This window comes from Shewanella sp. GXUN23E (assembly GCF_050865035.1).
Lineage (GTDB): Bacteria > Pseudomonadota > Gammaproteobacteria > Enterobacterales > Shewanellaceae > Shewanella.
This window is the reverse complement of record NZ_JBOZWP010000029.1, coordinates 1-57,671: the sequence shown is the minus strand read 5'-3', so window position 1 is coordinate 57,671 and position 57,671 is coordinate 1. Positions and strand designations below refer to the sequence as shown.

The 57,671-nt window shown below is 51.9% G+C and carries 51 protein-coding genes and 1 tRNA gene; 24 read left to right on the top strand and 28 right to left on the bottom strand.

Features of this window, described 5'->3' with window-relative positions:
- Nucleotides 1–315 precede the first annotated feature (315 nt).
- Nucleotides 316–1,629 (bottom strand): CDP-diacylglycerol--serine O-phosphatidyltransferase, encoded by a 1,314-nt coding sequence (pssA, locus tag ACRRUX_RS19310; RefSeq protein WP_432533635.1) that lies wholly within the window; start codon nucleotides 1,627–1,629, stop codon nucleotides 316–318.
- Between the two features lie 326 nt (nucleotides 1,630–1,955).
- Here pssA and ACRRUX_RS19305 point away from each other — a divergent pair, with 326 nt between their 5' ends.
- Together ACRRUX_RS19305 and dacB are read left to right on the top strand one after the other, a co-directional pair.
- Entirely contained in the window at nucleotides 1,956–2,129 is a 174-nt protein-coding gene (locus ACRRUX_RS19305) for a hypothetical protein (protein WP_432533632.1), read from the top strand.
- Complete coding sequence (gene dacB, locus ACRRUX_RS19300; protein ID WP_432533629.1) at nucleotides 2,110–3,579, top strand: D-alanyl-D-alanine carboxypeptidase/D-alanyl-D-alanine endopeptidase; 1,470 nt, start codon at nucleotides 2,110–2,112, stop codon at nucleotides 3,577–3,579. The genes ACRRUX_RS19305 and dacB overlap by 20 nt, the downstream gene beginning before the upstream one ends.
- Nucleotides 3,580–3,839: 260 nt before the next feature.
- Here the strand turns inward: dacB and ACRRUX_RS19295 are convergent, their stop codons facing one another.
- Nucleotides 3,840–5,591 carry an acyl-CoA dehydrogenase family protein gene (locus tag ACRRUX_RS19295; RefSeq protein WP_432533626.1) on the bottom strand — a complete coding sequence of 584 codons (1,752 nt, stop codon included), beginning with the start codon at nucleotides 5,589–5,591 and terminating at the stop codon, nucleotides 3,840–3,842.
- Between the two features lie 256 nt (nucleotides 5,592–5,847).
- On the opposite strand from ACRRUX_RS19295, the gene ACRRUX_RS19290 reads away from it, so the two are divergent.
- Both ACRRUX_RS19290 and ACRRUX_RS19285 read left to right on the top strand, forming a co-directional pair.
- Nucleotides 5,848–6,522 (top strand): hypothetical protein, encoded by a 675-nt coding sequence (locus ACRRUX_RS19290; RefSeq protein ID WP_432533623.1) that lies wholly within the window; start codon nucleotides 5,848–5,850, stop codon nucleotides 6,520–6,522.
- Between the two features lie 52 nt (nucleotides 6,523–6,574).
- Entirely contained in the window at nucleotides 6,575–7,309 is a 735-nt protein-coding gene (locus ACRRUX_RS19285; protein ID WP_432533665.1) for a DUF3307 domain-containing protein, read from the top strand.
- Between the two features lie 44 nt (nucleotides 7,310–7,353).
- On the opposite strand, the gene ACRRUX_RS19280 is transcribed toward ACRRUX_RS19285, so the two are convergent.
- From ACRRUX_RS19280 to aroA, 9 genes are all read right to left on the bottom strand, one after another.
- Nucleotides 7,354–7,896, bottom strand: a complete 543-nt coding sequence (locus tag ACRRUX_RS19280; protein WP_432533620.1) for a DUF2058 domain-containing protein — start codon at nucleotides 7,894–7,896, stop codon at nucleotides 7,354–7,356.
- A 21-nt stretch (nucleotides 7,897–7,917) separates the two neighbouring features.
- Entirely contained in the window at nucleotides 7,918–8,754 is an 837-nt protein-coding gene (locus ACRRUX_RS19275) for an SDR family oxidoreductase (RefSeq protein ID WP_432533617.1), read from the bottom strand.
- 26 nt (nucleotides 8,755–8,780) lie between these two features.
- Nucleotides 8,781–9,476, bottom strand: coding sequence for an orotidine-5'-phosphate decarboxylase (pyrF, locus tag ACRRUX_RS19270; protein ID WP_432533614.1), 696 nt, complete (start codon nucleotides 9,474–9,476; stop codon nucleotides 8,781–8,783).
- A 17-nt stretch (nucleotides 9,477–9,493) separates the two neighbouring features.
- The gene (lapB, locus tag ACRRUX_RS19265) at nucleotides 9,494–10,654 is read right to left on the bottom strand and encodes a lipopolysaccharide assembly protein LapB (protein WP_432533611.1); all 1,161 of its coding nucleotides are present in this window, start codon (nucleotides 10,652–10,654) and stop codon (nucleotides 9,494–9,496) included.
- Nucleotide 10,655: 1 nt separating this feature from the next.
- Nucleotides 10,656–10,943 (bottom strand): LapA family protein, encoded by a 288-nt coding sequence (locus ACRRUX_RS19260; RefSeq protein ID WP_432533608.1) that lies wholly within the window; start codon nucleotides 10,941–10,943, stop codon nucleotides 10,656–10,658.
- 121 nt (nucleotides 10,944–11,064) lie between these two features.
- Nucleotides 11,065–11,352 carry an integration host factor subunit beta gene (gene ihfB / locus ACRRUX_RS19255; RefSeq protein ID WP_432533605.1) on the bottom strand — a complete coding sequence of 96 codons (288 nt, stop codon included), beginning with the start codon at nucleotides 11,350–11,352 and terminating at the stop codon, nucleotides 11,065–11,067.
- 77 nt (nucleotides 11,353–11,429) lie between these two features.
- A complete protein-coding gene (rpsA, locus tag ACRRUX_RS19250) occupies nucleotides 11,430–13,097 on the bottom strand; it encodes a 30S ribosomal protein S1 (protein ID WP_432533662.1) in 1,668 nt (555 codons plus the stop codon).
- Nucleotides 13,098–13,195: 98 nt separating this feature from the next.
- Nucleotides 13,196–13,891, bottom strand: a complete 696-nt coding sequence (cmk, locus tag ACRRUX_RS19245; RefSeq protein ID WP_432533602.1) for a (d)CMP kinase — start codon at nucleotides 13,889–13,891, stop codon at nucleotides 13,196–13,198.
- Between the two features lie 143 nt (nucleotides 13,892–14,034).
- On the bottom strand, nucleotides 14,035–15,312 hold the full coding sequence (aroA, locus tag ACRRUX_RS19240; RefSeq protein ID WP_432533599.1) for a 3-phosphoshikimate 1-carboxyvinyltransferase: 1,278 nt from the start codon (nucleotides 15,310–15,312) through the stop codon (nucleotides 14,035–14,037).
- A gap of 350 nt (nucleotides 15,313–15,662) precedes the next feature.
- Between aroA and ACRRUX_RS19235 the strand changes: the two genes are divergently transcribed.
- On the top strand, nucleotides 15,663–16,853 hold the full coding sequence (locus tag ACRRUX_RS19235) for an amino acid aminotransferase (protein ID WP_432533596.1): 1,191 nt from the start codon (nucleotides 15,663–15,665) through the stop codon (nucleotides 16,851–16,853).
- Between the two features lie 153 nt (nucleotides 16,854–17,006).
- Here the strand turns inward: ACRRUX_RS19235 and serC are convergent, their stop codons facing one another.
- Together serC and gyrA are read right to left on the bottom strand one after the other, a co-directional pair.
- Nucleotides 17,007–18,119 carry a 3-phosphoserine/phosphohydroxythreonine transaminase gene (gene serC / locus ACRRUX_RS19230; protein WP_432533593.1) on the bottom strand — a complete coding sequence of 371 codons (1,113 nt, stop codon included), beginning with the start codon at nucleotides 18,117–18,119 and terminating at the stop codon, nucleotides 17,007–17,009.
- Between the two features lie 63 nt (nucleotides 18,120–18,182).
- Entirely contained in the window at nucleotides 18,183–20,798 is a 2,616-nt protein-coding gene (gene gyrA / locus ACRRUX_RS19225; protein ID WP_432533659.1) for a DNA topoisomerase (ATP-hydrolyzing) subunit A, read from the bottom strand.
- A gap of 353 nt (nucleotides 20,799–21,151) precedes the next feature.
- On the opposite strand from gyrA, the gene ubiG reads away from it, so the two are divergent.
- From ubiG to yfaE, 5 genes are all read left to right on the top strand, one after another.
- Complete coding sequence (gene ubiG, locus ACRRUX_RS19220) at nucleotides 21,152–21,862, top strand: bifunctional 2-polyprenyl-6-hydroxyphenol methylase/3-demethylubiquinol 3-O-methyltransferase UbiG (RefSeq protein ID WP_432533590.1); 711 nt, start codon at nucleotides 21,152–21,154, stop codon at nucleotides 21,860–21,862.
- Nucleotides 21,862–22,524 (top strand): HAD family hydrolase, encoded by a 663-nt coding sequence (locus ACRRUX_RS19215; RefSeq protein ID WP_432533587.1) that lies wholly within the window; start codon nucleotides 21,862–21,864, stop codon nucleotides 22,522–22,524. The genes ubiG and ACRRUX_RS19215 overlap by 1 nt, the downstream gene beginning before the upstream one ends.
- Nucleotides 22,525–22,936: 412 nt before the next feature.
- The gene (gene nrdA, locus ACRRUX_RS19210) at nucleotides 22,937–25,225 is read left to right on the top strand and encodes a class 1a ribonucleoside-diphosphate reductase subunit alpha (RefSeq protein WP_432533584.1); all 2,289 of its coding nucleotides are present in this window, start codon (nucleotides 22,937–22,939) and stop codon (nucleotides 25,223–25,225) included.
- 54 nt (nucleotides 25,226–25,279) lie between these two features.
- A complete protein-coding gene (gene nrdB / locus ACRRUX_RS19205; RefSeq protein ID WP_432533581.1) occupies nucleotides 25,280–26,410 on the top strand; it encodes a class Ia ribonucleoside-diphosphate reductase subunit beta in 1,131 nt (376 codons plus the stop codon).
- Complete coding sequence (yfaE, locus tag ACRRUX_RS19200) at nucleotides 26,385–26,732, top strand: class I ribonucleotide reductase maintenance protein YfaE (RefSeq protein ID WP_432533578.1); 348 nt, start codon at nucleotides 26,385–26,387, stop codon at nucleotides 26,730–26,732. The genes nrdB and yfaE overlap by 26 nt, the downstream gene beginning before the upstream one ends.
- A 118-nt stretch (nucleotides 26,733–26,850) precedes the next feature.
- Here yfaE and ACRRUX_RS19195 read toward each other — a convergent pair whose 3' ends face one another.
- Nucleotides 26,851–27,324: a YciI family protein gene (locus ACRRUX_RS19195; RefSeq protein ID WP_432533575.1), complete on the bottom strand. Its 474-nt coding sequence runs from the start codon at nucleotides 27,322–27,324 to the stop codon at nucleotides 26,851–26,853.
- A gap of 36 nt (nucleotides 27,325–27,360) precedes the next feature.
- Complete coding sequence (locus tag ACRRUX_RS19190) at nucleotides 27,361–29,409, bottom strand: FAD-dependent oxidoreductase (RefSeq protein WP_432533572.1); 2,049 nt, start codon at nucleotides 29,407–29,409, stop codon at nucleotides 27,361–27,363.
- Between the two features lie 183 nt (nucleotides 29,410–29,592).
- Here ACRRUX_RS19190 and sppA point away from each other — a divergent pair, with 183 nt between their 5' ends.
- The 3 genes from sppA to ACRRUX_RS19175 all read left to right on the top strand — a co-directional run bounded on the left by sppA (nucleotide 29,593) and on the right by ACRRUX_RS19175 (nucleotide 32,889).
- A complete protein-coding gene (gene sppA, locus ACRRUX_RS19185; RefSeq protein ID WP_432533569.1) occupies nucleotides 29,593–31,434 on the top strand; it encodes a signal peptide peptidase SppA in 1,842 nt (613 codons plus the stop codon).
- Between the two features lie 131 nt (nucleotides 31,435–31,565).
- Nucleotides 31,566–32,576 carry an asparaginase gene (ansA, locus tag ACRRUX_RS19180; RefSeq protein WP_432533566.1) on the top strand — a complete coding sequence of 337 codons (1,011 nt, stop codon included), beginning with the start codon at nucleotides 31,566–31,568 and terminating at the stop codon, nucleotides 32,574–32,576.
- Nucleotides 32,577–32,688: 112 nt separating this feature from the next.
- The gene (locus ACRRUX_RS19175; protein ID WP_432533563.1) at nucleotides 32,689–32,889 is read left to right on the top strand and encodes a hypothetical protein; all 201 of its coding nucleotides are present in this window, start codon (nucleotides 32,689–32,691) and stop codon (nucleotides 32,887–32,889) included.
- Nucleotides 32,890–32,952: 63 nt separating this feature from the next.
- Here ACRRUX_RS19175 and ACRRUX_RS19170 read toward each other — a convergent pair whose 3' ends face one another.
- Nucleotides 32,953–34,443 (bottom strand): coniferyl aldehyde dehydrogenase, encoded by a 1,491-nt coding sequence (locus ACRRUX_RS19170; protein WP_432533560.1) that lies wholly within the window; start codon nucleotides 34,441–34,443, stop codon nucleotides 32,953–32,955.
- 398 nt (nucleotides 34,444–34,841) lie between these two features.
- Here ACRRUX_RS19170 and ACRRUX_RS19165 point away from each other — a divergent pair, with 398 nt between their 5' ends.
- The 6 genes from ACRRUX_RS19165 (at nucleotide 34,842) to ACRRUX_RS19140 (ending at nucleotide 40,850) form a co-directional block, all read left to right on the top strand.
- Entirely contained in the window at nucleotides 34,842–35,807 is a 966-nt protein-coding gene (locus tag ACRRUX_RS19165; RefSeq protein ID WP_432533557.1) for a flavin reductase, read from the top strand.
- Nucleotides 35,807–36,604, top strand: a complete 798-nt coding sequence (locus ACRRUX_RS19160; RefSeq protein ID WP_432533554.1) for a fumarylacetoacetate hydrolase family protein — start codon at nucleotides 35,807–35,809, stop codon at nucleotides 36,602–36,604. Before ACRRUX_RS19165 ends, ACRRUX_RS19160 begins: the two co-directional genes overlap by 1 nt.
- A gap of 43 nt (nucleotides 36,605–36,647) precedes the next feature.
- Nucleotides 36,648–37,532, top strand: coding sequence for an acetaldehyde dehydrogenase (acetylating) (locus ACRRUX_RS19155; RefSeq protein ID WP_432533551.1), 885 nt, complete (start codon nucleotides 36,648–36,650; stop codon nucleotides 37,530–37,532).
- 11 nt (nucleotides 37,533–37,543) lie between these two features.
- Nucleotides 37,544–38,581, top strand: a complete 1,038-nt coding sequence (gene dmpG, locus ACRRUX_RS19150) for a 4-hydroxy-2-oxovalerate aldolase (protein ID WP_432533548.1) — start codon at nucleotides 37,544–37,546, stop codon at nucleotides 38,579–38,581.
- A gap of 4 nt (nucleotides 38,582–38,585) precedes the next feature.
- Complete coding sequence (locus ACRRUX_RS19145; protein WP_432533545.1) at nucleotides 38,586–39,938, top strand: MFS transporter; 1,353 nt, start codon at nucleotides 38,586–38,588, stop codon at nucleotides 39,936–39,938.
- Nucleotides 39,939–40,070: 132 nt separating this feature from the next.
- Nucleotides 40,071–40,850, top strand: coding sequence for an SDR family oxidoreductase (locus ACRRUX_RS19140; protein WP_432533542.1), 780 nt, complete (start codon nucleotides 40,071–40,073; stop codon nucleotides 40,848–40,850).
- A 334-nt stretch (nucleotides 40,851–41,184) separates the two neighbouring features.
- Here the strand turns inward: ACRRUX_RS19140 and ACRRUX_RS19135 are convergent, their stop codons facing one another.
- From ACRRUX_RS19135 to lrp, 7 genes are all read right to left on the bottom strand, one after another.
- Nucleotides 41,185–41,310: a hypothetical protein gene (locus ACRRUX_RS19135; RefSeq protein WP_432533539.1), complete on the bottom strand. Its 126-nt coding sequence runs from the start codon at nucleotides 41,308–41,310 to the stop codon at nucleotides 41,185–41,187.
- Between the two features lie 73 nt (nucleotides 41,311–41,383).
- A complete protein-coding gene (serS, locus tag ACRRUX_RS19130; RefSeq protein ID WP_432533536.1) occupies nucleotides 41,384–42,667 on the bottom strand; it encodes a serine--tRNA ligase in 1,284 nt (427 codons plus the stop codon).
- Nucleotides 42,668–42,685: 18 nt separating this feature from the next.
- Entirely contained in the window at nucleotides 42,686–43,060 is a 375-nt protein-coding gene (crcB, locus tag ACRRUX_RS19125) for a fluoride efflux transporter CrcB (protein WP_432533656.1), read from the bottom strand.
- The gene (locus ACRRUX_RS19120; protein WP_432533533.1) at nucleotides 43,053–44,387 is read right to left on the bottom strand and encodes a replication-associated recombination protein A; all 1,335 of its coding nucleotides are present in this window, start codon (nucleotides 44,385–44,387) and stop codon (nucleotides 43,053–43,055) included. The genes crcB and ACRRUX_RS19120 overlap by 8 nt, the downstream gene beginning before the upstream one ends.
- Before the next feature lie 3 nt (nucleotides 44,388–44,390).
- Nucleotides 44,391–45,005: an outer membrane lipoprotein chaperone LolA gene (gene lolA, locus ACRRUX_RS19115; protein WP_432533530.1), complete on the bottom strand. Its 615-nt coding sequence runs from the start codon at nucleotides 45,003–45,005 to the stop codon at nucleotides 44,391–44,393.
- A gap of 18 nt (nucleotides 45,006–45,023) precedes the next feature.
- Nucleotides 45,024–47,624 carry a DNA translocase FtsK 4TM domain-containing protein gene (locus ACRRUX_RS19110; RefSeq protein ID WP_432533527.1) on the bottom strand — a complete coding sequence of 867 codons (2,601 nt, stop codon included), beginning with the start codon at nucleotides 47,622–47,624 and terminating at the stop codon, nucleotides 45,024–45,026.
- Nucleotides 47,625–47,807: 183 nt separating this feature from the next.
- Nucleotides 47,808–48,314, bottom strand: coding sequence for a leucine-responsive transcriptional regulator Lrp (gene lrp / locus ACRRUX_RS19105; protein ID WP_432533524.1), 507 nt, complete (start codon nucleotides 48,312–48,314; stop codon nucleotides 47,808–47,810).
- Nucleotides 48,315–48,492: 178 nt separating this feature from the next.
- On the opposite strand from lrp, the gene ald reads away from it, so the two are divergent.
- Entirely contained in the window at nucleotides 48,493–49,605 is a 1,113-nt protein-coding gene (gene ald, locus ACRRUX_RS19100) for an alanine dehydrogenase (protein ID WP_432533521.1), read from the top strand.
- Nucleotides 49,606–49,729: 124 nt separating this feature from the next.
- Nucleotides 49,730–50,683: a thioredoxin-disulfide reductase gene (trxB, locus tag ACRRUX_RS19095; RefSeq protein ID WP_432533518.1), complete on the top strand. Its 954-nt coding sequence runs from the start codon at nucleotides 49,730–49,732 to the stop codon at nucleotides 50,681–50,683.
- 304 nt (nucleotides 50,684–50,987) lie between these two features.
- On the opposite strand, the gene rplT is transcribed toward trxB, so the two are convergent.
- The 4 genes from rplT to thrS form a co-directional block, all read right to left on the bottom strand.
- Nucleotides 50,988–51,347 (bottom strand): 50S ribosomal protein L20, encoded by a 360-nt coding sequence (rplT, locus tag ACRRUX_RS19090; protein WP_115138818.1) that lies wholly within the window; start codon nucleotides 51,345–51,347, stop codon nucleotides 50,988–50,990.
- Between the two features lie 17 nt (nucleotides 51,348–51,364).
- Nucleotides 51,365–51,559: a 50S ribosomal protein L35 gene (rpmI, locus tag ACRRUX_RS19085; protein ID WP_432533514.1), complete on the bottom strand. Its 195-nt coding sequence runs from the start codon at nucleotides 51,557–51,559 to the stop codon at nucleotides 51,365–51,367.
- A gap of 92 nt (nucleotides 51,560–51,651) precedes the next feature.
- Nucleotides 51,652–52,191, bottom strand: coding sequence for a translation initiation factor IF-3 (gene infC / locus ACRRUX_RS19080; RefSeq protein WP_432533653.1), 540 nt, complete (start codon nucleotides 52,189–52,191; stop codon nucleotides 51,652–51,654).
- A 3-nt stretch (nucleotides 52,192–52,194) separates the two neighbouring features.
- Complete coding sequence (gene thrS / locus ACRRUX_RS19075; RefSeq protein ID WP_432533511.1) at nucleotides 52,195–54,123, bottom strand: threonine--tRNA ligase; 1,929 nt, start codon at nucleotides 54,121–54,123, stop codon at nucleotides 52,195–52,197.
- Between the two features lie 1,085 nt (nucleotides 54,124–55,208).
- On the opposite strand from thrS, the gene ACRRUX_RS19070 reads away from it, so the two are divergent.
- A complete protein-coding gene (locus ACRRUX_RS19070; RefSeq protein WP_432533650.1) occupies nucleotides 55,209–55,409 on the top strand; it encodes a CPXCG motif-containing cysteine-rich protein in 201 nt (66 codons plus the stop codon).
- Here ACRRUX_RS19070 and ACRRUX_RS19065 read toward each other — a convergent pair.
- The gene (locus tag ACRRUX_RS19065; RefSeq protein ID WP_432533508.1) at nucleotides 55,403–56,020 is read right to left on the bottom strand and encodes a riboflavin synthase subunit alpha; all 618 of its coding nucleotides are present in this window, start codon (nucleotides 56,018–56,020) and stop codon (nucleotides 55,403–55,405) included. The genes ACRRUX_RS19070 and ACRRUX_RS19065 overlap by 7 nt on opposite strands.
- Nucleotides 56,021–56,049: 29 nt before the next feature.
- Between ACRRUX_RS19065 and ACRRUX_RS19060 the strand changes: the two genes are divergently transcribed.
- Together ACRRUX_RS19060 and ACRRUX_RS19055 are read left to right on the top strand one after the other, a co-directional pair.
- Nucleotides 56,050–57,426, top strand: a complete 1,377-nt coding sequence (locus tag ACRRUX_RS19060; RefSeq protein ID WP_432533505.1) for an MATE family efflux transporter — start codon at nucleotides 56,050–56,052, stop codon at nucleotides 57,424–57,426.
- Between the two features lie 158 nt (nucleotides 57,427–57,584).
- Nucleotides 57,585–57,661: transfer RNA gene (locus ACRRUX_RS19055), tRNA-Met, on the top strand.
- Nucleotides 57,662–57,671 lie beyond the last annotated feature (10 nt).

Genomic DNA, 57,671 nt, shown 5'->3' with positions numbered 1-57,671 from the left:
TATGGCCCCAGCCCACGCAACACATCAATTGCCCAATGTAAGACAAGCCCTGCGTGACATGAGGATGTGAAAAGCGCTTGTTGTCCTTATGCAGCAGGAAATCAAATACCTGATGTTGTGCTTGCCTGCGTGTACCGGCAAGACGCTGTACACAGCTAAGGTAGTGCCTGTGACATCAGGGGTTGAGATAATATCCTCAACTTCCCGGCACTGAAAAAGGTGCTGATAAACAAAAGGACCGGGCGTTTACACGCCCGGTCCTTCTATCAAAACGGTGAACACAATGCTGAATTCGGAGGCTAAAGCGCCTTGAAATCAGAGTATCCGGCGCAGCAGAATATCAGCTTTAATCCGGTTTATGCGTGACAGCAACTTTTTCACCGGTGCAGGATAGCTCTGGATGGTTTCTATTTGGCTGTAGTGATACAAGCGGGTCGTGTGCTCCATAATAAAGGCCTGCTCGCTGGCGAATTGCTCAGCCCAGTGGCCTTCTTCATCGGTGATCAACAAACCATTTTCCAAATCCAGCGCCCAGGCTCTTGGATTCAGGTTTGAACCGGTCAGCAAATGACGCTTGCCGTCGGCGCTGATCCCTTTGAGATGGTAACTGTTATCCTCGTGCTTCCAGACATGGATATTCAGCAACCCCTTGTCAATCGCCCACTGCTGACGACGGGCGAACTTGCGCAATGACTGTTCGTACAGATACGGCACAGCCCCAATCGGCGAAAAATCCTTTTCCGGTGGAATAAAGAAATCGTTGGCGGTTTTATCGCCGACCACTATGTCAATTCGCTTACCGGCGCGTAAATGACGACTCAGCGAGCGCACCAGAGATAAAGGCGGATTAAAATAAGGGGTGCAGATAAACAGTGACTCTCTTGATTCATCCACCAGCGCCAGTACAGCACGGTTGAGCTGATTACGCTTGCCGCCCAACCCCACAAAGGGCGTTACCCGCAAACCAGTTTTGGTTTTGGGAAACTCGTATCTGGCATTGGCAAGACGCTTTTTAAAGCTTCTGACCTGCAGCTTGTCGGGCAATATTTCTGTTTCGGGGTTTTGACACAGGGAGCTGACCGCTTCATCTTCCACCAGCACTTTTTGCACCATCGTACGCATGGAACGCGCCAGCTCAGGTGATTCAATCAGGTGGTAGCGGTCAAAACGATATCTGTCCTGTTGCTGCAGATAGATGTTATTCAGGCTGGCGCCGCTGTAAATCACTGCGTCATCAATAATAAATCCTTTCAGATGCAGTACGCCCATCACTTCACGGGATTTAACCGGCACCCCGAGAATGTCGATAGGACATTCAGCGTCTGACATCGCCTGGCGATACAGCAAGTAGTTGCCGCTGTCCCCCTTATGGCCGATAAGGCCTCTGCGGGCGCGGTGAAAGTCCACCAACACCTTGATATCCAGTGCCGGATTATTGGCCTTGGCGGCGAGCAAAGCGTCGAGGATTTCCCGTCCGGCATCGTCATCTTCCAGATACAGTGCAGTGATCGTAATGGAATGCCTGGCATTGGCGATGCGCTCAAGCAATTGCGCCTTAAAATTTCGTGGGGTAAGCAACCAGCTAATGGCATCCGGCTGCAATGCAATTCCACCCAGCTTGTTCAGCAAGGTATCCTCCTTAGGCAACCTGCCATCGACGCGGCAGATTGGTAACTCTGTCAATTCTCACTGTAATTGACCACAGTGACTCCCGTCTTCATCGCCGAATTCCGGTAACATTTGTGACGGGCAAATGCATGTTAAGAGGGTAGAAATTACCGACTTAGCTGCGCTGGAGCAAGTTATTTCTTGCCTGCTGCACCTGTGAGTTCAACAAGTTGGGCAAATTTCAAACAAGCGTGAGCAAGTCGTGTACAAACCCACATGAAGGTGGTAGTAAGTCACACCACAGGTCAGAGTTACAGGGTATACTGACCAATTTGCCGGAGCCTGCAATGACATTGCGAATCCTTATTACCGTGCTGCTGGCGCTGGGTGCTGCCGCTGCACTGTTTCATTTCAAATCCCACCTGGGATTGCTGGTACTGCCGCTGTTTATGGCACTGGTGGTATTCGTTACGCTGAGGCTTTATCGGTTGCTGAGTCAGGATGATGCGTCCGATCAATAGTTCCCCACGACGTCGATGGGCAGTGCTGTGCCTTTGCGTCGCCAGCATCAGCGCCACAGCCCAGGATGTAGGCTTAACACAGCTGGTCACCACCCTCGCCCCGACAGACACCAGTGTGGCCTTTGTTCTGAGCGAACTTGGTCAGCAGGAACCTTTGGTCAGTTACCACGGACAGCTGAAGCTACTGCCTGCCAGTCTGCAAAAATTGTTGACCGCCAGCGCGGCGATTAAGGTGCTTGGCGGTGATTTTCGTTTCACGACCAGCCTGCTGACCGACGGCAGGATTGAAGATCAGCTACTCAGCGGTAATCTGTATCTGGTGTTCAAGGGTGATCCCGCACTAACCTCTATTCAACTCAGAACACTGCTCGCCAAACTTAAGGAATTGGGGATCCGCCGGATCCAGGGCGATCTGATGCTGGTGGGCAATACCCGGCGGGCAACCAAAGCGCCGGGCTGGGTGTGGGATGATCTCGGTATTTGCTACGCTGCGCCGGTATCCAGTTTTATTGTGGATGGCAACTGCGTAAAGGCAGTAATGCGTCCGACCGGTAAGCCCCTCCCGAAGGATACCATGGGCATAATCCCGGCTACCGTCACGCTGAGAAGCAAAGCTCCGTTTACCGTCGACAGTGACGCCGGCTATGGGAATGGTGCATTTTGTCAGCTTGCCCTTGTCAATAAAGGCCCCAATCACATTGATTTCACCGGTTGCTTCCCGGAGAAACGGCCACTGAATCTCGCCTTTGCCATCAATGATCCTGCGGCATTTACCGGTGACTGGAGCCGGGAGATTCTTGATGGGCTCAACATACGGCTCACCGGTCAGGTGCGTTTGGCATCACTGGCTCCAGTTGACGCTCATTGTCTGGGCGAAATCTCCTCGGTACCTGTCTATGATTTGACTGCAAAGTTACTGCTGGAGTCAGATAACCTCATCAGTGACACTTTGCTACTGGCGATGGCCGAAAAGCACTGGGGAAAAGATGCAGGATTCAACCAGGGCGTTACGGTGCTTTCTCAGGCCCTCGAAGAGATGGGTATTGAATTGAGTAATCACAGGCTCGAAGATGGCTCAGGCCTGTCCCGTTATAATCTGTTGTCAGCCGGGGTATTGAATCAACTGCTGGTGCAAATACATGCCGATCCTCAATTGCGTCCCCTTATTAACGCCTTGCCCAAAGCCGGAGAATCCGGGACGCTGGCTCATAAAGCCCCCTATACTCAAGGCACGCTGAAACACCGAATCATCGCCAAGACCGGCTCCATGGGCGGTGTCGATAATCTGGCAGGCTATTTCAGCGTTGCGGGTAAGGACTATTCATTCGTGGTGCTGGAAAACGGCCTCACCATTGAAGATAACGCGCCGCAAAAAGCCTGGCATGGAAAGATACTTGCTGCAGTGATCCAGCAACTTGAATCACGAGCACTGAGGGACAATACGCGATAAAAGAACGACTTATTGCAGCACGGTTAAGAAGATCAGAGGCCCAGCACTCATTGCCGATGCAGTGATCTAGTACAACCAATGCCGCACGATCAATATAGTTCTATCAGGTCGGCTTTTATCCGGTCCACCGTTAAAGACACTTTTGATGACGATTGTTGCCAGGCTTGTATTGCCCTGCTTAGTGCATAAGTTTGGCCGCAACCATATCAGCCAATAAAAAAGCGTGCACCCGGCACGCTTTTAATGAATGTGTTGAGGGATTAGAACAGCTCAGCAGGCATCACCATAGTCACTTGCTCACCGGCATTTACCTGCGCCAACAGAGAATCCACCCGACAAAGCAGTTTCTGCAGATAGAAATCACACAGGTAGTTCTTCTGCGCTGCAAACTCTGTATCTTCTTGCTGTGCGGCATCACGCATTGCCAGCCAGTAATAGCCATAGAGGCTATAACCGAAAGCATCCAGATAATCCACCGCGCAGGCATTGAGCAGTGCCGGACGTACCAGTTTATCGGCATTGATCTGCTCGCCGGCAGCCAACAGCTGCTCAAACCGCGCCATCACATCCGCAACCCCCTGCTGATTGCTGAAACTGGTCATAATGGCTTGCAGTTCAGCAATAAACTCCTTGAGTGTCGCCAGATTATCACCCGCGACTTTGCGTGACAGGAAGTCGATAGCCTGAATACCGTTGGTTCCTTCATAAATCTGGGCAATACGGGTATCACGCACCAACTGCTCGATACCGGTTTCACGGATATAACCGTGCCCACCGAATACCTGCTGAGCCATCACAGCAACATCCAGCCCGCGATCGGTTAAAAACGCCTTGGCCACCGGTGTCAACAGACCAACGTAACGTGCGGCTTTAGCCTGAATGGCATCGTCCTGCGCATACTTGGCCAAATCCAGTTGCATGCCGGTATGAACCGCGAGTGCCCGTCCTGCTTCGGTCAGCGTCTTACAGATCATCAGCATTCGACGCACGTCACCGTGCACTATTATGGGGTCGCTGTCTGCTTCTGTCTTACTGCGATTAACACCCTGCCCCTGCAATCTTTCTTTGGCATAAGTCACCGCCAGTTGAGATGCCGCCTGTGCTGAGCCCAATCCCTGTATCCCGATAGCAAGGCGCTCATAATTCATCATGGTGAACATACACACCAATCCACGATTTGGCTTGCCAATCAAAAAGCCTTTCGATTGGTCGAAATTCATCACACAGGTCGCAGATGCCTTGATCCCCATCTTGTGCTCTATTGAGCCAGCTGACACACCGTTGTGCTGACCCAGTGTGCCATCGTCATTTACCTGATACTTAGGCACCAAAAACAAAGAGATACCGTTGGATTCAGGTAATTTGGCCAGCACCAGATGGACAATGTTTTCGGTCAAATCATGATCACCGCCGGTAATAAAAATTTTGCTGCCGGAAATGGCATAACTGCCATCCTCATTGGGAATAGCGCGGGTGCGGATATTGCGCAGATCCGAGCCGGCCTGGGGCTCAGTCATATCCATGGCTCCGGCCCATTGCCCTGAATACAGGGCTGGCAGATACAGCGCTTTTAATTCATCCGACGCATGGGCGTTAATGCACAGCGCAGCACCGGCTGTCAGCGAGTTGTACAGCGTAAAGGCGTTACAGGCACCATAACCAACCTCATCGACCAGGACGCCCAACATTTTGGGCATCCCCATGCCGCCGTATTCGGGATCGCCACACAAGCCAACCCAACCACCTTCAGCATACTGGCGATATACATCAACGTAACCCTGAGGCGTACTCACTTTGCCGTCAGCAAACTGAACCCCTTCTTCATCACCGGAGCGATTCAACGGATGCACCAAATCCTGATTGATCCTGGCTGCCTCTTCAAGAATCGCCAATGCAGTATCGACATCCAGGTGCTCTGCCATTGCGGGGATCCCGGCCCATACATCACCGGCATTAAATACCTTTTCCAGAACGAACTGCATATCCTTCAGCGGTGCTTCATAAGGGTACATGACTAATTCTCAAACAATGAATTTAAACGAATGTTTCAATTTAACCCTAAACGCTCAATAAAGGAAAGTCTCTCGGCATAATCAATAGCCTACATTCAATGCAGATACCTCTCGCACACCTTGCAAGACTGCTCTTTGGGGTAAGGGTTGCCATTATATTGTAATCGATATAGGTTACTTTTATACATGTAACCTAATGTAGTTACTCTCAAGGCCGGATTAACAATAAATATATGGTAAGCAGAAGGAGCACTCTATGGTGGCGTTAGCGGTATTGACCGGGGATTTGGTGAACTCAAGTCTATTGACTCCGGCACGCTTTCAGCAGGTGATGGCCGAATTAACAATTCACCTGCAGGCATCGTGTGTCGATCCCAGGGACAGCTGGGAGGTGTTCAGGGGAGACAGTTTTCAACTCACGCTCAATCAGCCAGCCCGTATGCCCCTCGTCGCCCTGCAACTTAAATGGGCATTGATTGCCCTGTCTGACAAAAACCATAAGGTCGATGCCCGTATGGCCATTTCCTTTGCCCGGGTGCAACTGAATGAACTTGACTCAACAATTTTCAATACAGAAGCTCACAACCTGTCAGGAAAAGGACTTGATAGCCTTAAAAATGAGCGCATCAAATGGTTTTGTGGTGACGAATATTTTCACATCAAAACTGATTTATTGACCCGTTTTGCAGACAATCGTTTACAGATATTAACACCAACTCAAGCCCAGGCGTTGCTTTTGTATTCGTCACTGGCAGAGCCTACCCACCAGGCGCTGGCCAGCGCAATGGGAAGCTCCCGGGTTAATGTCACCCGCCTATTAAACGCAGCCGACTACAACTTACTGCTGGATTATGGCAACTTGGTTGCCGGATGGATTGAAGAGTATTTTCACGTCAGGAGCGATGAAACTCCGGACAACAACGTCCGGTAACAATACCGGAATTCAGGCTGAAACCACAGAGACAAAAGGAGTGGCATGGGTGATGGCAGTTCAACAGGAAATGCTGCTGGCCGCGCTGGTGATGGGCCATGTTGTCGGGGATTTTTATATCCAGGGTGAAACCTGGGTCAGTCAACGCCGACGCTTGGTCCATCGTACTTTGCTTTTGGGGATTCATGCCGCTTTGCATGGAATCCTTTTTGCTATCATCAGTCTGTTGTTTGCCATTCCCTGGGACATCGTGCTGCTTGGAGGGGTGACTGTTGTCATCAGCCATTACTGTTTCGATTTGGCACAGTCTTACTTTGCGAGGCTCCAGCGATGGTTCATTTTAGATCAACTGCTTCATTTGCTGGTTATCCTGCTGCTTTGGCAGGCAATGACCAACCCGGAGCTTGATGCCCTGAAACCGGCGCAGTACCTTTGCGCCGATCAGCTCGTCGTTATACTGGCCTACCTGCTGGTACTGACACCTGTCTCTGTAATCACCTCCCGGGCGTTGACTCAATGGCAACCGGATATGAGGAGCGGTGACAACAGTCTGGCCAGAGCCGGCAAAGCAATTGGAATGCTGGAGCGCTTTCTAATTCTCACCTTTGTACTGCTGGATCAGTTTGCGGGAATTGGATTTCTGATGGCCGCCAAATCCATCTTCAGATTTGGCGATCTGCGGGAAAGCCGTGATCATAAAATGACTGAATATGTGATGATGGGAACGCTGCTTAGCTTCACGCTGGCTCTCTTGATAGGACTGGCAACCAAATGGTTGCTGACATAAAAAAGGCTGCAACCAGCAGCCTTTAGATCGATTCCGCAAGAGTGTTACCACATCAGATCATCTGGGATCACATAGTCTGCGTATGGGTCATCTTCCTCTACCGCAACTGCGTTTTCCTGTGCACACCACAGATAACCGCACCACTGAGGAACCAGTAAATTAACCCGCTCAGCCAGTTTATGAGGTACCAGATAACTGGTGTCTTCCAGACGAACAATCCCCAATTGCCCATTGAGCAACTGCTTTTGCAGTTTTTCGTTCAGATAGACTGGATAGATTTTGCTGTCCAGGGTGTAGTTGAACTTCACTTCCCCATCTTTGGGTAATGTGATGGCCAGCTTTTTCACTTCAGTGATCAAGGATCTTACCTGACCCCGCTCCTGCGCCTGAGCAAAACGCTGTTCATTCAGCGCCTTATCTTTCTCGGCCTGAGCCAACTTCTTGGCGGCCAGCTCCTGTTTAAACGCCGCACTACCATCATCGACGTTAGACTTACGATCACGACGTTTTTGCGTTTTCACATCGCGCATTTTTTGTTTGCTGGCAAGACCAGCCTTGAGCAGTTGCTCTTGCAACGCATTTGCCATAACTCGTTCCTGCTTTTAACTCTATCTGTGCTCGCCAGAGTCCTGACGGGCAGCCATTTGGCCCAGCTCAGCCATCGCCATGCTGGCACCACCAAGTGACCAGCCACCGTCTACCGGCAGCACCGCACCCGTAATATAATCCGCAGCCTCAGAGGCCAAAAATAACGCCGCAGAGGCGATATCCGTGACACTGCCATTGCGCTGCATGGGTACACTGGCAGCGACTCTGCGCTGCAACGCTTCTCCGGGCGCCAATCGCTCAAAACCTTCTGTCCCAGCAATAGGACCGGGAACCAGCGAGTTGATACGAATGCCTTCGTTCCCCCACTCCATCGCCAAAGTACGGGTCAACATATCAACACCGGCTTTCGCCGCACATACATGAACCTGACCGGGCATCGCAATAGCCGCCTGTGGCGCGGAGATCTGAATAATATTGCTACCGGGACGACGCATCAAGGGATAAGCCTGCTTGAGCACCTGGAAACTGCCCAGCAGATCAATATCCATCACTGACTTAAAACCATTTTCCGACAAACTTGCCGCGGCAGCAGGAAAATTGCCGGCCGCGCCACTGATCAGTACATCAAGCCAGCCAAACGCCTCTGCAACAACGGAAAAACCGTTTGCCACAGCATCTTTATCCCGGACATCAAAACTCACTCCCAGATGTTCACGAGGGGAAATCGCCCTTAGCTGAGCGAGCGCTGCAGCGACCTTATCCTGACTGCGACTGGCAACAGCGACTCTGGCACCAGCCGCGGCAAATGCCAGCGCGATCCCGAGATTAATTCCGCTGGTACCGCCGACAACAAACACCTGGGTGTCTTGAAAATCAAATCTGCACTTCCCTGTCATGATTTGTATCCTGATACAAAAGTGGCTTATACCAGTGAACGATGGATAGCCTGTAGTGCCGCCAACGGATCTGCCGCCTTGGTGATTGGACGACCTATCACCAGATAATCACTACCGGCTGCCAGCGCCATTTTAGGCGTCATAACACGGTGTTGGTCACCAACATCACTGCCTTCTGGACGGATCCCCGGAGTCACCAGTTTAAACTCAGCCCCAAAAGCGGCTTTCAGCATTTGCGCCTCCTGAGCGGAGCATACGACGCCATCCAGCCCCGCCTGTGCAGTCAGGGCGGCCAGACGCCTAACGTGTTCCTGGGCTGGCACATCAATACCGATAAGTTTCAGATCATCATCACTCATCGAGGTTAGCACTGTGACGGCGATCAGCAAGGGGGCGTTTTCACCATAAGGCATCAGCGCTTTGCGAGCTGCTTCCATCATTGCCAGACCACCGGAGGCGTGCACATTGGTCATCCACACCCCCAATTCAGCCGCTGCCGTCACCGCTTTGGCCACTGTGTTAGGAATATCGTGAAATTTTAAATCCAGGAACAGATCAAACCCGCGGCTATGAATATCCTTAACTAACTGAGGCCCAAACAGGGTAAACATCTCTTTACCCACTTTAAGACGACACATGCCGGGATCCAGCTTGTCCACCAGATTCAGGGCAGCGTGTTTGTTATCAAAATCAAGCGCGACAACAATAGGCTTGTCAGTCATTTTATCTCCAATAGTTGTTATTCGCCGTCCAGACCGCGGATCCGTTTTATGCTGCCCCAGTGTTTACAGGAGGGGCAATGCCAATACAATGCATGTGACGGAAATCCACACTCTTTGCAGCGATATCCGGGTCGATATTTTATTTGTTGTTCAACCAATTGTTCCAACATGGTCAAACTTTGTTTTGCCTGGCCATCTTCGGCCTGTTTTACCTGCATCTGCATCAACCGCTGAAATCCTTTCATGGTTGGATGGCGATACAGGGCATCCAGAATAAGATTCTCAGCCTGCTTTAAATCGCCCTGGCTTTCCATCTGCTCGGCCAGCGCATTGATCACCGAGGCACCAGCACCTTCCGCAATCGCCTGCACCAATAAATCCTGGTATCCGGTCAAATTTCCGGTCTGATAAAACGCTTCACGGGCGACGGGTAAAGCATCAGGCAACAATTGAATATCAGCATGCAGCAGGTTATCAAGCTGCTTCTGGCAGAGCTTATAATCTTGTTTATTGAGATAGAACTGCGCCAGCGTCAACATTGCCCGGCCACACTTGTCATCCAGTTTCAACGCTGCCTGCAACCACTTGACTTTATCCTGTTCATCCTGCGTTAAATCCGCTAACTGGCAACAGAAATGAGCGCTGACAGGACTCAATGCCTGCTGACGCTTACGGCTCAGGCGGCGGGTAATATCGAGAGCTTTTTGCCACTCTTTAGTGACCTGATAAATATCAATCAGCAGCGTTTCAGCTTCTTCGCTGTGATCGGTCTGACTGACCAGATTAAGAAAGATCTCTTCGGCCCGGTCGTAAAAACCGGCAGCCATGTAGTCTTTGCCCAACTCCATCATTGCCAGATCCCGCTGCTCATCAGGCAGGCTCGGACGAGCAATCAAGTTCTGATGAATTCGAATGGCACGGTCGACTTCACCTCGTTTGCGAAAGAGTGAGCCCAGGGATAAATGGGTGTCCATCGTCTCATCATCGACATCCAACAAATTAATAAACAGATCCACCGCTTTATCGGATTCATTGGACAGCAGAAAATTCAGGCCGGTGAAATAGTCCCGACTGAGTTTTTTACGTTGATTGGATTGGGATTGCCTGATGCTACGACGCCCCATATACCAACCATAACCGGCGGCAATGGGTAACAACAGGAAGAGCAGTTCAAGCATATCAGACTTCAGTTTCCTTGGCTGATGATACCGGCAACTGACCTTCCAGCTCAGCCAGTCGACGTGTTTTACGGCGCAGTGCCAGGCGCATACGGGTAATGTGATAAAACGCCAGCAGCCAACTGATGATAAAGCCAGCTAAAAACACCATCGCCAGTACAACAGGCAACCGGTATTCACCCTGAGCAACAAAATAGGAAATGGTGACCATTTGGTCATTACGGGCACCGAACATCAAGGCCAGAAAGAAAAGCAATGCTACCACTACAGTGACAATAAAAGACTTCACGCTGTGCTCCGTTGACGTGGCTTCAATGACCTGATTATCTAAGAAATTATAAGGACTGACCAGCTTTCACTGGCGACAGATACAAAAAAGCCCCCTGATGGGGGCTTTTTTAAACTGGCTATTAGCCGTTGAGAGAGTCAACGCGCTCACGGAGCTCTTTGCCAGGCTTGAAATGAGGGACATACTTGCCATCAAGCTCAACTGACGTACCGGTCTTTGGATTGCGTCCAACGCGCGGTGCACGATAGTGAAGCGAAAAGCTACCGAAACCACGGATTTCTATACGATCTCCGGTCTCGAGAGTTGTCGCCATTTGCTCCAACATCTCTTTGATGGCATTTTCTACTTCCTTCGCCGACAGTTGTGACTGCCTGGAGGCGAGTTTTTCGATCAGTTCGGATTTAGTCATCCTTCCTACCCCTGTGTTCAAGCCATAAACAGTCACCTAACAGGGACATGTCGCCATGTCCCTGAACCGCAAGGCGATTACTTGCGAGCTGCTTTGAAAGCTTCCGCCATAGCATTACTAATAACAGCGTCTTCTTGTTTGTTCAAGTTAGCCATTACTTCTTTTTCGTCAGCTTCGTCTTTCGCACGGATAGACAGGCTGATGGTGCGGTTCTTGCGATCCACGCCCATGAACTTGGCTTCTACGCTTTCACCTACAGACAGAACAGTAGATGCATCTTCAACGCGCTCGCGGCTGATGTCAGCTACACGGATGTAACCTTCAACAGTGTCAGCCAGCTCGATGGTAGCGCCTTTGGCGTCAACAGCAGTCACGGTACCAGTAACGATAGCACCTTTCTTCTTGTCTGCCAGGTAAGCACTGAATGGATCGTCTTCAGTCTGCTTAACACCCAGGCTGATACGCTCACGCTCTGGATCTACAGACAGAACCACTGCGCTGATTTCGTCGCCTTTCTTGTACTCAGACACAGCGTCTTCGCCGGTGCCGTTCCAAGAGATGTCAGACAGGTGAACCAGACCGTCGATGCCGCCGTCCAGACCGATGAAGATACCGAAGTCAGTGATAGACTTGATCTTACCGGAAACTTTGTCGCCCTTGGCGAAGCGGTTTGCGAAGTCTTCCCATGGGTTGGTCTTGCACTGCTTCAGACCCAGAGAAATACGACGACGCTCTTCATCGATGTCCAGAACCAGAACTTCTACTTCGTCACCCAGGTTAACAACCTTGGATGGGTGGATGTTCTTGTTGGTCCAATCCATTTCAGAAACGTGTACCAGACCTTCAACACCTTCTTCGATTTCAACGAAGCAGCCGTAGTCAGTCAGGTTGGTTACGCGACCGGTCAGACGAGTGTTTTCTGGGTAGCGCTTGCTGATTTCCAGCCATGGGTCTTCACCCAGTTGCTTCAGACCCAGAGACACACGAGTGCGCTCACGATCGTACTTCAGTACTTTAACAGTGATTTCATCACCAACGTTTACGATCTCAGATGGGTGCTTAACACGCTTCCAAGCCATATCGGTGATGTGCAGCAGGCCGTCAACACCGCCCAGATCTACGAATGCACCGTAGTCGGTCAGGTTCTTAACGATACCTTTAACTTCCTGGCCTTCCTGCAGGTTTTCCAGCAGAGCATCGCGCTCAGCGCTGCTTTCAGATTCGATAACAGCACGACGAGAAACAACTACGTTGTTGCGCTTCTGGTCCAGCTTGATAACCTTGAATTCCAGTTCTTTGTTTTCCAGGTGAGCAGTGTCACGGATAGGACGTACGTCAACCAGAGAACCAGGCAGGAACGCGCGAATGCCGTTCAGCTCAACAGTGAAACCGCCTTTAACTTTACCGTTGATAACACCGATAACAGTTTCAGCGTCTTCGTAAGCTTTTTCCAGAACGATCCAAGCTTCGTGGCGCTTAGCTTTTTCGCGAGACAGTTGAGTCTCACCGAAGCCATCTTCAACAGAGTCCAGCGCAACGTCAACCTGATCACCTACAGCGATTTCCAGTTCGCCAGCAGCGTTTTTGAACTGCTCAGCAGGAATTGGGCTTTCAGATTTCAGACCGGCGTCAACCAGAACTACACCGTTTTCGATAGCTACTACAGTACCGCGAACGATAGAACCTGGACGGAATTCCAGTTGTTGAAGGGATTGTTCAAACAGATCAGCAAAAGATTCAGTCATCATAATTAACTTATTTAATAAACCACGCATCTATCCTGAACGTGGAGTCAGATTAATGATTCATCTCATCCTTGAAATGAATACCTATCGCACCCGCCTTACAGGCCAGTGTCAGATAATTTTTCAACGAGGTATTTCAGGACTCTGTCCAGTACCTCTTCAATGCCTACGCCTGTGGTATCAATGACCAGCGCATCTTCAGCGGGGACCAGGGGTGCTACAGCACGGTTCATATCCCGGTCATCACGCTCTTTGATCTCGGCTAAAAGGCGATCGATATTAACATCGAAGCCCTTGTCCTGCAACTGATTATAGCGTCTTTGGGCACGCTCCTCGGCGCTTGCAGTCAAAAACAATTTGGCCGGCGCATCGGGAAACACCACAGTGCCCATATCGCGGCCATCAGCCACCAGCCCAGGCGCTTCTTTAAACGCCCGCTGACGACGCAGCAAAGCTTCCCTTACCCGGGGAAATGCAGCGATTTTTGATGCTGCATTGGAACATTCCTGAGTGCGGATATCTGAGGAGACATCTTCTCCCTCAAGTACCACCTTGACTCCCTGGCTGCCGGCGACTGTCATAAATTGCACATCAAGATGTGCAGCCAACAGGGTGATTGCTTCTTCATTGTCCAGCTCAACATTGTGATGCATGGCAGCCAACGCCAGGACCCGGTAAATAGCACCACTGTCAAGCAACTGCCAGCCCAATCGCTGAGCCAGAAGTTGACTGATGGTGCCTTTGCCTGCGCCGCTTGGGCCATCGATGGTGACTACTGGAGCCAGTTCAGACATAGATTCCTCCGCAAATTAAACCTCTCTTCCGTGATAACACCGAAATGAGCGCGCGGCATTATATATCAATCAGCGGGAAAATCTGAGGATTTTCCCGCTGTCGGCATGCAAAAGAGGATGACCTGGCTGCTGAACGCTGCAAATTACGGCTGGCAGAGTTGTGCAAACTGGCTGAAATAACCAGGGAATGTCTTGGATGTGCAATCCGGATCATTGATAGTGATACCACAAGGTGCCAGCGCCATCAGCGAAAAACACATGGCCATCCGGTGGTCATTGTAGGTGTCAATCGAGGCGCTGTGCAGCGATGCGGGCGTAATTTCAATAAAATCGTGTCCTTCTTGGACCTGAGCGCCGACTTTACGAAGCTCAGTGGTCATGGCGGTCAGACGGTCGGTTTCCTTGATGCGCCAGTTGTAAATATTGGTCATCCGGGTCGTTCCATGAGCGAACAGTGCAGCCACAGCAATCGTCATGGCCGCATCCGGGATATGGTTCATATCCATATCAATGCCCTTAAGTACACTCTTGCGGGCAATGATGTAATCGTCCCCCCACTCGATATCTGCACCCATGGCGACAAGGGCGTCGGCAAATTTCACATCGCCCTGAATCGATTTGCGTCCAACGCCTGTGACTTTGACTTCGCCACCGATGGCACCGGCTGCAAGAAAATAGGATGCCGAAGAGGCATCGCCTTCAACCAACAAAGTACCCGGTGACACATATCGCTGATCGGCGCGAATGACAAAGCGTTTGTAGTCGATGTTTTCAACGGTCACACCAAACTGCTCCATCAGCGCCAGGGTGATGTCGATATAAGGTTTGGAAACCAGTTCACCTTTAATGTGAATGATCACCTGATCCTTTGCCAGTGGCGCAACCATCAGCAGAGCCGTTAAATACTGACTGGATAGATCGCCCGCGATCTCGACATCACCGCCAGCCAAGCCGGTGGCATTGATCTTCAGCGGGGGAAACCCCGGCGTTTTAAGATAGTGAATCTCTGCGCCCAACTGCTTGAGCGCATCCACCAAATCGCCAATCGGGCGCTCTTCCATGCGTGGCTCACCGGTCAGCACAAACTCGCCCTGCCCCAGCGTCAATGCTGCACACAAAGGACGCATGGCAGTACCGGCATTGCCAAGATACAGCTCCTGCGCTTGAGCACTGCTCAGTGGAGCGCCCATTCCGATTACAGTGCAACGGGTTTTGTCTTCAGAAAGCTGATAATTGACACCAAGCTGTTTCAGGGCATTGAGCATATGACGGATATCATCGGCGTCCAGCAGGTTGGTCAGTGTCGTGGTGCCTTTGGCCAGAGTGGCCAGCAACAATGCGCGATTGGAGATACTCTTGGAGCCGGGGATATTCACTGTACCTTGGACTGAGGAGACAGGATCGAGTCGTAACTGCTTCATAGGGTAGCGGGTCATCCTTTTGCGATTTGCCCTTGGAGTCTTGCTGACTGTAAACACAGCTTGCCAACTTCGTACAGGCGGGAGAGAAAGCAATAACACTGTACGTTACTTATCCTTCGCCGGTACACAAGTGTTTTTTACCATTTACACCCACTTAAAGATGATTTTTATTCAAGCGAAACAAAACATACAGCTTTCTGGTTGCCAGAGAGTTGCTGCAAAGCGATAGTGGCAAACAGAAATGACACGATAAACTGCCGTTCAACACCTGAAGTGGCTTAATAAATTGCTCTCATCCGGGTATGCTGCAGAGATTGGATACAAATACGACAACAAGGGGCGAAAATGCCATGTTTGAAACACTGAAAGGCTTGCCTGCCGATCCTATTCTTGGACTATTGACGCAATATCGTGATGATCCCAACCCGGCCAAAGTGGATCTGGGTGTCGGAGTCTATAAAGATGAGGCTGGTCATACGCCGATCCTGCGATCGGTCAAACAGGCTGAAGCCCATCGACTGAATACCGAGCAAACCAAGGTCTATATCGGCCCAACCGGCTCTGCATCCTTCAACACACTGATGACACAGCTTGCATTTGGCAACGACCACCCTGCACTGCTGGCAAATCGTATCCGCACCGTCTCCACCCCCGGTGGTACAGGCGCCCTGCGGGTGGCTGCTGACTTTATTCAGCGCTGCAGACCCGGCGTGACCATTTGGGTGAGCGATCCGACCTGGGCAAACCATACCGGATTATTTGAAGCCGCCGGATTAACGGTTCGTACCTACCCCTATTACGACTACGCCAATAAATCCCTCAGGTTTGACGAGATGCTGACTTGCCTTAAACAGGTCGGGGAGCAGGATGTCGTGCTGCTGCACGCCTGTTGCCATAATCCCAGCGGTGCCGACCTCACGCCGAATCAGTGGGACAAGGTGGTAGAAACACTGGCTTCCCGCGGCTGCCTGCCGCTGATCGACATGGCTTATCAGGGCTTTGGCGATGGCGTAAACGAAGATGCTTACGGCGTCCGTGCCATGGCAGCAAAAGTCGACAACATGCTGCTGTGTGCCTCCTGCTCGAAAAATTTTGGCCTGTATCGTGAGCGCATCGGCTCCTGCTCAATCATCGCCAAAGACAACGCACAGGCCGACATTGCCTTATCTGTCATGCTGTATGCCATTCGCTGCATTTATTCCATGCCGCCGGCCCACGGCGCAGCCATAGTCGAGACGATTCTGGGCAGTGATGAGTTGAAGGCACAGTGGCTGGAAGAGTTGGCGGTAATGCGCGCCAGGATCAATGGCAACCGCGCTATGCTGGTTGAAAAACTGCAGGCACTGGGCGTTGCGCGCGATTTTGGCTTTATCGCCAATGAAAAAGGCATGTTCAGCTTCCTGGGGATTACTCCTGAGCAGGTCAAACGCCTGAAACGGGATTATGCCATCTATATGGTTGATTCAAGCCGCATCAGCATTGCCGGGATCAGCCATTCCAATGTTGACTATCTGGCCAAATCCATCGCCGCAGTGCTGTAGTGCTGTAGTGCTGTAGTGCTGTAGTGCCAACAGACGCTGACGCGCGATTCTGGTCAACGATAGAAAATAAAAAGCGAATGCCCGGCATTCGCTTTTTCTCAACTATTGGGGTCGACTTGGCTGGTTCAGCCTAAAGACAGCCAACTGGCGTGATCAAGCCGTTCTGGATTCCACCGCAGAATGTCTGGCAGAAAATTCCTGCATAAATGCTACCAACGCCTCGACACCTTCTATCGGCATGGCGTTATAAATACTGGCTCGCATTCCGCCTACGATTCTGTGGCCTTTGAGTGCCAGTAATCCGCGTTGCTCCGCTTCCGCCAGAAACGCGTTGTTCAGCGCTTCATCTGCCAACTGGAACGTCACATTCATACGTGAACGATTGTTGGTGGCAACCGGATTGCTGAAACAAGGCAGCTCATCAATACACTGATACAAAAGCTCAGCTTTACGGCTATTGATCGCTTCCATCGCCTTGACCCCACCGACCGCTTTGAGCCACTTAAATACTTCGCCAGCCAGATACCAGGCGTAAGATGGCGGCGTGTTATACATAGAGTCGTTATCACGGGCCAGACGATAATCCATGATGGCCGCCTGCGGCAGGGATGGCAGCGTCAGCAGGTCATCCCGCACAATGACAATCGCCAGACCGCTTGGACCAATGTTCTTTTGAGCGCCGGCGTAAATCAGGCCGAAACGACTGACATCAATCTCCCGTGACAGAATGGTCGATGACATATCCGCAACCACTGGCCAAGGGCAATTTATGTCTTCAAATATTTCGATACCATCTACGGTCTCGTTCGGACAATAATGCAGGTAGCGGTACTTTTCTGCGTCACCTTCAAAGGTTGGCAGCTGCACGGTTTTAACCCCATCGACGTGCTGCACCAGTTCGATAGTATCAATCTGTTCGGCGCTTGTTAGCCTGACTGCTTCTTCTGCTGCAGCCTGGGACCATTGACCGCTGAGCAGGTATAACGCCCGGCCATTGTTGCCCATAAAATTATTCACAACAGCGGCGAACTGTCCCCGACCACCACCATGCATAAACAATACATGATAGTTATCAGGAATGTTCATCAATTCACGCAAATCCGCTTCAGCAGTCTTGGCGACCTCAATAAACTCTTTACTGCGATGGCTGATCTCCATGACTGAGACCCCCATTCCCTGCCAATCAATAAACTCTTGCCTGGCTTTCGCCATCACAGGCGCAGGTAACATCGCAGGGCCGGCACAAAAGTTATATACAGCGCTCAATTCCAATCTCCTTTGGAGCAAACAAAAAAACGGGCATCTTAAAGATGCCCGTTCACTTACTGATTATTCTTCATCGTTGTCGGCGACAACCGCATCCTCAGGGGCCTGTTCGATGTTATCAGGTAACTCTTCGCCTTCTGGCAGCTCCTCACCCTCAATTTCATCAATACGTTGCAGACCCACTACGGTTTCGTCTTCGGCAACCCGAATGATACGTACACCCTGAGTGTTACGACCAATGATAGACACACCTTCAGCCGGGGTACGAACCAAAGTCCCCTTGTTGCTGATCAGCATGAGTTCGTCGTTTTCACCTACCTGAACCGCACCCACCACGGCGCCATTACGCTCACTCACCTTGATGGACACCACGCCCTTGGTGGCACGGCTCTTTGCTGGGTATTCAGCCAACTCAGTGCGCTTGCCAAAGCCGTTTTCGGTCACTGTCAGGATCGGTGAATCGGTAGTAGGTACAATCAGCGACACCACTTCCTGGCCATCTTCCAGCTTGATACCACGCACACCAGTGGCGGTACGGCCCATGGCGCGAACCTGATCTTCGTGGAAGCGCACCACTTTACCTTCATCGGAGAACAGCATAATTTCGCTGTCACCGTTGGTAATGGCGACACCAATCAGCTGATCACCATCTTTCAGGTTTACGGCAATAATACCGTTGGCGCGTGGGCGGCTGTACTCGGTCAGCGCCGTCTTCTTCACCGTACCGTGAGACGTTGCCATCACAATGTACTTATCGGCTTCGTATTCACGTACCGGCAAAATGGCAGTAATACGTTCACCTTCCTGCAGCGGCAACAGGTTCACAATTGGCTTACCGCGGCTCTGACGGCTGGCCAGCGGCAACTGGTACACTTTCATCCAGTACATCTTACCGAAGTCAGAGAAGCACAGGATGGTGTCATGAGTATTGGCCACCAGCAGTTTTTCAACGAAATCTTCGTCTTTCACCTTGGTCGCGGCTTTACCTTTACCACCACGGCGCTGCGCCTGATAGTCAGTCAGCGGCTGATACTTGGCATAACCCAGATGCGACAGGGTCACTACCACGTCTTCTTCGTTGATCAGATCTTCCAGGCTGATGTCGATCTCGTTGGCGTTGATTTCAGTGCGGCGGGCATCACCAAACTGCTCAAGCACTTCTTCCAGCTCTTCTTTAATCACTTCCATCAAACGCTCTGGGCTGCGCAGAATAAACAGCAGACCAGCGATGATTTCCAGCAATTCTTCATATTCAGACAGGATCTTTTCATGTTCCAGCCCGGTCAGCTTGTGCAGGCGCAGATCCAGAATTGCCTGAGCCTGTTGTTCAGTCAGGTAGTACAGACCATCACGGATACCATACTCTGGCTCCAGCCACTCTGGACGGGCGGCGTCATCACCGGCCTTCTCCAGCATGCCCTGAACGTTGCCCAGCGCCCAGCCGCTCTCAACCAGTCTAACCTTGGCTTCTGCCGGACTTGGCGAGGCTTTGATAAGGGCAATAATCGGATCGATATTGGCCAGCGCCACCGCCAGTGCTTCCAGAATGTGGGCACGATCACGGGCTTTGCGCAGCTCGAACACAGTACGGCGGGTCACCACTTCACGGCGATGCAGAATAAAGGCTTCCAGCATCTCCTTGAGGTTAAACAGTTTAGGCTGACCGTTGGCCAAGGCCACCATGTTAATACCGAAGGAGGTTTGCATCTGGGTCTGGGCGTACAGATTGTTCAGTACCACCTCGCCCACTTCACCGCGCTTGATCTCGATAACGATACGCATACCGTCTTTATCAGACTCATCGCGCAGGCCACTGATACCTTCAATCTTCTTGTCTTTTACCAGCTCGGCGATTTTTTCAATCAAGCGGGCTTTGTTTACCTGATACGGGATCTCAGTAACGATAATGCGCTCACGGCCGTTATCTTCGGTTTCCACCTCGGCGCGGGCACGCATGATGGCCTTGCCGCGACCTGTGTGGTAAGCATCGATAATGCCCTTGCGACCATTGATAAAGGCGGCCGTTGGGAAGTCAGGACCCGGGATATAATCCATCAGCTGGGTAATCGACAGCTCAGGGTCTTCGATCAGCGCCAGACACCCCTGCACCACTTCATTGAGGTTGTGCGGTGGAATGTTGGTCGCCATACCTACTGCGATACCAGAGGCACCGTTAACCAGCAGGTTAGGAATACGGGTAGGCAACACGGCGGGGATCTGCTCGGTGCCATCGTAGTTGGGAACGAAATCGACGGTTTCCTTTTCCAGATCCGCCAGCAATTGATGTGCCAGCTTCTGCATACGGATTTCCGTATAACGCATCGCTGCTGCGGCGTCACCGTCGATGGAACCGAAGTTACCCTGGCCATCCACCAGTGTATAACGCAGAGAGAATGGTTGAGCCATACGTACGATAGTGTCGTAAACCGCGCTGTCACCGTGTGGGTGATATTTACCGATTACGTCACCGACGACACGTGCGGACTTCTTATATGGCTTGTTCCAATCGTTTTTAAGTTCATTCATTGCGAACAGCACGCGGCGGTGAACGGGTTTCAAACCGTCGCGTACGTCAGGCAATGCACGCCCCACGATTACGCTCATGGCGTAATCCAGGTACGAATTCTTGAGTTCGTCTTCAATATTAATTGGCGAAATAGATGAAGCCAGATCAGTCATAAACTGCTCGATCCCCTGAAAATTTAGCTGACGCGCCGCAACCTGTGCCTTGTTCAGCCAACAAACGTGATTTGGCATTCTAACACAGTTATTTAATGTCGCCAGAGCCAAGTCAGAATGAAATCAACCGCCCGCTCTGCTCGGCTTAAAAAGGCAACAATTTTCGTCAAATTCAGGTGGTTGAAGTCCAAATTCAGGTTAATCCGGTAAAATCCCTGCTTTTATCGTTTAATTATTGACCACCGCACTAAATCCTTGACCTGGATTAAATCAGATGAGGTCTGCACCGCTGTTTTATTTTTCCTGCCTGATTCATAATGTTGGCGTTTTGCAATCAACACGTCAGGGTAACCATGGAACAGAATTACAACGTCGACCCCATAGAAATCGCCAAATTTGAAAAAATGGCTGCCAGTTGGTGGGACCCCAAGGGCGAATTCAAGCCGCTGCATGAACTCAATCCTCTGCGCCTTAACTATATAGATGAAAAAGCAGGTGGCTTGTTTGGTAAGCAGGTACTGGACGTCGGCTGCGGCGGTGGCATTCTGTCAGAAAGCATGGCCCGCATTGGCGCCAAGGTCACAGGACTGGACATGGGTGAAGAGCCGCTGGAAGTGGCCCGTCTGCACGCACTGGAAGCCGGTGTCGCTATTGATTACCTCAAAAATACAGCTGAAGCCCATCGTGACAGTCATCGCGAGCAATATGATGTGGTGACCTGTATGGAGATGCTCGAGCATGTGCCGGACCCACGCTCCGTGATCCAGGCCTGCTGTGACATGGTCAAACCCGATGGCTGGGTGTTCTTTTCCACTATTAACCGCAATTTGCGTTCATATGTGGAAACCATTCTGGGCGCTGAATATCTGCTGAAGATGTTACCCGTAGGCACCCATGATCACAGCAAGTTCATCCGCCCTTCAGAGCTGATGGCATTGGTGGATACCACAGATCTTTTGTGTCGCGACGCCCACGGCATCACCTACAACCCGCTGACCGGCTTGTTCCGCTACACCTCAAGTGTGGAAGTTAACTATATGATTGCCACCCAGAAGGTCGACTGATGTCCCTCGTCACACCAGAAATCAAAGCTGTGCTGTTCGACCTGGATGGCACTTTGGTGGATACTGCGCCGGATCTGGTGGCTGCACTGAATCTGGCGTTAGCAGAGCTTGGCTTGGCAGGCGCAACGCTTGAAGCCATGCGCCCTGTTGCTTCACACGGTAGTCTGGCGCTGGCTAAAGCCGGCGCGCCAGATGTCGATGAAGCCACGCAATTTGCGGTGCGAGATGCCCTGTTAAAGCACTATCACACCACCAATGGTCAATACGCCACGCTATTTGATGGCATGGAGACGCTGCTTGTGGGGCTCGCAGAGCGGAACATATCCACTGGCGTTATCACCAATAAACCGGCCCGCTATACCCGGGTACTGCTGGATCGACTCAATCTGACCGGGCAGATGCGCTGCATTATCAGTGGCGACAGTTGTACCCGCGCCAAACCGGACACTGCCCCCATGTATCTGGGCGCTATGCAATCCAACGTCAACCCTGCTCAGGTATGCTATCTGGGTGATGCTGAACGTGACCTGCTGGCTGCACAGGCCGCTGGAATGACAGGTATAGTAGCGCTTTGGGGGTATATTGCTGATGATGATGCGGTTGATAGCTGGCCTAGTTTTGCCCAGCTTGGCGATCCGCGATCCCTGCTGGATCTGATTTGATCCCCCACAGAGATCAGCCAGTCGATTGATAAAGTATCGATCGGTTGTGAACGTATCAATCAGATAATTTTTCACCAGCAAATCAGAAATACTTAAAGCTATTTGCCTGCGGGGTTAGCCCCCGCTTACACCGCTTATTTATCCTCACATTATCCACAGGATGTCACCTGATTTGCAACTTGCAAAAGTGGCCTCACCTCACTATCTTGTAGTTAAGTTTCAAATTGACACCATATATTGTGTGTCGCTTGAAAACTGGACACTAATAACACGGCTCACAAAAAGCCGGGAGTGCGGCGCGCTGACAGTCTTTCTCGCCCCCTTCAGCCTCAGCGGCAAATCAGCGTTCAGAGTTTCAGCAGTAGCGACATGCAAGGGTGTTTTATGTCTATTACATCAGGGCCTATTTTCAATGAATAGCAATATGACAGTCACTAAACGCAGTGGAGAGCGTGAAAATATCGATCTCGATAAAATCCACCGCGTTGTTACCTGGGCAGCTAAAGGATTAGACAAGGTATCTGTTTCCGAAGTAGAACTGCGCTCACATCTGCAGTTTTATGACGGTATTCCCACCGAAGCTATCCATGAGACCATTATCAAGGCCGCTGCTGACCTGATCTCTCCGGAGTCACCGGATTATCAATTCCTGGCTGCGCGACTGGCAATTTTCCATCTGCGCAAGAAAGCCTATGGTCAATTTGAACCACCGGCACTGTTTGACCATGTCACCCGCTTGGTCGATCTGGGCAAGTACGACAAACACATACTGGAAGATTACAGCAGGGAAGAGCTGGATCTGATGGACTCTTACATAGATCACAGCCGCGATCTGACCTTCTCTTACGCAGCAGTCAAGCAGCTGGAAGGCAAGTATCTGGTGCAAAACCGGGTCACCGGCGAAGTCTATGAAAGCGCCCAGTTCCTGTATATTCTGGTGGCCGCCTGTCTGTTTGCGGGTTATCCGCGCGAGACCCGCCTGCAGTACATCAAAGACTTCTATGATGCGGTATCGACCTTCAAGATTTCACTGCCGACGCCAATCATGTCCGGCGTGCGCACCCCTACCCGTCAGTTCAGCTCCTGTGTGCTGATCGAGTGTGGTGACAGCCTGGACTCCATCAATGCGACCGCCTCTTCGATTGTGAAGTATGTGAGTCAGCGCGCCGGTATCGGCGTCAATGCCGGCCGTATCCGCGCTCTGGGCAGTCCAATTCGTGGTGGTGAAGCCTTCCACACCGGCTGTATTCCATTCTATAAGTATTTCCAGACTGCGGTGAAGTCCTGCTCTCAGGGCGGCGTGCGTGGTGGTGCAGCGACCCTGTTCTACCCTATGTGGCACCTGGAAGTAGAATCACTGCTGGTTCTGAAGAACAACCGAGGTGTTGAAGACAACCGTATCCGTCATCTGGATTACGGCGTGCAGCTCAACAAGCTGATGTACACCCGTCTGATCAAAGGCGGCAACATTACGCTGTTCAGTCCCTCTGACGTACCGGGCCTGTATGATGCCTTCTTTGAAGATCAGGATGAATTCGAGCGTCTGTATGAACTCTATGAGCAGGACAGCAGTATTCGCAAGAAGACCCTCAGAGCGTCTGAGCTGTTTTCGCTGATGATGCAGGAACGCGCCTCAACCGGTCGTATCTATATCCAGAACGTGGATCACTGTAACACTCACAGTCCGTTCGATGCCAAGGTTGCACCAATCCGTCAGTCCAACCTGTGTCTGGAAATTGCGCTGCCAACCAAGCCGATGAACAACATCGACGATGAAACCGGTGAAATCGCCCTGTGTACCCTGTCTGCTTTGAACCTGGGCGCCATTGAGAGCCTGGATGAGCTGGAGCACCTGGCGGCACTGGCAGTACGTGCACTGGACAACCTGCTGGATTATCAGGATTACCCCATCAAGGCCGCACATATTGCGTCCATGAACCGTCGTACTCTGGGTATTGGTGTGATTAACTTCGCCAACTATCTGGCCAAGAACGGTGTGAAGTACTCTGACGGCAGTGGTAACAACCTGACTCACAAAACCTTTGAAGCGATTCAGTACTATCTGCTGAAGGCGTCGATGGAGCTGGCCAAAGAGCAAGGCGCCTGCCCTGCCTTTAACGAGACCACTTACTCTCAGGGCATTCTGCCGATTGACACTTATAAGTCGGCACTGGATGAGTACTGCAATGAGCCACTGCACCTGGACTGGGAAACCCTGCGTCAGGACATCATGCAATATGGCCTGCGTAACTCAACCCTGTCGGCATTGATGCCGTCAGAGACGTCATCGCAGATCTCCAATGCCACTAACGGCATTGAGCCGCCCCGCGGTCTTATCAGCGTCAAAGCCAGTAAAGATGGTCAGCTTAAGCAAGTCGTGCCGGATTTTGATGAGCTGAAAGACAAATATGAACTCCTGTGGCAAATGCCGGGCAATGAAGGCTATCTGCAACTGGTGGGTATCATGCAGAAGTTCGTGGATCAGGCGATTTCTGCGAATACCAATTATGACCCAAGCCGCTTTACCGGCCATAAAGTCCCCATGCAGCAGCTGCTGAAAGATTTGCTGACCGCATACAAACTGGGTGTGAAGACTCTGTACTATCACAACACCCGCGATGGCGCCTCAGACAAGCTAGATGGTCTGACAACCCTTGAGAAGGAAGATGATGGCTGTGCAGGCGGCGCCTGTAAGATCTAATCATCACCCAGTGAGTTTGTTGGGGCCTTGGGCCCCCGTTATCAGGAAGACACCATGACTTATTCAACTTTTTGTCAAACACCCAACGATGCCACCAAAGAACCCATGTTCTTTGGCCAACCGGTGAACGTCGCGCGCTATGACCAACAAAAGTATGAAGTCTTTGAAAAGCTGATTGAAAAGCAGTTGTCCTTCTTCTGGCGTCCGGAAGAAGTTGATGTAAGCCGCGACAAAATCGACTTTAACAAGCTGCCAGACCACGAGCAGCATATCTTTATTTCCAACCTCAAGTATCAGACGCTGCTGGACTCCATTCAGGGTCGCAGCCCCAACGTGGCATTTTTGCCACTGGTGTCTTTGCCTGAGTTGGAAACCTGGATTGAAACCTGGTCATTTTCCGAGACCATTCACTCGCGCTCCTACACGCACATCATCCGTAATATCGTCAACGATCCCAGCAAGATTTTTGACGATATCGTAGTGAACGAGCACATCCTCAAGCGGGCGGCGGATATCTCTGAGTATTACGACAAACTTATTCGTATGACTCAGGTATTCGAACTGCACGGTGAAGGTACTCACAGGATTGATGGTGAAGAGATCACGGTGTCACTGCGGGCGCTGAAAAAGCAACTGTATCTGTGCATGATGTCAGTGAACGCACTGGAAGCCATCCGTTTCTATGTCAGTTTTGCCTGCTCTTTCGCCTTTGCCGAGCGCAAGCTGATGGAAGGGAATGCCAAGATTATTCGTCTGATCGCCCGTGACGAAGCCCTGCACCTGAACGGCACTCAGCATATTCTGAGTCTGATGCAGTCCGGCAAGGATGATCCTGAGATGGAAGAGATTGCCATCGAATGTTACTCCGAGTGTTACGACCTGTTTGTCCGCGCCGCCGAGCAGGAAAAAGAGTGGGCCAAGTACCTGTTTAAGGACGGCTCCATGATTGGCCTGAACGAAAATATCCTGTGTCAGTATGTGGAATACATCACCAATGAACGTATGAAGGCCGTTAACCTGCCCCTGCCATACACAGAGGTAAGTAACCCACTGCCATGGATGAAAAACTGGCTGGAAAGTGATTCAGTGCAGGTCGCCCCGCAGGAAGTGGAAGTCTCCTCTTACCTGGTGGGTCAGATTGACTCTTCCATCGATGAAAATGAGTTCCTTGACTTTGATCTTTAAAAAAGACCCCATCGTCAGCCTACAAGGCCAGCCTGTGCTGCTGTTTAATCAGCAGCACAGCACCTTGCTGGAAGCGCTCGAATTCAAAAAGATTAAGATTTTCTCTGAGTGCCGCAGTGGTTATTGCGGCGCGTGCAAGACACGCCTGCTGGCTGGCAAGGTGACCTACCTGACGCCACCACTGGCGTCACTGGCAGCGGACGAATGTCTGCCCTGCTGCTGTGTGCCGGACAGCAATGTCAATCTCGACCTGTCTTCACAAGGCGTTCAGGTCATTACCCGCCCTCCTCACCAGCTACGTAAAACGCTGTTGCAGGACTGAGAGTAACGTTCATCTGCACCCGGTTGATGGCAGCTTGTCATTTCCGGGTGACAGATGTTGTCAGTGTTGTATTCACTTCATGTTGTCTCTGCTGTTTTTGTCACTGCCATGTTCACGGTTAAATCCCCTTCCTGGCCAACTGGCTGTGTAACTGATTGATTTGCATCAGAGCCGCCGAGCCATACCAGGGATGTAACTCCATAACCAGACTGCCCGCCTGAATTGCGGGATCTGACTCAGTCAGCTTTTTCGCTGTGTCAATATCGGCAACATTGAAAATGTAGATCCCCCTGAGCACACCATCGTCCAGAAAAGGCCCGGCCGGCACCAACAGGCCTTCATCGGCAAGACGTTTGATATTGTCCAGATGGGCGCGCTGCAATTCAGCCTTTTTCGCTTCTGTACCCTCACGGTTGGGACCGGCTTTGAGAAATGCCATGACATAAGATTTCATGCCATAGTCATCCGCCCCGGTTTGCGCCGCCAATTCAGGATTGAAGTCGCCGGCCTGAGCGCCAGGCACAGAAAGGCTGCTGACCATACTGACAAGCAGCACCAGCAGGGATAACGATAACCAGAGTCGTTTCATCATAAGCTCCTGCAGACCGACCTGCAGGAGCAGGCGGGATTATATTTGCGCGGCCAACTCGGCGCCCTGACGGATCGCGCGTTTGGCATCCAGTTCGGCGGCTACATCTACGCCACCTATTAAATGTACCGGAAGTCCGGTGGCGCGCAACTCAGCTTCCAGTTCGCGATTGGATTCTTGTCCGGCGCACAGTACCACCGTATCTACAGGCAATACCTCAGCGGCCTCGCCGATATGGATGTGCAACCCCTGCTCATCCAGCTTTTCATAACTCACACCGGTTTTGGTGATCACCCCATGCTGCTTGATAACACTGCGGTGCACCCAGCCACTGGTTTTGCCCAGTCCCTGACCAATTTTCGAGGTTTTCCGCTGCAGCAGATACACCTGCCTGAGTGGTACATGCTCGCCGGGCACCGGCTCCATCAATCCGCCGCGGTGTTGATAGCCGGTATCCACGCCCCATTGACGATACCAAACATCCGGGTTAACCGTACTGGAGACCGATTCACACAGGTAATGGGCCATATCAAAACCGATGCCACCTGCGCCAATCAGGGCGACCTTGTGACCAACATCAACCTCACCTCTGAGCACCTGCTGATAAGTCACTACCCGGGGAGAATCAAAGCCGGGGACATTGACCTTACGCGGTACCACACCACTTGCCAAAATGACTTCATCAAAGGTTTCATGCTGCAGCGTCTCGGCGGTAAAACGGGTATTGAGTTTCAAGCTGATCCCCAGCGCCTTGAACTGAGCATCGAAATAACGAATCGTCTCATCAAACTCCTCTTTACCGGGAATTTTACTGGCCAGATTGAACTGACCGCCGACCTCGCCTCTGGCCTCAAACACCACCACGTCATGGCCGCGCTGCGCAGCATAAACAGCAAAAGCCATGCCGGCAGGTCCTGCGCCTATCACAGCAAGGCGTTTTTTGATCTGAGCCGGCGTAAAATTAAGTTCGGTTTCAAAGCAGGCGCGCGGATTCACCAGGCAGGTCGCCCGTTTCATCGAGAAGGTATGATCCAGACAAGCCTGATTACAGCCGATACAGGTATTAATCAGATCTGCACGACCAGACGCAGCCTTGTTGACCAACTCAGGATCGGCCAGAAACGGCCGCGCCATCGACACCATATCGGCCTGACCGGAAGCCAGAATATGCTCTGCGACATTCGGCATATTAATGCGATTGGTGGCCACCAGCGGCACCGACACCTCGCTTTTCAGCTTTTCTGTCACCCAGGCAAAGGCCGCGCGGGGCACAGAGGTGACAATGGTGGGAATGCGCGCTTCGTGCCAGCCAATGCCGGTATTAATGAGGGTTACACCCGCTGATTCCAGCCACTTGGCCAGCTGTACGACTTCATCCCAGCTCGAGCCTTCATCAACCAAATCCAGCATGGACAGACGGAAGATAATAATAAAATCGCGGCCAACTTTTGCCCGGATACCTTTGACAATTTCCAGTGCCAAGCGACAGCGATTTTCAAAACTGCCACCCCATTCATCGCTGCGTTTGTTGGTGCGGGCACTGATGAACTGATTGATCAGATACCCTTCAGAGCCCATCACTTCCACACCGTCATAACCGGCTTCTTTTGCCAGTCTGGCGCAGCGAATATAGGCGCTGATGGTCCGTTTCACCTGCCAGGACGCCATGGCCCAGGGTTTGAAAGGAGTAATCGGCGCTTTAATGGCGCTCGGAGCCTGGGAAAACGGATGATAGCCGTAACGTCCCGCATGCAGGATTTGCATACAGATTTTGCCACCGGCTTGATGCACTGCGTCGGTCACTATCTGATGTTTACTGACCTGCCAGGGAAAGCTCAACTGCGACGCATGGGGTGCCAAACGGCCGCGCAAGTTGGGGGAGATGCCCCCGGTCACAATCAAACCGACCCCACCTTCTGTCCGCTCGCGGTAGAACGCCGCTAGTTTTTCAAAACCACCTTTCTCCTCTTCAAGCCCGGTGTGCATGGACCCCATCAACACCCGGTTTTTCAGGGTGGTAAAGCCCAGATCCAGTGATGAAAGTAAATGTGGATAGGGAGTATCCGCAGATCCCTGCGTTGTTATCATTTGCTCTGCCGGCATTCAAACACCCTTTTAAAACATGTGATTTAACGCAGCATACCCTGAGGCAGAAATGAGCTCAACATCTCACTGCACCATGATTGTTAAATTACTTTACAAATGAGAGGCGCGGATTCCGGGGATCTGAGTTAGCATAAGCCCGAGAGTTATTTTGAGGAGCGACTGTGGATGTCGACGAAACCATCTGTTATTCGACGTATTTTTGTCGGACTGTGGCGCACGGTAAACGGCCTGCGCAAACTTATATTGAATCTTCTGGTCTTTGGACTGCTGGCAGCTTTGATAGTGGCAATGACCGAAGAAGAGCCGGTCAGCGTTAAGCCGGATACCGCATTGGTGCTGGAGCTTTCCGGTTCGATTGTGGATCAGAAGCGCTATGTGGACCCCATCGAAGCATTGTTCAGTCAGGGCAAGAATAATCCCGATGAGCACGAAATCCTGCTGGCAGATGTGCTCGATACCATACATAACGCCGAAGTAGACAGCCGGATCAAGGCCATCGTGTTGGTGCTGCCGGATTTGCGCCGTGCCGGTATGAGTAAATTGCAGGTCATTGGCGAAGCACTGAACGAATTTCGAGCCTCAGGCAAACAGGTATTTGCCTACGGTAATTTCTTCGATCAGCAGCAATATTTGCTGGCCAGTTATGCTGATAAAATCTATCTCAACCCACAGGGCGGCGTGATGATAGATGGCCTCTCCAGCTACCAGATGTATTTCAAAAGTGCGCTGGAAAAACTGGATGTGCAAACTCACGTATTCAGGGTCGGAACCTACAAGTCAGCGGTTGAGCCATTCCTTCGCGATGATATGTCGCCAGCAGCCAAAGAGGCCAACACAGCACTGCTGAATGGTTTATGGCAATCCTATTCGGACACAGTGGCAGTCAACCGCCAGTTGCAGCCAGATCAGCTGTCGCTCAGCGCTGAAGATTATCTGGCGCAGCTGGACAAGGCCAATGGCCAGCCGGCTCAGGTTGCCATCAATCTCGGTTGGGTAGATAAACTGGTGACCCGCGATGGTTTTCGCGAAGAGATGAAACAACTGCTGCCTGAAGATAAAGAGCACCACAGTTTCCGCCAGGTGCATTTTGATGACTATCTGGCCTTGATGAAACAGCCGAGTCTGCCACTGAGCGAGCAAAACATAGGCGTGATTGTCGCCAAGGGCAAAATTCTCAACGGCTATCAACAACCGGGTGAAATTGGGGGGGAAAGCACCTCTGCCCTGCTGCGTAAAGCCCGATATGACGATGATATCAAGGCAGTAGTACTGAGAGTGGACAGCCCCGGAGGCAGTGCATTTGCCTCTGAGCAAATCCGTCAGGAAGTGCTGGCACTGCAAAAGGCCAATAAGCCTGTGGTGATCAGCATGGGCAGCGTTGCAGCATCAGGGGGGTACTGGATCTCCGCCGATGCCGATTATATTTTTGCCACGCCAACCACCATTACCGGCTCAATTGGTATATTTGGCATGATCACCACCTTTGAGAAAACACTGGCTAATCTCGGCATTTATACCGATGGCGTGGCCACGTCCGACTGGGCCGGTCTGTCGGTCACCCGGGCCCTGTCGCCTCAGGTCAGTGCAGTGATTCAAAGAGGGATAGAGCGCGGCTATCAGGAGTTTATCAATATCGTTGCCAGCGGCCGGGGCATGTCACCGCAGGACGTGGATAAAATCGCTCAGGGCCGGGTGTGGACAGGTGTCAAAGCACTGGAGTTAGGGCTGGTAGATGAGCTTGGTGATATGCAGCAGGCCGTCGCCAAAGCCGCAGAACTTGCTGGTTTAAGCCAATACGACACCCATTTGTTTGAACAGGAATTGTCAGCCGAGCAGCTATTTATCCAGCAACTGTTTGGTGCCGCATCCGGTTGGTTACCGGATCTGCGGGCAGATTCAGGGCTGCTGGAACAGTTGATCAATCAGGCCAAACTGGAGATCAGTCTGCTGGACAGCTTCAACGACCCCAATGGCATTTACCTTTACTGCGATACCTGCAACGACTGATTGAGCTCAAGCCCGGCATGATTGCCGGGCTTTGACTTAACACTCAGGTGAAAACCTCTCATTCACAAAGATTTAAGTAAACTTATCTTTCCGCTATACTTGCCGTCACCAGTCTTCCCCTACACAACACCATGAGCAAAGCAAATATCTATATCGCCTACACAGGCGGCACCATAGGGATGAAAAAAACCGATATCGGGTTTGTGCCGGCTTCAGGATTCCTGACTGAGTGTATTCAGGCCATGCCTGAGTTCTATCACGAAGAGATGCCCAACTTCGTGATCCAGGAATACAGTCCACTCATCGACTCCTCCAATATGAAGCCAACGGACTGGCAGCAAATCGCCAATGACATCAAAGCTAACTATGACAAATATGATGGATTTGTGATTCTGCATGGCACTGATACCATGGCCTACACCGCATCAGCGCTGTCATTTATGCTGCAGGGGCTATCCAAACCCGTCATAGTTACGGGTTCGCAGATCCCGCTCAGTCAGTTGCGCTCCGACGGTCAAACCAACCTGCTGAATTCACTGTATCTGGCCGCACACTATCCCATCGCCGAAGTCTGCCTGTATTTCAACAACAAACTGTTCCGTGGCAACCGCTCTACCAAAGCCCACGCCGATGGATTTGATGCGTTCGCCTCCCCCAACTTCCCAATGCTGGCCGAAGCCGGTATTAAAATCAGCCTGAAAAAAGGCGTGGTCTGCCAGCCCAGCAACAAGCCGCTGGAAGTGGCCTGTGTCAGACCTCAACCCATAGGTGTGGTCACCCTGTATCCCGGCATTTCCACTGAGATTTTCGTCAATATTCTGCAGCAACCGGTTAAGGCACTTATTTTGCTGACCTTTGGTGTGGGGAATGCGCCGGAAGATCCAGCGTTGCTGCAAACCCTGAAAGAAGCCGATGAGCGTGGAATTGTACTGGTGAACCTCACCCAGTGCTTCCAGGGACGGGTCAACATGTCAGGTTACGCGACCGGCACGGGCCTCAAGCGCAATGGGGTGATCAGCGGTGCCGACATGACCATTGAAGCCGCGCTGGCGAAATTGCATTATTTGCTGGGAAAAGATTTGCCACCGGATGAAATCAAACGTCAGATGCAACTTAATCTGGCCGGCGAACTGACTGAATAATTATTGAAATTTCACTTTCAAGTTCCCCAGAAGTAAAAGCAAGGGCAGCGATTCGCTGCCCTTTTTGCCACTGAACTACACTGAAGTTATGTCCAGTCAGGGATTGAACTTCATGCAACGAAATACTCTGCTGTTACTTGCGACCTTGCTCAGCGCGGCGGCGCTGACCATCACAGAGTTCGGGGTGTTTAGCCTGCCGGATTTCATCAGTGGCGCTATCAGTACCGTCTGTCTGACCATATTGCTCATCACCCTGCTGGATATTGTTGTGATGGCCAAAGCCAATACTGAGTACAAGTCAGAGAGCCAGTAACTGCTGTCTGGTAGCACCGGTGCTTTCAAAGACCTATTCAATCAGTTGCCGCACCGGTAAACATCAATCAGCAACCACCTGAGAGGCCATCACGGCTTCGAAACCCTCATGATAAGGCGGCAACATGCCCCACTCAGCTCTGGGGTCCCAACCCGGCGACGTCAACACAGTTTTCATATGACTGAAAGTCAAAAAGCCTTCCCGGCCGTGATAATGCCCCATGCCTGAATGACCTGTGCCGCCAAAAGGCGCATCGTGCATGGCAGCATGCAGCAGTGCGTCATTTACGGTAACACCGCCACTGCGGGTCATTGCCAGCACCAGCTCAAGCTCGCTGGCAAAGACATGGTTACCGTCACGTTCCTCACCGCTGCCAACATTTCCGCTACTGTCACTGTCACCAAACCAATACAACGCCAGCGGATTTGAGCGGGAATTGATATCTTCAATGACTTCGCTGATCTGCTGATATCCTTTGATGATTAACAGCGGCCCGAATATCTCCTGCTGCATGACTTTGGCGTCAGCGGCAGGCTCAAGCACCAGAGTTAATCCCAAACGGCGATCAGCCCCTACCTCATCACCATGACTGGATATCAATGTAATCCCTCTGTCCCGTGCATCCGCCAGCAATGATTCGATACGCTCCAGGTGCCTGTCATTGATGATGGGGGTCAGATCCCCATTGCCGGTGACAGTCGGATAAAGACGACGGAACTGATTCAGCAGCGCATCAATGACAGCATCTTTCGACTCAACCGGTACATACAGAATGTCCGGGCTGACACAAATCTGACCGCCATTGGTGCCTTTGGCTATCGCCAGACGGCGACAGTATTCCATCATGTCACCCTGACGGGAGATAATCGCCGGCGATTTACCGCCAAGTTCCAGAGTCACAGGCGTCAACTGCTGGGCCGCGGCAGTCATCACCTTTTTGCCAACTTCACCTGAGCCGGTAAACATCAGATGATCAAAACCGGCACCGGCAAACGCGGCGCCAAGCTCAGGGCCGCCATTCACTGTGCTGATCCATTCAGGGTCCAGGTGCAGGGCAATCAATTCAGCCAATACCTCGGCAGTACAGGGCGTCAGCTCAGAGGGTTTGAGGATAGCGCGATTGCCGGCGCCCAATACGCAGGCCAGCGGACTGAGCAAAGTATAAATGGGGGCATTCCAGGTACCCATAATCCCCACCACACCTTTGGCCTGAAAGCGCACTTCAGCGCTGGCACCCAGTTGGTCATAGGGGGAGAATACCGGCCGCTGCTGAAGTGTCATCCATTGACCCAGATTGTCCCGGGTATGCTTAAGCGATGCCATTGACCCAAGAATATCATTCATCAGGGAAAAACCACGGTGGCGACCGCCAAAATCAGTTTCCATGGCATCCACCAGCCGGCAGTGCCCCGCCACCAACATATCGATGACAGACTGGATCTGCGCCCGACGTTGTGCTGCATCAGTGACCGGCATTTTCCGGTGTGCCTGCCGCTGAGTGGTCAGCTGCCGGTTAAGCGCTTCGATAGAGGTACCCATCTGATTGACTGACATAAGTTCAGATCCATAAAACAAAGAAATATGGACTCTTGTTTACCCGCTTACGGTCAATAAGACATGGTCCAAACGGACCAACCCCATAGTGCTGGTTCTGCCATTGCCATCCAAAGTCAATGCAAATGCCAACCCCAGTATTCCTCGACCTGACTCAACAGCGCGGCAATTTATTTGAGTCACCCATTATCGCTGGTCATTAAGACCATGGCATCACGCAGCGAAAAACCGCCGGGACAGCTAGGTTAGTCCAAATCGACGATGGTCAGCCAATCACTTGTACCGATACTGACATCCTATCCCGCCTTCCCGCCTGCTTATCCTCTCTGGCGGGTGATCAGGCGCAGAAACGACAGCCCTGACAACATGGCACCCAAGTGGCCAGCAAGGAGTTTTTGATGACCCAGTCCAACCTGGATCCCCGGGCGCTGCGCAGCGCCTTGGGCACTTTTACAACCGGGGTGACCATTATCACCACCCGCGCCCAGGACGGCACCCCTGTGGGACTGACCGCCAACAGTTTCAATTCCGTATCGCTTGAGCCGCCGCTGGTGCTCTGGAGTCTGGCCAAAAGCGCCCTGAGTGTACCTGTGTTCACCGCCGCGGAGCACTGGAATGTGCATGTGTTGTCGATGGATCAGCAGGAACTGTCCAACCGCTTTGCGGCAAAAGGCGAAGACAAATTTCAGGGGCTGATGCTGGATGAGGGAAAAACCAGTGCGCCCCTGATCGGTCAGTGCAGCGCCAGATTTCAGTGCCGCACCGCCTTTGTTCATGATGGCGGCGACCATCTGATCTTCATCGGCGAAGTACTGGATTTCGATCACAGTGAATTGCCGCCTTTGGTATTCCAGAGTGGCCAGTATGCACTGACGGCCCGCAAGCCCCGAGAAGCGGTAACACTGAGTGACATACAGGCACCACTGGACTGCTGCTACACAGAAGATCTGCTGGGCTATCTGCTGGGACGGGCGCACTTCCAGATGATGCAGAAAATGCAGCAGGAGCTGGCCAAATTCGGCCTGGGCACGGCGCACTTTTTCGCGCTGTCAGTGCTGTCCATTCAGGGAAAACTGGATTTGGCCGGGTTGAATGCCCACATCAGCTACACAGGTCATGTGCTTGAGCATGAGCATATGCAGCAACTTGAACAGGCCGCACTGGTCAACATCGAAGACGAGCACTATCAGCTGACTCAGGAGGGGCATCAGGCGTGTTTGGGGCAGATTGCACAGGCCAAAGCCATCGAAGATGATCTGGTGGATGAAATCGGTCGCGGCGATGTCACCGCCCTCAAACTTCTGCTTAAACGCCTTATCCGTCAAACCGACCCCGGCCTGCCGGATCTCTGGAGCGGCCGCTGATGAAAACCGCGATGACTGAACATGAACAATGGGGCGCCATTCTGTTCCAGGCGCTGAAAGATCGACGCACCATTGCGCCAATCATCGGCAGCCAGCCTCTGCTGACCATAGACGATGCATATCGGATTTCGCTGCAGACCCTGAAGATGCGTCAGGCCAGCGGCGAGCAGGTCATAGGCAAAAAAATTGGCGTCACCAGCAAAGTGGTGCAGCAGATGCTGAATGTCCATCAACCGGACTTTGGCTTTCTGACTGACCGCATGCACTACCCGGCCGGGGCGGAAATCAGCATCCGTCAGGCAGGCCTGATTCAGCCCAGAGCCGAAGGCGAAATCGCGTTTTGCTTAAAACAGGATCTGACCGGCCCCGGGATCACCGCCGAGCAGGTACTGGATGCCACTGACTGGGTCGCGCCCTGCTTTGAGATAGTGGATTCACGCATCGATAACTGGCGCATCTCCATTATCGATACGGTGGCAGACAACGCCTCCTGTGGCGTGTTTGTCATCGGCAAGCAGCGCAGTTGCCCGCGCGCACTGGATTTGGCTGCGGCACAAATGAGTGTGTATCACAACGGTAAACTGGCTGGAACCGGGCTTGGCAGCGCGGTGCAGGGACATCCTGCTCAGGCGGTTGCCTGGCTGGCCAATACGCTGGGGCAATATGGTATTCCCTTCAAAAAAGGCGAAATTATCCTCTCCGGCGCCCTCGCCCCGCTGATTGACGTCGCTGCGGGAGACCATTTTTCCATGACCATCGAGGGACTGGGCGACTGCAACCTGAGTTTCTGTGACTGACAGATGTCTGAATATCAACAGGTCTTATTGCAAGGAATAGAGCATGAACAAGATTAAGTGCGCCCTGATAGGCTCGGGCAACATAGGCACAGATTTGATGTACAAGCTGCTGCGCAGCGAAGTGCTCGAGCCGGTATGGATGGTGGGCATTGACCCTGAGTCAGAAGGTCTGCAACGCGCTGCATCGGCCGGACTGAAAATCACGGCAGACGGTGTTGATGGCCTGCTGCCGCATATTCAGCAGGATGATATCCGCATCGCGTTCGATGCGACCTCTGCCTATGTTCATGCTGAAAACTCCCGGAAACTCAATGAACTGGGTGTATTAATGATCGATCTGACGCCCGCGGCCATCGGCCCTTTCTGCGTGCCGCCGGTCAATCTCGACAACCTCAGGCCCGGCACGCTCAATGTCAACATGGTTACCTGCGGTGGCCAGGCCACCATTCCCATGGTGGCTGCGGTCTCAAGGGTTCAGCAGGTGGAATACGCCGAAATTGTCGCCACTGTCTCCTCCCGCTCGGTGGGCCCCGGCACCCGCCAGAATATCGATGAGTTTACCCGCACCACGGCCAGCGCGGTTGAGCAGGTGGGCGGCGCGGCAAAAGGCAAGGCGATCATCATTATCAACCCGGCAGAGCCGCCGCTGCTGATGCGCGATACCATTCATTGCCTGACCGAAGAAACACCCGATGAGCAGGCCATTACAGCCTCAGTAAACGCGATGATTGCCGAAGTACAACGGTATGTACCGGGCTACAAGCTGAAAAATGGTCCGGTTTTCGACGGCCGTAAAGTGTCGGTATTTCTCGAAGTCGAAGGGCTGGGCGACTTCCTGCCTGCTTACGCCGGCAACCTGGACATTATGACGGCATCAGCGGCCCGCACCGCGGAAATGTTCGCCGATATCATGCTGGCTCAACAGTAAGGAATTGCACCATGAATTTAACTGCAAAGCGGGTGAAACTGCACGACATGTCCCTGCGTGACGGCATGCACGCCAAACGCCATCAGATCAGCGTTGAAGAAATGGTGCGGGTCGCCTGTGGGCTTGATCGCGCCGGTATTCCATTGATAGAAGTCACCCATGGCGATGGTTTGGGTGGCGCATCCCTCAACTATGGCTTCCCGGCTCACAGCGATGAAGAATACCTCGGCGCCGTGATCCCCAGGATGACGCAGGCAAAAATCTCGGCCCTGCTGCTGCCGGGGATTGGCACCGCGGATCATCTGCGCATGGCACATGAACTTGGCGTTGGGACCATCAGAGTAGCGACACACTGCACTGAGGCCGATGTTTCTGCCCAGCACATCGGCCTTGCCCGCACACTGGGACTCGATACTGTGGGATTTCTGATGATGGCGCACATGGCTTCGCCCCAAAAGCTGGTCGAGCAGGCGCTGCTGATGGAATCTTACGGTGCCAACTGCATCTATTGCACCGACTCAGCAGGTTATATGTTGCCTGCGGATGTCACTGACCGCATCAGTTTGCTGCGGGATAAACTCAGGCCAGAGACAGAAATCGGTTTCCACGGCCATCACAATCTGGGCATGAGCATTCCCAACTCGCTGGCGGCCATGGCGGCCGGTGCCGACCGCATCGATGGCTCAGTGGCCGGGCTTGGTGCGGGCGCGGGCAACACGCCGCTGGAAGTGTTTGTAGCTGTGCTGGAAAGAATGCAGGTTGATCACGGTATCAAACTGTACGATCTGATGGATGTAGCAGAAGATTTGGTGGTGCCCATGATGGAGCAGCCGATCCGCATCGACAGGGATGCGCTGACCCTGGGCTATGCCGGTGTCTACTCCTCCTTTTTGCTGTTTGCCCAGCGCGCCGAGAAAAAATACGGTGTACCGGCGCGGGATATTCTGCTGGAGCTGGGCAGACGCGGCACAGTCGGCGGACAGGAGGATATGATTGACGATACCGCCATGACCATGGCCAACCAACGTCAACACCACCAGCCAGGTTAATCCTATGGGTCAACTGATGCGAATGTATCGGCAGCAGGGATTACTGCTGCTGTTGACCTGTTTGTATATCCAGATGTTCACCGGCAGGCAAATACTGTCGGTGATGATAGAGCCTGTCAAAAGTGAATTTGCAGCGACCGATGCGCAAATGGGGATAGTCACGGGTCTGGCGTTTGCACTGGTGTTTGCCCTGCTCTGCCTGCCCGCCGGGCGACTGGTTGACCGCGTCAACCGCACCCGTCTGCTGGCAGTATGTGCGCTGATCTGGGCGCTGGCTACCTGGCTGGGGGCCACCGTTCAGACCCTGGGGGCGCTGATCGCACTGCGGATGTTGATCGCCTTTGCAGAAGTCCCGGTTGCCTCCGCCTCGATATCACTGATCTCCGATGTTTATCCTGTCAGTCGGCGTGCTTTTGCCATCAGTATCTTCTCCTCAGCCGCTACCTTTTCAGCCATTCTGGCCCTGAGCCTGGGAGCTTATGTGGTCAATCAACTGGGCTGGCGCGACAGCTTTATGCTGGTCGCTCTGCCCGCCCTGCCACTGGCGCTGATGTTATGGTTGACAGCTGAGCCAGCAACGCATCATGAACATCGAACATCGCAGACTGCCAACGGACAACTCGCGTTGAGTTTGCGACAAAGTCTCAGGCTGGTGTGGCAGGATAACCGGGTCAGATTACTAATCCTGGCGTGCGCGCTTGGAACCATGGGCTCCAACGCTTACGCCATGTGGAATACCTCCTTTTTGGTCCGCCACCATGACATGACCTTGCAGAACGCCGGTTTACTGGCCGGGATTGTGGGCGGCGGAGCGTCGGCATCAGGCATGTTGTTCAGTGGTTGGCTGGCAGACCGCCATTATGGCCGTCCGGGGCCGCTGCGCCTGGCGATTATCGGCAATCTGCTGGGGTTCAGCGCACTCATTATCTATCTGTTATTCCCCGCAGAATACTTTGTCCGCCTGGCGGATATTCGTCTGCCCTTAGCTATGCTGGCCTGTGCCATTGCAGGCTTCTTTTCGGTATTCTGGGTCGGCCCCTGTATGTCGGTATTAACCCAGATGGTTTCCCCTCAGACTCGCGGTGTTGCTGTGTCACTGCAAACCCTGCTGGTGACTTTGCTGGGTTTTGGTGTGGGACCGGTTATCGCGGGAGCGCTGAGTGATAAACTCACACCTGTTTTTGCAGATGATGCGCTGAGTGTGGCGATTATCGTGACCAACATCAGTGTACTGATTGCGACGCTGATGCTCTGGTGGTTGCAACGCCGCTATCTGGATGTGAGCAGCCCAGGACAGGAGCAAGAAAAAGTGGATGAGCTCACCGATACTGCGGGCGACTGTGCCCGGCAAATCTGACGTTTGGTAAATGCCAACAATGGCACAGCTCGTCCTATCCAGAACGATTGACCGGCAACTAGTCTCAGCGGACGAGGACAAATACCGGCTAGCTGTATCAAATAACGCATAAATCATAACAAGGAGTCTCAAATGGCAGTCATTGCAGTGACCGGCAGTGCGTCGGGAATTGGCGCCGCGGTCTGTCAACAATTGGCGGAGCAAGGGCATCAAATTATTGGCATAGATCGTAACGCCAACGACAAATTTACCCGGATTGCCGCCGATCTAGCCAGTCCCCAGGGACGCAGCGCGGCAATTGAACATGTGCAGACTCTGGCCGATGGAAAATTGTCCGCCCTCGTCTGCTGCGCCGGCGTCGGTGTAACCGCACCTGACGCAGCGCTAATCACGTCAGTCAACTACTTTGGCGTAACCGAATTGGTAGACGGTCTTAAAGCCTCGATCGTCAGCAATGGCAATCCTGCTGTGGTCATTATTGGTTCAGTCGCTGCGGTGGCTCAGTTAGCCACTCCCCATGAAATGGTTGAAACCATGCTGGCCGGCGATGAAGCCAAAACCCGTGAGCTGGCACTGCAGGCAAATGCCCCACAGCACAGTTACGCGGCCTCAAAATATGCCGTGACCTGCTGGGCACGTCAGCAGGCCGCCAAACAGGCCGCCACCGGACTAAGGATCAATGTGATAGCCCCGGGCGCTGTGGAAACCCCACTCCATCAAGCCTCTAAAGAAGATCCCAGGTTTGGCGAAGCGGTGAAGAAATTTGTCGCGCCGATTGGCCGCGCCGGGCAACCCAAAGAAATCGCTTCGGCCGTTGCTTTTTTGCTGTCAGCGCAGGCTTCATTCATCACCGGCAGCGTGCTGTTTGTCGATGGCGGCATGGATGCCATGGTGCGCAGCCGCTATTTTTAGGTCGACTGCCACAAATCATTATTCTGTTTAAAAAAACTTGTTATACCAATTTCATTTAGTTGATCTGTTTCAGCGGGAGTTCAATCGTTTGAGACTAGGACATTGAAACCTGCACTGCGTGAGTGTGTCGGAAAATATGCGTCTGCGTTGCATTGCTCTCAAAGGGAACGCCCCCTTAATCAACCAATGCACCTTGAATCAGAAACCCTGACATGCTCTGAATTGATCAGACGATCAATGGAGTTGGTATTGCATCCGGGTTCGATAAATACGATGCTCAGAAAATAAGAAAGCCCCGCCGCAAAACGGCAGGGCTTTTTTGTTGGCAATCGGCTTAGCGGCCAACATTTTCCATGATCAGCACTATGGCTTCACCAAATGTCGCGAACAGAATGCCGAAAAATACAGCAATGACCGCGATATAGGACAGCCAGCGCAGGTATAAAATACCGCTATCCATTAGAGTTTACACAGTCCCTAAATAATGCTTTAACGCTTGATTATTATCGTTTTACACTGAACCCGAAGTGGCTTCAGCCAATTTTTTCCAGACCGCCCATGTATGGACGCAGCGCTTCAGGTACAGTCACACTGCCATCGGCATTCTGGTAGTTTTCCAGAATCGCCACCAGGGTACGACCCACTGCCAGACCAGAACCATTGAGGGTATGCACCAGAGTCGGTTTGCCATCGGCACCACGGTAACGGGCTTGCATACGACGAGCCTGGAAGTCCTGCATGTTGCTGCATGAAGAGATTTCACGGTAAGTATTCTGTGCAGGCACCCACACTTCGATGTCGTAGGTCTTGCTTGAACCAAAGCCCATATCTCCGGTACACAGTACCACTACGCGGTATGGCAGACCCAGTTTCTGCAAGATCTTCTCGGCGTGGCCGGTCAGCTCTTCCAGTGCGTTCATGGAATTTTCAGGCTTGACGATCTGCACCAGCTCTACCTTATCAAACTGGTGTTGACGAATAAGACCACGGGTGTCTTTACCGTAAGAGCCAGCTTCAGAGCGGAAGCAAGGAGTGTGGGCAGTCATCTTAATCGGCAGCTCAGACTCATCCAGTATGCAGTCACGGACCAGGTTGGTCAGTGGCACTTCTGCAGTTGGGATCAGGCTCAGACCCTGACCTTCTTCGGTTGCAGGTTTGGTGTGGAACAGGTCTTCACCAAACTTTGGCAGCTGACCGGTACCCAGCAGACTGTCGGCGTTGACCAGATAAGGCACATAGGCTTCGGTATAACCGTGTTCCAGCGTGTGAGTATCCAGCATAAATGCCGCCAGAGCACGGTGCATACGGGCAATCTGACCTTTCATCACGATAAAACGTGAACCGGTAATTTTCACTGCACTCTTAAAATCCAGTCCCTGCAGGCCTTCACCCACATCAACGTGATCTTTGAGTTCAAAATCAAAGTTGCGTGGCTCACCCCAGGTACGTACTTCCACGTTTTCATTTTCGTCGGCGCCCACTGGCACAGACTCATGTGGCAGGTTTGGGGTAGTCATAGCAATGGCCGAAATGTCATTCAGCAGATCCGCCAACTCCTGTTTTCTGGCATCCAGCTGGGAACCCAGATCACCCACCTGCGCCATAATAGGTGCAACATCTTCGCCGCGAGCCTTGGCCTGACCAATGGACTTGGAGATGGCATTGCGCTTGGCCTGCAGTTCTTCGGTTTCTACCTGCAGGGACTTACGCTTCTCTTCCAGCTTCTGGATACGATCAACGTCGAGGATGAAGCCGCGGGTCGCCAGGCGTTCCGCTGTCACTTCCAGTTCAGTGCGCAAAAATTTAGGATCTAACATGACTTATTTTCTTAATAGTTAAACGCGAGAAAAGACCAGTTGCTGGCCCAGATATACTACAACGAGGCAGATAGTCAGGTTCAGCACCACATTGAGGCCGGCTTTCAGCCATTCGCCATCCTGCATCAATAACAGGGTTTCGTTGGAAAAAGTGGAAAAAGTTGTCAGGGCACCAAGCAGCCCGACACCTATCATAGCTTTGAGTTCAGGACTGACATGGCTCACTTCGCCCAACGCGTAAATGACACCCATAATAAAGGAGCCCAGCACGTTAACTGTCAGTGTACCAAAAGGAAATCCGGTGCCAAATACCTGGATCATAAATATTGATATCAAATAACGACAAACCGCACCTATGGCGCCGCCCATGGCGACAAACAGGATGTTAGTCATCATAACGCTTGATCTCACTGGTTAAATCGAGCTGGGCCAGATGAGCCAACTTATCCTTAATCCTTTTTTCAAATCCCCGCTCGGTGGGGAAATAGAAACGACTGTCCTTGAGTGGCTCCGGAAAGTAGTTTTCACCCATGGCATAGGCATTGGGCTCATCATGAGCATACCTGTAACCTTCACCGATGCCCATGTCTTTCATCAGGCCGGTAGGGGCATTGCGCAAATGCACAGGCACCGGCTGATTGCCGGTTTCCCGCGCGAGCGCTCTGGCCGCTTTGAATGCGGTATAGACTGCATTGCTCTTGGGCGCGCTGGCCAGATAAACCACCGCCTGCGCGATAGCGCGCTCACCCTCAGCAGGGCCGACCCGATGGAAACACTCCCAGGCATTAATGGCAACTGTCATGGCCTGAGGATCGGCATTACCGATATCTTCTGAGGCAATCGCCAGCAGACGTCGGGCGACATACAAAGGATCGCCGCCGCCTTCAAGAATACGGCAAAACCAGTACAGCGCAGCATCCGGCGCAGAGCCGCGAATGGATTTATGCACGGCAGAAATCAGATCGTAATAGAGATCGCCATTTTTGTCGTAGCCAGCCAGTTGCACACCGGCAACCTGAGTCAGCATGTCCAGGGTAAACGTGCCGCCATCCGCTACCATATCGCTCATCAGCTCAAGCAAATTTAGTGACTTGCGGCCATCACCGTCACACACCTGCGCCAGCTGAGTCAGTACTTCGTCAGGCATGACGAGCTGACGCTTTCCCAGCCCACGCTCTTTGTCGTGCAGCGCCTGGGTAACAATCTGGGTGATTTCATCGGCGGTGAGTTTATTGATCAGATACACCCTGGCCCGCGACAACAGTGCATTGTTGATTTCAAACGATGGGTTCTCTGTAGTCGCACCGATGAAGATGACAGTGCCATCTTCAATGAAGGGCAGAAACGCATCCTGCTGACTTTTATTGAACCTGTGAACCTCGTCCACAAACAGCAAAGTGCGCTGACCTCTGGCCTGAGCCACGGCTTTTGCTTGCTCAATCGCGGCCCGGATTTCTTTAACGCCGGAGGTGACAGCCGAGATGCGCTCAACATGGGCATTGGCATAATGCGCGACCAGTTCAGCCAGCGTGGTTTTGCCGGTTCCAGGTGGCCCCCAGAACAGCATGGAGTGAGCACGTCCCGCCTCCAGCGCCTTGCGCAGCGGCTGGCCTTCACCCAGCAGATGTGCCTGACCGATATACTCAACGATATCCCGCGGACGCATTCGCGCAGCCAGTGGACGGAAGTCCGGCGCGAAATCAAAACTCATACTGCTCACGCATTATTCTCCGGCGCGCTGATCATCAACATCGACGTTTTGCGGCACGGTAAATTTAAACAGGCTGTTATCACCGGCCTCAAGGGCACGCTGGCCACGCAGCTTGAACAGACTGGTGTTGCCCTGATTATCCAGAATACTGAACTGCGACAACTGCTCCCCGTTGAAACACACATCAACACCCACGACCTGACTGTCAAGACTCTTGGGTTTTATCTGATAACAGTCGCCGTTTTGTGTCACATTATAGTCCTGCCATACCTTGTCGTCCTGCTGCACCAGCAGTGCCATTGGCGAAGCGGCGATCACCTCATCGATACCCATGACAGTGACCTCCTCGGCAAACGGATTGTAGATCCACACATCCTTGCCATCGGCAACAATCATGGACTCATCCGGCGAGGTCAGGTGCCAGTAGAGACGATTGGGCGCTGCAAGTGCGATAACCCCTTCACCCTGCTGGATTTGTTTATCGTTCACATCGGTCACGGTTTGCTGAAAATCAGCACTGACCGCATTAAGATGCCCCAACTTTTGTTTCAAAGAGGCCGCATCATCCGCTGCAGCACTGAAAGCCAGTGCCATGGCAATCACAGAAAAACTGACGCGCTTTATCATAGTCTGTCTACCTACTGGTTATTTTGGCGGTGGCGGTGCCAGCACTTCACGGTTGCCGTTGTGGCCTTGAGCACTGACAACACCCTGCATTTCCATCTGTTCAATAATCCGGGCAGCCCGGTTATAGCCAATCTTAAATTTGCGCTGGACACTGGAGATAGAACCACGACGGGTTTCGGTGACAAACGCCACCGCTTCGTCATACAAAGGATCCAGCTCCTCGTCACCTTCTGCCGCTTCACCGGGAAGCAGTACCTGTTCACCGTCACTGGCACCCTGCAGAATTTCATCAATATATTGCGGTTTGCCACGGGCGTGCCAGTCAGCAACGACCGCGTGTACTTCGTGATCATCCACAAAGGCACCATGTACCCGCACCGGTACACTGGTACCCGGTGGCAGATACAACATGTCACCCATCCCCAGCAGGGCTTCTGCACCCTGCTGATCCAGAATGGTTCTGGAGTCAATTTTGGAGGACACCTGGAACGCCATACGGGTCGGAATATTGGCCTTAATCAAACCGGTAATCACATCCACTGATGGGCGCTGGGTTGCCAGGATCAAATGAATACCTGCCGCACGTGCCTTTTGAGCGATACGGGCAATCAGCTCTTCCACCTTTTTGCCGACTATCATCATCATGTCGGCAAATTCATCAACCACCACGACAATAGAAGGCAGTTTTTCAAGTTCAGGCGCTTCAGGGGCCATGGAGTCGGTTGATTTCCACAAAGGGTCAACCATAGGTTCGCCGCGGGCCTTGGCATCGCTGACCTTGGCATTGAAGCCTTTGAGATTACGCACACCGACTGCTGACATCAACTTATAGCGGCGCTCCATTTCCCCCACACACCAACGCAGCGCATTGGCGGCTTCTTTCATGTCGGTCACCACTTCACACAGCAAATGGGGAATGCCTTCATAGACAGACAATTCCAGCATTTTGGGGTCGATCATGATGAAGCGCACTTCATCCGGAGTGGACTTGTACAGCAGACTGGTGATCATCACGTTCACCCCCACCGACTTACCTGAGCCTGTGGTACCGGCCACCAACAGGTGCGGCATCTTGGCCAAGTCTACTACCACGGGTTCACCGGCAATATCGGCCCCCAGCACCATGGTCAGGTTGGATTCGCTGCGGGTAAATTTCTCGCAGTCCAGTACATCACGCATGAACACGGTTTCACGGAATTTATTGGGGATCTCCAGGCCTACATAGGCTTTGCCCGGAATAACCTCAACCACACGCACACTTTCGGCAAGCAGCGAACGGGCCAAGTCTCGGGACAGGTTAGTGATTTTTGAGGCTTTGACACCCGGCGCCAATTCCAGCTCAAAACGGGTAACCACCGGGCCCGGAAACACCCCCACCACATTAGCCACTACGTTAAAATCGGCCAGTTTGGCTTCGACCGTTCTGGCGACCTGATCCAGCTCTTCCTGACTGATAGGATTATGTTTGCGATTTGGTACATCCAGCAGACTGATATCCGGCAACGGCGTGATTGGCTTAGGCGGAACAATCTCCTGCCCCGGGATAGTAATGACACCATCAACCACTTTGGCCTTACTGGCATCCAAACGGGCTTTGGCATTGACCGCCCCAACGGATGACTTACGCTCAAAATCAATCACCTCGGCTGAGTCAGTCCATGGTGGAGTATCCTGTTTGGTCACATCTGAACCCACCGCCATGCTGGGTTCAACCCGCGCGCTGAGTGCTTCAGACTCGATCAGGGGTTCCTCTTCAGCGTGTTCGGCCTGATGACCCTTTCTACCTTTCAACAAGCCGGAGAAGCGTGACACCAAACCACTGGCCTGGGAATCATCCACATCGGTATCGTCACTTTGTGGAGTGCGTGTTTGCGTGGCATTAAATGACAAATCTGCAATGTCGGGTTCATCATCGGCTGACAATTGAGGCTCTGCCCTCCCCCGTCGCTCACGGAATTTATCGACCAGAGACAGGAAGCCGCGGGTATCTTCAGTATCATCATGACGCTGTTTAATTCTGGCCGGGAGATGATACAGCCATAGCACCACACGAATGCACAACATACCGGTGACATCCACCAGGGTCAGCATGCTCACGCCGGTCAGCAAGGTAAATCCGGCACACACAAAGGACAACAATAACAGGGTTGTTCCCAATGTATTGAAATAAGGCAACATGGCGGCGGCGATAACATCCCCTGCAACCCCGCCAGCAGAAAACTCATAGATATCGTTGGCATTCATGCTCGCCAGTGTCGCCAGGCTCAGTACCATCAGCAAAAAGCCCACCAGACGCAGGCCGACAGAAAAATAGTCAACCTCCAGCAATCTATGGCTGCGTTTAAACAGCAGCCAACCGGCAAAGGCTACCACGAAAGGGATCAAAAAAGCGGTGTATCCGAAGAAATACAAAAGTACATCAGCCACCCAGGCACCGACTGCCCCGGTGAGATTCTGGATTTCACCCTGATAGCTGGTTTGACTCCAGCCGGGATCTGAGGGATGAAAACTGCTCAATGCCAGCAGAATAAAAGTCGCCAGCATACAGGTGATTAATAAGCCGCCTTCCTGTAGCCGCTGTAATCCGGTGAGTGTGTTGACGCGAGTTCCCTGAGACAAGCCGAGCATTCCGTAAGATTTGATACATTTGGCCTTAAGATATCAGAAACTCCATGAATATGCAGCGAATCCACCGTCGATGGGCGATTTCTAATGCAGAAGATGAAAAGCTGTGAATGAAATGCTATTTCGGGGAAAGCTGGTGTGAAACAAAAGGGCCCTCAGGCCCCTTTGTATTGGTCATTAAGCTTCTTTAGCCAGTGGCTGAATCGCCACCCGGTTAGTTTGCTTAACTTCTTCCATTACAACGTAGGTACGGGTGTCAGACACGGCAGGTAACTTCAGCAGGGTTTCACCCAGCAACTTGCGGTATGCAGACATATCCGATACGCGGGTCTTCAACAGATAGTCGAAGTCGCCGGATACCAGATGACATTCTTGGATGTCGTCCAGCAACTGAACGGCCCGATTAAACTTATCGAACACTTCTGGAGTGTCGCGATTCAGGGTAATTTCAACGAAGACCAGTAAAGATGCACCGAGGAAATGAGGGTTAACCAACGCGGTATAACCGTTGATATATCCTTGTTTCTCCAGTCGTTTCACTCTTTCCAAACAGGGTGTAGGACTCAATCCAACGCGCTTTGACAACTCAACGTTGGAAATACGACCATCAATTTGCAGTTCGTTAAGAATGTTACGATCTATCCGATCCAAGTCTTTTAAAGGACTCTTTTTATTATATGGCATAGTATTAACCTTATTTTAGGGTTAAAACGATATTTTATTTTGTGTATGTCGAATGTTCAGCAGCATATACTGCTTGCCCAATACTATACTAGAAACCCCTGAAAGAATCACCTTCAGGAAGCATAAAATAACAAATATACCTATGAAAAATGGGTTTTTTATTAAAAGAGGCTCAAAGATGATTATTGGTGTACCCAAGGAAATTAAGAACCACGAATACCGTGTTGGTATGGTGCCAGCCAGTGTTCGCGAACTCACCTTAAGGGGTCATAAGGTTTTGGTGGAAACCCAAGCCGGAATGGGAATTGGATTCACTGATCAGGATTATCTGGACGCAGGTGCAGAAATCCTCGACACCGCTGCGGCTATTTTCGATGCGGCGCAAATGATCGTAAAAGTTAAAGAGCCTCAATCCGTTGAGCGGGCTATGCTCAAGCAGGATCAAATTCTGTTCACCTACCTCCACCTGGCACCGGATCTGCCACAAACAGAAGAACTGATTCGCAGTGGCGCAGTATGTATTGCCTACGAAACTGTCACCGATGATCGTGGTGGTCTGCCTCTGCTGGCACCCATGTCAGAAGTCGCAGGACGCATGTCTATTCAGGCCGGAGCCATGGCACTGGAGAAATCCAAAGGTGGCAGCGGCATGCTGCTTGGCGGTGTGCCCGGTGTTGAGCCTGCCAAAGTGGTGATTATTGGCGGCGGTATGGTAGGTACTAATGCAGCGCAAATGGCTGTCGGCATGGGGGCCGACGTCGTAGTGCTGGATCGCAGTATTGATGCGCTGCGTCGCCTGAACGTCCAGTTCGGCTCCAGTGTAAAGGCCGTTTACTCCACAGCCGACGCCATTGAGCGCCATGTACTGGAAGCGGACCTGGTTATCGGTGGCGTACTTATCCCGGGAGCGGCAGCGCCCAAATTGGTCAGCCGTGACATGATTTCCCGCATGAAGCCAGGCAGTGCTATTGTCGATGTGGCTATCGATCAGGGTGGTTGTGTCGAAACCTCAAAAGCCACGACCCATCAGGAACCTACTTATATCGTTGACGATGTGGTGCATTACTGTGTCGCAAATATGCCCGGCGCAGTAGCCCGCACGTCCACATTCGCGCTGAACAACGTTACCCTGCCCTACATCATCAAACTCGCCGACAAAGGCTATAAAGAAGCCCTGCTGGCTGACAGGCATCTGCTTAACGGTCTAAATGTGATGCATGGCAAAGTCACCTGTAAAGAGGTCGCGGAAGCCCATAAGATGGCTTACGTTGACCCTACAAACCTGTTGTAAAATCAGGGAACTGTATAAGGGAGCTGCGGCTCCCTTTTTCGATTATGGCAATCGCTTATGACGCTTTACCCCGCTTGCCAAATTCCCTACAATCGGCCCAATTTATCAAGGCACGGAGAAAGAGATGAGCCAAGCCAGACATTGCAAGCTTTTGATTTTAGGTTCAGGCCCGGCAGGATACACCGCCGCGGTTTATGCAGCGCGTGCCAACCTGAATCCAGTGATGATCACAGGTATGCAGCAAGGTGGCCAGTTGACCACCACCACTGAAGTTGAAAACTGGCCGGGAGATGCAGACGATCTGACAGGTCCTGCGCTGATGGAACGCATGCAAAAGCATGCCGAAAAATTCAATACCGAAATTCTGTTTGATCACATCAACAAAGTGGACTTCAGCCAGCGTCCATTTCGTCTGTTTGGTGACAGCGGTGAATATACCTGTGACGCGCTGATCGTGGCGACCGGCGCATCAGCCAAATATCTTGGTCTGGAGTCCGAAGAGGCCTTCAAAGGCCGTGGCGTCTCGGCCTGTGCCACCTGTGATGGATTCTTCTACCGCAACCAGAAAGTCGCTGTGATCGGCGGCGGTAACACGGCCGTTGAAGAAGCCTTGTATCTGAGCAACATTGCTGCCGAGGTGCATGTAATTCACCGTCGTGACAGCTTCCGCTCTGAAAAAATTCTGGCTGATCGCCTGCTGGAAAAAGCACAAAACGGTAACGTAGTACTGCACCTGGATCGCACACTGGAAGAAGTGGTTGGCGATCAAATGGGCGTGACCGGTATCAAGATCCGTTCTACCAAAGATGACAGCATTGAAGAGCTGCAGGTGGCCGGCGTATTTGTGGCTATCGGCCACAGTCCGAATACTGCAATCTTCGAAGGTCAGCTGGAAATGAACAACGGTTACCTGAAAGTACAAAGTGGTCTGGAAGGCAACGCCACTCAAACCAGCATCGAAGGGATTTTTGCCGCCGGCGATGTGATGGATCACATCTATCGTCAGGCCATTACCTCTGCGGGAACAGGTTGTATGGCGGCACTGGATGCAGAGCGCTTCCTGGATGCCCAGAAGTAAACGAGTCAGTTAACTGACTGAAAAGCAGCCTCAAGGCTGCTTTTTTTTGTCTGTGATTTGCATTCTGCCTACTCAGTCAGCGAAAGCATTGATCTTGGGCTGATGTCTATTATCCATTGACTGGACTCGAAGTATTTAGGCATCAAAATCAATGTCGCGTAAATCAGAACACCTATTGCTACTATAAATAACATCATAGGGAATAGGATGGGGCGCGATTGCAGCCACAGTTCAAACAAACACGCAGTATGCAACAACGAAAAAAGGGACCAAATGGTCCCTTTTTAACAGAATCAAAGACTAATTACTTAGCCAGTGCTTCTTTTGCCTTTTCAACCAGAGTAGCGAAAACTACTTTGTCGAATACAGCGATGTCAGCCAAAATCTTACGATCGATTTCGATTGACGCCTTCTTCAGACCGTTGATGAAACGGCTGTAAGACAGACCATTCTGACGAGAAGCCGCGTTGATACGAGCAATCCACAGTTGACGGAATTGACGTTTCTTCTGGCGACGGTCACGGTAAGCATACTGACCAGCTTTGGTTACAGCTTGAACTGCAACGCGGAAAGTACGGCTACGAGCGCCATAATAACCTTTTGCAAGTTTCAGTACTTTCTTGTGACGAGCACGTGCGGTTACACCACGCTTAACTCTTGGCATTTTTCTCTCTCCTCAAATTAAGCGTATGGCAGTTGGCGAGCGATTGCTGGCACGTCTGCTTTGGCAACTAAACACTTGGCGCGCAGGTGACGCTTACGCTTGGTGCTCTTCTTGGTCAGGATGTGACGCAGGTTAGCTTGCTTGCGCTTGAAACCGTTAGCGGTTTTCTTAAAGCGCTTAGCAACACCGCGGTCTGTTTTCATTTTAGGCATTTCTAAAACTCCGCATTGGGATGATTAATAAAACGTAAGGCGAAAAGGGGATTGACCTGAATCAACCCCCTTTTACTTTGAAGGTTGCCCTACTATTTCTTTTTCGGCGCGAGAACCATGACAGCCTGGCGACCTTCCATTTTCGGGAAGGACTCCACTACTGCCAGCTCTTCCAGATCAGCCTTGATACGGTTCAAAAGATCCATACCCAGGTTCTGGTGAGCCATTTCCCGGCCACGGAAACGCAACGTAATTTTCGCTTTGTCTCCGTCTTCCAGAAAACGTACCAGGTTGCGTAGTTTTACCTGGTAGTCGTTTTCGTCAGTTCCAGGACGGAATTTAATTTCCTTAACCTGAACCTGCTTTTGCTTTTTCTTCTGCTCTTTAGCGGCCTTGGCCTTATCGAACAGATACTTTCCATAGTCCATTATGCGACAGACTGGCGGTTCGGCATTCGGGCTGATTTCAACCAAATCCAGACCGGCTTCATCAGCCAGGTTCTGAGCTTCACGAATGCTGACGATGCCGATTTGCTCACCATCAACGCCGTTTAAACGTACCTCTGGTACACCAGTAATTTCATCATTGATACGGTTAGGGGCAGCCTGACGCCCTGCTTTCTTGATCTTTATGACCTATTCCTCCAACAGATTAAGACTACGGAGCGAAATTTGTTTCTTGACCATGTCGGCAAATGCTTCGATTGTGAATTTGCCCAGGTCTACACCATCACGAGTTCGCACCGCTACTTCGCGGTTTTCCATTTCCTGGTCACCTACGACCAACAGGAAAGGTACCCGCTTCAAAGTATGCTCGCGTATTTTAAAGCCAATTTTCTCGTTCCTCAAGTCCGAAGATGCACGAATGCCCTGTTCCTTGAAGACTTTGACGACTTCTTCAACATATTCAGCCTGTTTGTCGGTGATATTCATGACAACAGCCTGCATTGGTGCCAGCCATACAGGGAATTTACCTGCATATTCTTCAATGAGAATACCCAGGAAGCGCTCAAGTGAGCCCAAAATCGCCCGGTGGATCATCACAGGGGTCTGACGGCTGTTGTCTTCAGCAACATAAGTCGCCCCCAGACGTCCTGGCAACGCATAATCGAGCTGCACGGTACCACACTGCCACGCACGGTCAAGACAATCATGCAAAGTGAACTCGATTTTAGGTCCGTAGAAGGCACCTTCGCCTGGCAGGACTTCAAATTCGATACCGTTGTTACGCAATGCTTCTTTCAAGGCTTCTTCAGCGCGATCCCACATGGCATCGTCACCGATGCGCTTTTCAGGACGGGTCGACAGCTTAACCACAATGTTGTTAAAGCCGAAAGTGGCATAAGTGTCATACACCATCTTGATACAGCTGCTCACTTCCTGCTGAACCTGCTCTTCAGTACAGAAAATGTGAGCGTCATCCTGAGTAAAACCACGAACGCGCATCAGACCGTGCAGCGAGCCGGATGGCTCATTACGATGACAGCAACCAAACTCAGCCATACGCAATGGCAGATCGCGATAGGACTTAAGGCCCTGATTGAAGATCTGCACATGACCCGGGCAGTTCATCGGCTTGATGGCATATTCGCGGTTTTCGCTGCTGGTGGTGAACATGGCGTCTGAGTACTTGTCCCAGTGGCCTGAACGTTCCCACAGCACGCGGTCCATCATCAACGGACCTTTCACTTCCTGGTAATCATAGTTACCCAGCTTCTGGCGTACGAAACGCTCAAGCTCCAGGAACAGACTCCAGCCATTGTTGTGCCAGAACACCATACCAGGCGCTTCTTCCTGCATATGGTACAAATCCAGCTGCTTGCCAATCTTACGATGGTCACGCTTGGCTGCTTCTTCCAGACGCACCAGATGCGCCTTCAGAGCTTTCTTGTCGCCCCAGGCGGTACCGTAGATACGCTGCAGCATCTTGTTGTCTGAGTTACCGCGCCAGTATGCACCGGCCACGTTCATCAGTTTAAAGTGTTCGCAGAAACGCATGTTGGGCACGTGCGGACCACGACACATGTCGGTGTACTCTTCATGGTGATACAGTGCCGGGGTTTCATCACGGCCGATATTCTCATCCAGAATTTCCATTTTATAGCTTTCGCCGCGCGCCTCAAAAGCGTCACGGGCTTCCTGCCAGCTCACTACGCGCTTAACCACGTCATAGTGGGTTTTGGCCAGCTCCTGCATACGCTTTTCCAGCGCATCCAGATCTTCCTGGGTCAGCTTGTGCTCCAGATCAACGTCATAATAGAAACCGTTGTCGATCACCGGACCAATAGCCATTTTGGTTTCAGGCCACATTTGCTTGATAGCATGTCCCAGCAGGTGAGCACAGGAGTGACGCAGAATTTCCAACCCTTCTGTATCTTTGGCTGTGATAATTGACAGCTCGCTGTCCTGCTCAATCAGATCGCAGGCATCTTTCAGCTCACCGTTAACACGACCGGCAATACAGGCTTTCGCCAAACCTGGGCCGATATCGGCAGCAACATCAAGGGTAGAAACGGGACGGTCAAACTCGCGTTTGCTGCCGTCAGGAAGAGTAATAACAGGCATGTAAAATCCTTATTCCAGTGGTGACCCATACGCAGGGCCACTTGGTGATAAAAAATAAAAGAGGGAATTGCCGCCGGCGACAGAACAGTACGGAGTCCTACATTTCCGGTTGCAGGCGAAGGAGTGTACGCCAAACCACCAGGGGGTTCAACCTTGTAGTCCGTTTGTCCCCCGCTGAATGCCAATATCTGCAGCCACTCTCACAGCTGACTGACCCGGGTTGTAAACCGGGGTCAGCATGGAACGTCACATAACGGCTTTCTCTGAACCCAAGTCCGGTGGGCATGAACCCGGCCTGCCGGAATAAGGCCGCAGGCCTGCAAATAGCGGCAAGTCAGCGTCGTTGGCAGCCGCATAGTGAAAGGCAACGGGTTGTAGACTCAACGCCATCTCTGAGGCAGGATGAAAACTGCAGCGGGCGTGGCGGTGAATAGGGGATATCCGTTTATCTTCCCTGTTATCTTCCCTTTTCGCCTCCATATATAGAGGTAGAGGAAGGCAGTCAGGGGAGAAAGGCCAACTGATCGAAATGAGAGCCCGGTATTGTCATTACCGGGCCACACTGGCGGCAATAATTACGCTTGTGCATGAGTACCTACTGCTTAATTGCTCGTCTGCTAACACGTATGGAATGCACACTGGATGTACGCCGTGAATTCAGGGCGCCCCAAGTATAATACCGATTGTTCTCACCAGAGGACGAGTTGAAAAGGCTTATTTACTGCGTTACCACTTATGTTGAAAATCAAAGGGGATTTATCCCGATAGACTTTCAATTTGGCGCAAGCTACGCGGATGTGGCGAATGTTTAACGCGGATGTGGCGAATGTTTATATTGCACGACTATATGGATAGATATAGGAGGTAGGGCAACGCAGGAGCAGTAGGCTATGAGTAAATATAGCCCTTGTCTCTGAGCCTTTTCATTCTCGCTGAGTGACTAAACTCCTATGCCAAATGGTATAAGCCCGGTCTGCCTTATTAATGCATAGGACGACTATTGGTGGTGATTAACATCGGCGACGATTGATAACGGCTGGCGACAACGGGCAGCTATAGTATTGCGACTATGCAGGAGGTGAATGATGAAACTTAAATCCAACACCATACATTGTCCCCATTGCGGTCATCATCAACATATCAACATTGACTGCAGCAATGGGGATCAAGAGTATTTTGAAGACTGCCGGGTGTGCTGCAATCCGATTCACCTCAGATTGCACATCGACGACCAGCATAAAAAGATTGAACTGTACATTGATGCTGACGATGAACAGTACTATTGATCACCAAATCGAGCTGCCAATACCCGCTCAACAGTATCGACAATCGCCTGGGTTTGACTGTCGATTTCAATGTTCAGTCGACTGCCTGCCCCGGCTTTATCCAGATTGGTCAGTCGCAGTGTTTCAGGGATAAGGTGTAACCAGAAACTATCCCCGTCGACCTGCCCCACCGTCAGGCTGCAGCCATTTACTCCGATAAACCCTTTATAAAGGATGTAATGCATCCACTTGGGGTCCACTTTCAGACGCATATCATAATGCTCGTCAGTCTGACTCAGCTCAATCACTTCAGCAGTCGTGTGGATGTGTCCCGACAGAATATGGCCACCGATTTCACTGCCAAATGTCAGCGAGCGTTCAATGTTGACCCAGCTTCCAGTTTGCAGATCTGCCAGATTGGTGAGCCTGGCCGTCTCTTCCATTACATCAAAAAACACCCTATCATTCGCGATCTGTGTAACCGTCAGGCATACACCGTTATTGGCAACACTGGCTCCTGTCGCCAGGTTTGCGCGCAGTTGGTCAGGAATGGCCACTTCCAGCGTGGTAACACCATCTTTTTTGTAAATATCAGTCACCTCACAGGTGGCTTGAACGATACCAGTAAACATTTTCCACTCGCTTTAGCATAGGTTTTTTCATGAATCATACGGGCTATCAGGCCAAAAGACTGATCCAGCTGGCATTGCCAGTGCTGATCGCACAGGTTACCCAAACCATGATGGGTTTTATCGACACCGTGATGGCAGGCAGGGTCAGCGCTGTGGATATGGCCGCCGTTGCTGTCGGCACCAGCCTGTGGTTGCCGGCAATCCTGTTTGTGCAGGGGCTGCTGATGGCATTTACCCCTATGTTTGCCCACCACCATGGGGCTAACAATCCAAAAGCCATTGCCCCACTGGCCCAACAGGCAGCCTATATTGCCATAATAGGCAGTGTGGGTGTGATTCTGTTTCTGAGCAGTGCGAACTTCATCCTGAAATTTATGGATTTGGAGCCTAAACTGCACGATCTGACGCTGGGTTACATCAATGGCATCATGTGGGGTGCGCCCGCATTCGTGCTATATCAAGTATTGCGTGGCTGCGCAGAAGGGATTTCCTATACCCTGCCGACCATGGTTATTGGCTTCGTGGGTCTGGCGGTGAATATCCCCGCCAACTATATATTGATCTATGGCCACTTTGGCATGCCCGCTCTGGGCGGCGCGGGATGTGGCGTCGCAACTGCACTGGTATTCTGGGCGATGTTTCTGTCTATGGTCATCTACGTGCGTTTCCACAAACGCTTTGCCCAAATTCAGCTGTTTGAACGCTTCTTCCAACCCCATGCGCAAACGATGTGGAACATGACCAAGCTGGGTTTCCCCGTCGCCATGTCATTATTTTTTGAAGTCAGCCTGTTTGCGGTCATCGCCCTGTTGTTGGCACCTCTTGGTTCCATTGTGGTGGCCGGACACCAGATAGCACTTAACTTTTCTTCTATTGTGTTCATGCTGCCACTGTCTATTGGTATCGCCGTATCAATCCGGGTTGGCTACTACCTGGGACGGGATCAGTGGGAAGTTGCTGCCAAGGCTGCCAAAGTTGGCCTGGGGCTGTCTTTTTCCATGGCAATGGTGACTGCCGTACTGACCATTTGGCTGCGCCACGATATCGCGATGCTGTATAACAGCAATCCTGAAGTTGTGGCACTGGCAGGCACCTTGATGCTATTGGCCTCTTTATATCAGCTGTCTGATTCAATTCAGGTCGTCGCTGCGGGCGCACTTCGTGGTTATAAAGATACCCGCAGTGCCTTCTTCATTACCCTGATATCCTATTGGCCGATTGGTCTGGGGCTGGGCTATACCCTGGCGTATACCAACTGGATAGTGCCGGCTATGGGTGCCAGCGGATTCTGGATAGGCTTTATTGTGGGTCTGACCTCTGCCGCCATCATGTTTGCCATTCGTCTGAGGTACATTCAGAAAAACCATATTGTTCTGGACGTTATCGAAGATTCTGTGGCGCATTAAGCAGCTGATTGCCGAATGACTGGGCAAGTTGTTCAGCATTCGGCCAATCGCACGGAAATTTATTTTTTTCGCTTGCACAATCAAACGCAACCCACTTAATATAGCGTCCGTCGTCAGGGACGCTGATTTACAAGCGAATATGGCGATGGCAATACGGACGCGGGATGGAGCAGCATGGTAGCTCGTCGGGCTCATAACCCGAAGGTCGTCGGTTCAAATCCGGCTCCCGCAACCAACTTTGTCAA

Coding starts and splice junctions, on each gene's coding strand:
- ACRRUX_RS19305 (WP_432533632.1), top strand. CDS start 1,956: ATGACATTGCGAATCCTTATTACCGTGCTGCTGGCGCTGGGTGCTGCC.
- dacB (WP_432533629.1), top strand. CDS start 2,110: ATGATGCGTCCGATCAATAGTTCCCCACGACGTCGATGGGCAGTGCTG.
- ACRRUX_RS19295 (WP_432533626.1), bottom strand. CDS start 5,591: ATGTACCCTTATGAAGCACCGCTGAAGGATATGCAGTTCGTTCTGGAA.
- ACRRUX_RS19290 (WP_432533623.1), top strand. CDS start 5,848: ATGGTGGCGTTAGCGGTATTGACCGGGGATTTGGTGAACTCAAGTCTA.
- ACRRUX_RS19285 (WP_432533665.1), top strand. CDS start 6,575: ATGGCAGTTCAACAGGAAATGCTGCTGGCCGCGCTGGTGATGGGCCAT.
- ACRRUX_RS19280 (WP_432533620.1), bottom strand. CDS start 7,896: ATGGCAAATGCGTTGCAAGAGCAACTGCTCAAGGCTGGTCTTGCCAGC.
- ACRRUX_RS19275 (WP_432533617.1), bottom strand. CDS start 8,754: ATGACAGGGAAGTGCAGATTTGATTTTCAAGACACCCAGGTGTTTGTT.
- pyrF (WP_432533614.1), bottom strand. CDS start 9,476: ATGACTGACAAGCCTATTGTTGTCGCGCTTGATTTTGATAACAAACAC.
- lapB (WP_432533611.1), bottom strand. CDS start 10,654: ATGCTTGAACTGCTCTTCCTGTTGTTACCCATTGCCGCCGGTTATGGT.
- ihfB (WP_432533605.1), bottom strand. CDS start 11,352: ATGACTAAATCCGAACTGATCGAAAAACTCGCCTCCAGGCAGTCACAA.
- rpsA (WP_432533662.1), bottom strand. CDS start 13,097: ATGACTGAATCTTTTGCTGATCTGTTTGAACAATCCCTTCAACAACTG.
- cmk (WP_432533602.1), bottom strand. CDS start 13,891: ATGTCTGAACTGGCTCCAGTAGTCACCATCGATGGCCCAAGCGGCGCA.
- aroA (WP_432533599.1), bottom strand. CDS start 15,312: ATGAAGCAGTTACGACTCGATCCTGTCTCCTCAGTCCAAGGTACAGTG.
- ACRRUX_RS19235 (WP_432533596.1), top strand. CDS start 15,663: ATGTTTGAAACACTGAAAGGCTTGCCTGCCGATCCTATTCTTGGACTA.
- gyrA (WP_432533659.1), bottom strand. CDS start 20,798: ATGACTGATCTGGCTTCATCTATTTCGCCAATTAATATTGAAGACGAA.
- ubiG (WP_432533590.1), top strand. CDS start 21,152: ATGGAACAGAATTACAACGTCGACCCCATAGAAATCGCCAAATTTGAA.
- ACRRUX_RS19215 (WP_432533587.1), top strand. CDS start 21,862: ATGTCCCTCGTCACACCAGAAATCAAAGCTGTGCTGTTCGACCTGGAT.
- nrdA (WP_432533584.1), top strand. CDS start 22,937: ATGAATAGCAATATGACAGTCACTAAACGCAGTGGAGAGCGTGAAAAT.
- nrdB (WP_432533581.1), top strand. CDS start 25,280: ATGACTTATTCAACTTTTTGTCAAACACCCAACGATGCCACCAAAGAA.
- yfaE (WP_432533578.1), top strand. CDS start 26,385: ATGAGTTCCTTGACTTTGATCTTTAAAAAAGACCCCATCGTCAGCCTA.
- ACRRUX_RS19195 (WP_432533575.1), bottom strand. CDS start 27,324: ATGATGAAACGACTCTGGTTATCGTTATCCCTGCTGGTGCTGCTTGTC.
- ACRRUX_RS19190 (WP_432533572.1), bottom strand. CDS start 29,409: ATGATAACAACGCAGGGATCTGCGGATACTCCCTATCCACATTTACTT.
- sppA (WP_432533569.1), top strand. CDS start 29,593: ATGTCGACGAAACCATCTGTTATTCGACGTATTTTTGTCGGACTGTGG.
- ansA (WP_432533566.1), top strand. CDS start 31,566: ATGAGCAAAGCAAATATCTATATCGCCTACACAGGCGGCACCATAGGG.
- ACRRUX_RS19175 (WP_432533563.1), top strand. CDS start 32,689: ATGCAACGAAATACTCTGCTGTTACTTGCGACCTTGCTCAGCGCGGCG.
- ACRRUX_RS19170 (WP_432533560.1), bottom strand. CDS start 34,443: ATGTCAGTCAATCAGATGGGTACCTCTATCGAAGCGCTTAACCGGCAG.
- ACRRUX_RS19165 (WP_432533557.1), top strand. CDS start 34,842: ATGACCCAGTCCAACCTGGATCCCCGGGCGCTGCGCAGCGCCTTGGGC.
- ACRRUX_RS19160 (WP_432533554.1), top strand. CDS start 35,807: ATGAAAACCGCGATGACTGAACATGAACAATGGGGCGCCATTCTGTTC.
- ACRRUX_RS19155 (WP_432533551.1), top strand. CDS start 36,648: ATGAACAAGATTAAGTGCGCCCTGATAGGCTCGGGCAACATAGGCACA.
- dmpG (WP_432533548.1), top strand. CDS start 37,544: ATGAATTTAACTGCAAAGCGGGTGAAACTGCACGACATGTCCCTGCGT.
- ACRRUX_RS19145 (WP_432533545.1), top strand. CDS start 38,586: ATGGGTCAACTGATGCGAATGTATCGGCAGCAGGGATTACTGCTGCTG.
- ACRRUX_RS19140 (WP_432533542.1), top strand. CDS start 40,071: ATGGCAGTCATTGCAGTGACCGGCAGTGCGTCGGGAATTGGCGCCGCG.
- ACRRUX_RS19135 (WP_432533539.1), bottom strand. CDS start 41,310: ATGGATAGCGGTATTTTATACCTGCGCTGGCTGTCCTATATCGCGGTC.
- serS (WP_432533536.1), bottom strand. CDS start 42,667: ATGTTAGATCCTAAATTTTTGCGCACTGAACTGGAAGTGACAGCGGAA.
- crcB (WP_432533656.1), bottom strand. CDS start 43,060: ATGACTAACATCCTGTTTGTCGCCATGGGCGGCGCCATAGGTGCGGTT.
- lolA (WP_432533530.1), bottom strand. CDS start 45,005: ATGATAAAGCGCGTCAGTTTTTCTGTGATTGCCATGGCACTGGCTTTC.
- lrp (WP_432533524.1), bottom strand. CDS start 48,314: ATGCCATATAATAAAAAGAGTCCTTTAAAAGACTTGGATCGGATAGAT.
- ald (WP_432533521.1), top strand. CDS start 48,493: ATGATTATTGGTGTACCCAAGGAAATTAAGAACCACGAATACCGTGTT.
- trxB (WP_432533518.1), top strand. CDS start 49,730: ATGAGCCAAGCCAGACATTGCAAGCTTTTGATTTTAGGTTCAGGCCCG.
- rplT (WP_115138818.1), bottom strand. CDS start 51,347: ATGCCAAGAGTTAAGCGTGGTGTAACCGCACGTGCTCGTCACAAGAAA.
- rpmI (WP_432533514.1), bottom strand. CDS start 51,559: ATGCCTAAAATGAAAACAGACCGCGGTGTTGCTAAGCGCTTTAAGAAA.
- thrS (WP_432533511.1), bottom strand. CDS start 54,123: ATGCCTGTTATTACTCTTCCTGACGGCAGCAAACGCGAGTTTGACCGT.
- ACRRUX_RS19070 (WP_432533650.1), top strand. CDS start 55,209: ATGAAACTTAAATCCAACACCATACATTGTCCCCATTGCGGTCATCAT.
- ACRRUX_RS19065 (WP_432533508.1), bottom strand. CDS start 56,020: ATGTTTACTGGTATCGTTCAAGCCACCTGTGAGGTGACTGATATTTAC.
- ACRRUX_RS19060 (WP_432533505.1), top strand. CDS start 56,050: ATGAATCATACGGGCTATCAGGCCAAAAGACTGATCCAGCTGGCATTG.